Annotated in this window: 48 protein-coding genes (1 of these 48 running past the window's edge); 6 read left to right on the top strand and 42 right to left on the bottom strand. The window is 27.3% G+C overall.

Features of this window, described 5'->3' with window-relative positions; translation table 11 throughout:
- Positions 1–690: 690 nt before the first annotated feature.
- Entirely contained in the window at positions 691–1611 is a 921-nt protein-coding gene (locus tag ABCP60_RS06925) for an alpha/beta hydrolase (RefSeq protein ID WP_092925555.1), read from the bottom strand.
- 171 nt (positions 1612–1782) lie between these two features.
- Here ABCP60_RS06925 and ABCP60_RS06930 point away from each other — a divergent pair, with 171 nt between their 5' ends.
- Positions 1783–2337 (top strand): TetR/AcrR family transcriptional regulator C-terminal domain-containing protein, encoded by a 555-nt coding sequence (locus tag ABCP60_RS06930; protein ID WP_092925553.1) that lies wholly within the window; start codon positions 1783–1785, stop codon positions 2335–2337.
- A 401-nt stretch (positions 2338–2738) separates the two neighbouring features.
- On the opposite strand, the gene ABCP60_RS06935 is transcribed toward ABCP60_RS06930, so the two are convergent.
- Positions 2739–3092: a hypothetical protein gene (locus tag ABCP60_RS06935; protein ID WP_343101520.1), complete on the bottom strand. Its 354-nt coding sequence runs from the start codon at positions 3090–3092 to the stop codon at positions 2739–2741.
- A gap of 443 nt (positions 3093–3535) precedes the next feature.
- On the opposite strand from ABCP60_RS06935, the gene ABCP60_RS06940 reads away from it, so the two are divergent.
- Positions 3536–4093 (top strand): spore coat protein, encoded by a 558-nt coding sequence (locus ABCP60_RS06940; RefSeq protein ID WP_092925549.1) that lies wholly within the window; start codon positions 3536–3538, stop codon positions 4091–4093.
- A gap of 58 nt (positions 4094–4151) precedes the next feature.
- Here ABCP60_RS06940 and ABCP60_RS06945 read toward each other — a convergent pair whose 3' ends face one another.
- The 5 genes from ABCP60_RS06945 to ABCP60_RS06965 form a co-directional block, all read right to left on the bottom strand.
- Positions 4152–5060 (bottom strand): SDR family oxidoreductase, encoded by a 909-nt coding sequence (locus ABCP60_RS06945; protein ID WP_092925547.1) that lies wholly within the window; start codon positions 5058–5060, stop codon positions 4152–4154.
- Positions 5061–5250: 190 nt separating this feature from the next.
- Positions 5251–7167: an anaerobic carbon-monoxide dehydrogenase catalytic subunit gene (cooS, locus tag ABCP60_RS06950; RefSeq protein ID WP_343101521.1), complete on the bottom strand. Its 1917-nt coding sequence runs from the start codon at positions 7165–7167 to the stop codon at positions 5251–5253.
- A 259-nt stretch (positions 7168–7426) separates the two neighbouring features.
- Positions 7427–8743: an FAD-binding oxidoreductase gene (locus ABCP60_RS06955; protein WP_343101522.1), complete on the bottom strand. Its 1317-nt coding sequence runs from the start codon at positions 8741–8743 to the stop codon at positions 7427–7429.
- A gap of 184 nt (positions 8744–8927) precedes the next feature.
- A complete protein-coding gene (locus ABCP60_RS06960; protein ID WP_343101523.1) occupies positions 8928–12335 on the bottom strand; it encodes an FtsX-like permease family protein in 3408 nt (1135 codons plus the stop codon).
- A 10-nt stretch (positions 12336–12345) separates the two neighbouring features.
- Positions 12346–13047: an ABC transporter ATP-binding protein gene (locus ABCP60_RS06965; protein ID WP_092925539.1), complete on the bottom strand. Its 702-nt coding sequence runs from the start codon at positions 13045–13047 to the stop codon at positions 12346–12348.
- 217 nt (positions 13048–13264) lie between these two features.
- On the opposite strand from ABCP60_RS06965, the gene ABCP60_RS06970 reads away from it, so the two are divergent.
- Positions 13265–13816 carry a TetR/AcrR family transcriptional regulator gene (locus ABCP60_RS06970; protein ID WP_343101524.1) on the top strand — a complete coding sequence of 184 codons (552 nt, stop codon included), beginning with the start codon at positions 13265–13267 and terminating at the stop codon, positions 13814–13816.
- A gap of 133 nt (positions 13817–13949) precedes the next feature.
- Here the strand turns inward: ABCP60_RS06970 and ABCP60_RS06975 are convergent, their stop codons facing one another.
- The 21 genes from ABCP60_RS06975 to ABCP60_RS07075 form a co-directional block, all read right to left on the bottom strand.
- Positions 13950–14588 (bottom strand): SGNH/GDSL hydrolase family protein, encoded by a 639-nt coding sequence (locus tag ABCP60_RS06975; protein ID WP_207733571.1) that lies wholly within the window; start codon positions 14586–14588, stop codon positions 13950–13952.
- Between the two features lie 8 nt (positions 14589–14596).
- A complete protein-coding gene (locus ABCP60_RS06980) occupies positions 14597–15511 on the bottom strand; it encodes a dihydrodipicolinate synthase family protein (protein WP_092925535.1) in 915 nt (304 codons plus the stop codon).
- Positions 15486–16424, bottom strand: a complete 939-nt coding sequence (locus ABCP60_RS06985; RefSeq protein ID WP_343101525.1) for an ROK family protein — start codon at positions 16422–16424, stop codon at positions 15486–15488. The genes ABCP60_RS06980 and ABCP60_RS06985 overlap by 26 nt, the downstream gene beginning before the upstream one ends.
- Before the next feature lies 1 nt (position 16425).
- Complete coding sequence (locus ABCP60_RS06990; RefSeq protein WP_092925531.1) at positions 16426–17127, bottom strand: N-acetylmannosamine-6-phosphate 2-epimerase; 702 nt, start codon at positions 17125–17127, stop codon at positions 16426–16428.
- On the bottom strand, positions 17120–18142 hold the full coding sequence (locus ABCP60_RS06995) for an ABC transporter ATP-binding protein (protein ID WP_092925529.1): 1023 nt from the start codon (positions 18140–18142) through the stop codon (positions 17120–17122). Before ABCP60_RS06995 ends, ABCP60_RS06990 begins: the two co-directional genes overlap by 8 nt.
- On the bottom strand, positions 18135–19142 hold the full coding sequence (locus ABCP60_RS07000) for an ABC transporter ATP-binding protein (RefSeq protein ID WP_092925527.1): 1008 nt from the start codon (positions 19140–19142) through the stop codon (positions 18135–18137). The genes ABCP60_RS06995 and ABCP60_RS07000 overlap by 8 nt, the downstream gene beginning before the upstream one ends.
- An 11-nt stretch (positions 19143–19153) precedes the next feature.
- Entirely contained in the window at positions 19154–20077 is a 924-nt protein-coding gene (locus ABCP60_RS07005) for an ABC transporter permease (RefSeq protein WP_092925525.1), read from the bottom strand.
- Between the two features lie 10 nt (positions 20078–20087).
- Positions 20088–21050 carry an ABC transporter permease gene (locus ABCP60_RS07010; protein ID WP_092925523.1) on the bottom strand — a complete coding sequence of 321 codons (963 nt, stop codon included), beginning with the start codon at positions 21048–21050 and terminating at the stop codon, positions 20088–20090.
- Between the two features lie 59 nt (positions 21051–21109).
- Complete coding sequence (locus tag ABCP60_RS07015) at positions 21110–22783, bottom strand: ABC transporter substrate-binding protein (protein WP_092925521.1); 1674 nt, start codon at positions 22781–22783, stop codon at positions 21110–21112.
- A gap of 140 nt (positions 22784–22923) precedes the next feature.
- Positions 22924–23748: a MurR/RpiR family transcriptional regulator gene (locus ABCP60_RS07020; RefSeq protein WP_092925519.1), complete on the bottom strand. Its 825-nt coding sequence runs from the start codon at positions 23746–23748 to the stop codon at positions 22924–22926.
- Between the two features lie 330 nt (positions 23749–24078).
- Positions 24079–25530, bottom strand: coding sequence for a metallophosphoesterase (locus ABCP60_RS07025; protein ID WP_195928606.1), 1452 nt, complete (start codon positions 25528–25530; stop codon positions 24079–24081).
- Between the two features lie 10 nt (positions 25531–25540).
- A complete protein-coding gene (locus ABCP60_RS07030; protein ID WP_092925517.1) occupies positions 25541–28144 on the bottom strand; it encodes an ABC transporter permease in 2604 nt (867 codons plus the stop codon).
- Positions 28145–28822 carry an ABC transporter ATP-binding protein gene (locus ABCP60_RS07035; RefSeq protein WP_092925515.1) on the bottom strand — a complete coding sequence of 226 codons (678 nt, stop codon included), beginning with the start codon at positions 28820–28822 and terminating at the stop codon, positions 28145–28147.
- An 89-nt stretch (positions 28823–28911) separates the two neighbouring features.
- On the bottom strand, positions 28912–30153 hold the full coding sequence (locus tag ABCP60_RS07040) for a HAMP domain-containing sensor histidine kinase (RefSeq protein ID WP_343101573.1): 1242 nt from the start codon (positions 30151–30153) through the stop codon (positions 28912–28914).
- Positions 30140–30841 carry a response regulator transcription factor gene (locus ABCP60_RS07045; protein WP_092925511.1) on the bottom strand — a complete coding sequence of 234 codons (702 nt, stop codon included), beginning with the start codon at positions 30839–30841 and terminating at the stop codon, positions 30140–30142. Before ABCP60_RS07045 ends, ABCP60_RS07040 begins: the two co-directional genes overlap by 14 nt.
- A gap of 191 nt (positions 30842–31032) precedes the next feature.
- Entirely contained in the window at positions 31033–32031 is a 999-nt protein-coding gene (locus ABCP60_RS07050) for a DUF4003 family protein (RefSeq protein WP_092925509.1), read from the bottom strand.
- Positions 32032–32292: 261 nt separating this feature from the next.
- Positions 32293–32805, bottom strand: coding sequence for a DUF3189 family protein (locus ABCP60_RS07055; protein WP_092925507.1), 513 nt, complete (start codon positions 32803–32805; stop codon positions 32293–32295).
- 385 nt (positions 32806–33190) lie between these two features.
- A complete protein-coding gene (locus tag ABCP60_RS07060) occupies positions 33191–33937 on the bottom strand; it encodes a hypothetical protein (protein ID WP_195238134.1) in 747 nt (248 codons plus the stop codon).
- A 325-nt stretch (positions 33938–34262) separates the two neighbouring features.
- Complete coding sequence (locus tag ABCP60_RS07065) at positions 34263–36032, bottom strand: oleate hydratase (RefSeq protein ID WP_343101526.1); 1770 nt, start codon at positions 36030–36032, stop codon at positions 34263–34265.
- Positions 36033–36233: 201 nt separating this feature from the next.
- Positions 36234–36800, bottom strand: coding sequence for a TetR/AcrR family transcriptional regulator (locus tag ABCP60_RS07070; protein ID WP_092925501.1), 567 nt, complete (start codon positions 36798–36800; stop codon positions 36234–36236).
- Positions 36801–36878: 78 nt separating this feature from the next.
- Positions 36879–37892: a TDT family transporter gene (locus tag ABCP60_RS07075; RefSeq protein ID WP_092925499.1), complete on the bottom strand. Its 1014-nt coding sequence runs from the start codon at positions 37890–37892 to the stop codon at positions 36879–36881.
- Positions 37893–38299: 407 nt separating this feature from the next.
- Here ABCP60_RS07075 and ABCP60_RS07080 point away from each other — a divergent pair, with 407 nt between their 5' ends.
- Positions 38300–38413, top strand: coding sequence for a DUF2922 family protein (locus ABCP60_RS07080; RefSeq protein WP_092925497.1), 114 nt, complete (start codon positions 38300–38302; stop codon positions 38411–38413).
- 434 nt (positions 38414–38847) lie between these two features.
- On the top strand, positions 38848–40587 hold the full coding sequence (locus tag ABCP60_RS07085) for an ABC-F family ATP-binding cassette domain-containing protein (RefSeq protein WP_343101527.1): 1740 nt from the start codon (positions 38848–38850) through the stop codon (positions 40585–40587).
- 236 nt (positions 40588–40823) lie between these two features.
- Here ABCP60_RS07085 and ABCP60_RS07090 read toward each other — a convergent pair whose 3' ends face one another.
- On the bottom strand, positions 40824–41084 hold the full coding sequence (locus tag ABCP60_RS07090) for a hypothetical protein (RefSeq protein ID WP_092925493.1): 261 nt from the start codon (positions 41082–41084) through the stop codon (positions 40824–40826).
- Positions 41085–41338: 254 nt separating this feature from the next.
- Complete coding sequence (locus ABCP60_RS07095; RefSeq protein WP_343101528.1) at positions 41339–42151, bottom strand: MerR family transcriptional regulator; 813 nt, start codon at positions 42149–42151, stop codon at positions 41339–41341.
- Positions 42152–42455: 304 nt separating this feature from the next.
- Between ABCP60_RS07095 and ABCP60_RS07100 the strand changes: the two genes are divergently transcribed.
- A complete protein-coding gene (locus tag ABCP60_RS07100; RefSeq protein ID WP_092925489.1) occupies positions 42456–43832 on the top strand; it encodes an MATE family efflux transporter in 1377 nt (458 codons plus the stop codon).
- Between the two features lie 109 nt (positions 43833–43941).
- On the opposite strand, the gene ABCP60_RS07105 is transcribed toward ABCP60_RS07100, so the two are convergent.
- The 12 genes from ABCP60_RS07105 to ABCP60_RS07160 form a co-directional block, all read right to left on the bottom strand.
- Positions 43942–44832, bottom strand: coding sequence for an FAD-dependent oxidoreductase (locus tag ABCP60_RS07105; RefSeq protein WP_092925487.1), 891 nt, complete (start codon positions 44830–44832; stop codon positions 43942–43944).
- Positions 44833–44836: 4 nt separating this feature from the next.
- Positions 44837–46258 (bottom strand): NAD(P)/FAD-dependent oxidoreductase, encoded by a 1422-nt coding sequence (locus ABCP60_RS07110; RefSeq protein ID WP_092925485.1) that lies wholly within the window; start codon positions 46256–46258, stop codon positions 44837–44839.
- A gap of 191 nt (positions 46259–46449) precedes the next feature.
- Entirely contained in the window at positions 46450–47013 is a 564-nt protein-coding gene (locus ABCP60_RS07115; RefSeq protein ID WP_092925483.1) for a PepSY domain-containing protein, read from the bottom strand.
- A 207-nt stretch (positions 47014–47220) separates the two neighbouring features.
- Positions 47221–48249 carry a low specificity L-threonine aldolase gene (locus tag ABCP60_RS07120; protein WP_195928608.1) on the bottom strand — a complete coding sequence of 343 codons (1029 nt, stop codon included), beginning with the start codon at positions 48247–48249 and terminating at the stop codon, positions 47221–47223.
- Positions 48250–48519: 270 nt separating this feature from the next.
- Positions 48520–50442 (bottom strand): FUSC family protein, encoded by a 1923-nt coding sequence (locus ABCP60_RS07125; RefSeq protein ID WP_343101529.1) that lies wholly within the window; start codon positions 50440–50442, stop codon positions 48520–48522.
- Between the two features lie 216 nt (positions 50443–50658).
- Positions 50659–52047, bottom strand: a complete 1389-nt coding sequence (locus ABCP60_RS07130; protein WP_092925477.1) for an MATE family efflux transporter — start codon at positions 52045–52047, stop codon at positions 50659–50661.
- Between the two features lie 230 nt (positions 52048–52277).
- Positions 52278–53483 carry a zinc dependent phospholipase C family protein gene (locus ABCP60_RS07135; RefSeq protein WP_343101530.1) on the bottom strand — a complete coding sequence of 402 codons (1206 nt, stop codon included), beginning with the start codon at positions 53481–53483 and terminating at the stop codon, positions 52278–52280.
- Positions 53484–53663: 180 nt separating this feature from the next.
- Positions 53664–54536 carry a DMT family transporter gene (locus tag ABCP60_RS07140; protein ID WP_330383730.1) on the bottom strand — a complete coding sequence of 291 codons (873 nt, stop codon included), beginning with the start codon at positions 54534–54536 and terminating at the stop codon, positions 53664–53666.
- Positions 54537–54620: 84 nt separating this feature from the next.
- Complete coding sequence (locus tag ABCP60_RS07145; protein ID WP_343101531.1) at positions 54621–54914, bottom strand: hypothetical protein; 294 nt, start codon at positions 54912–54914, stop codon at positions 54621–54623.
- 201 nt (positions 54915–55115) lie between these two features.
- Positions 55116–55745 (bottom strand): hypothetical protein, encoded by a 630-nt coding sequence (locus ABCP60_RS07150; RefSeq protein WP_343101532.1) that lies wholly within the window; start codon positions 55743–55745, stop codon positions 55116–55118.
- Between the two features lie 132 nt (positions 55746–55877).
- Positions 55878–56669: an EcsC family protein gene (locus ABCP60_RS07155; protein ID WP_166505548.1), complete on the bottom strand. Its 792-nt coding sequence runs from the start codon at positions 56667–56669 to the stop codon at positions 55878–55880.
- Between the two features lie 135 nt (positions 56670–56804).
- On the bottom strand, positions 56805–57671 hold the 3' portion of the coding sequence (locus ABCP60_RS07160; RefSeq protein WP_195238154.1) for a homoserine O-succinyltransferase. It continues 24 nt past the right edge of the window; 867 of the gene's 891 nt are visible here — the last part of the coding sequence; its start codon lies beyond the right edge, outside the window; its stop codon occupies positions 56805–56807.

Raw genomic sequence — 57671 nt, forward strand, 5'->3', positions numbered from 1 at the left:
TTAGCTTCACAAGCTTCTTTTCCAAGTGCAAGTATAGCTACTTTAGCTCCACATTTAGCTAAAGCTTCAACCATAGCCCCACAAAGTATTCCTGTTCCACCTGTTACTACAGCTACTTTATTATTTAAATCAATATTAAATGGTAATTTCATTTATTGTACCTCCACCTTCCTTATATACTTGTATACTAGCATATTATTTTTCCTAATTCAATACTTTTTCCTAAATTTTTACAATAAATTACAAATGAAAAGCACCTGTAAATTACAGATGTATATTTTATATACTTTTATTTGAAAAATACCTTTAGTTTTTCATTTATTAATATAGAATGAAATTTGAGAATAGAGCTATTTTATTCTTATGCTTAACTGAATTAAAGAAGTTTTTAATTAATTGTAAACATGCCCAAATGCTTAGAGACAATAATTTTTATAATTTTATATATTAAAAATAAAACCGTATCACTTACTTGTGATACGGTTCATCTCTATTTATTCTAATTATCTAAAACAAAAAACTACTTCCAAAAATGAATAAGGTAAAGGTGTGAAAATATTAAAATTGTTATTAAATAACTCTAATGCTATATTGATTAGTATACTAAGAACTTTTCATTAATTACCTTAAGACATTTACTTAATTTCTATTTATTACTTATTTTAATGATTCTTCTTATACTATGTTCGATTAGATATTTTCTTTATAAAAAGCTTCTAATTTTTCAACAGCTTTTCTAACTGGCTCTTCTTTGTCGTATAAATCATAGTGACTTACACCTTCAATAATGAATAAGTCCTTTTTCTTTGAAGCTGCTTTATTATAAAGTTCATGACCATCTCTATATGAGCCAAATGCTCCTTGTACATCACCAACAATTATTTGTAAAGGTTGAGTTAGTAAACTTTCTGCTAAATTAAAAGCATCAAAAGCTATCACTGATGCTACACTAGTAAAGTTTAACTTATTTGGAGAGTTAGGACTTTGACCTCTTGAAGTTGTGTAATAATCAACAGCTTCTATAATATCTATATCATTAATACCTGCTTGTTCTCTTTCCTCTTGATTTTTAGGAATCCAATTTGTAATCATTGTTTCAGTCCCACGAGCTTCAGCAGTACGTTGCTTAGAAATTGCTTCTAATGTTTTTATAGGATCACTACTTTCACGATATACACGGCCAATATTAGCACCCACTACTGTACCAACAGCTTTGATTCTTTTCTCTGTCATAGCAGCATTTACTGCATAACCGCCTCCTGCACAAACTCCTAATACACCAATACGATTTTCATCTACAAAATCAAGTGTTGTTAGATAATCTATTGCTGAGCGGATATCTTCAACTCTTGCAGCTGGTTCTTCGATATATCTAGGTTCTCCTTCACTTTCTCCTTGATATGATGCATCAAATACAATAGTTACATATCCTAGTTCAGCAAGTTTTTGGGCGTAGATACCTGCAGTTTGTTCTTTACAGCTACTTCCTGGATGAACACAAACAATTGCAGGATTTTGTTTCTTTTCTTCAGCATTTTCAGGTATATTTAAAATACCTGCTACTTGTAAACCACGTGCATTAAATTTTACATTTTTCTTATTTATTTTCATATTTATTACCACCTTTTATTAATTTATAAAATATACACTTGTGAGTTTTAATACTCTCGTGTATATTTATACTATATTATAAATAGAATCACTTCAATTACCAGATTTATATTTTTGTGTATTAATACACATTTTTTAAATTGTGTATACTAAATAAAAGGAGTCTTTTATATGAATAGTAAAATAGATAGAAGGATTATAAAATCACAAAAACTAATTCAGTCTACATTTTTAACAATGTTGATTAAAGATGGATTTGATGAAATCACGGTTAAAAAAATTACTGAACAAGCTGATATAAGTAGAAAGACATTTTATTTACATTATTTAGATAAATATGACTTACTAGATACAATCGTCAATCAGCAATTAAAGGAATTAGAAGAAATTTGTGCACAAAAAAAAGAAAAAGGATTTATAGAAGGAACGGTTATTTGGTTTAATTATTTTGAGCAAAATAAAGATTTCTTTTCGGCTTTGTTTTCGAGTAAAAGCACTGTTTCATTTAGAAAGCAGCTTCTAGATTTCATGATGAACCAACTAAGTAAAAAAATAAATAAGATAACTCATAAAAAAGATACAGAAATACTTGTAAGATTTTTAAGTATGGCTGTACTAGGAATTATAGAATCATTTATATTAGATGAATTAAATTTTAGTACAGATGAAATAGCAAAACAAGTTGGAGAATTGCTTGCTCAAAATATCTCCCTATATTCACATTAAAATACTTCATCATGTATTTTAACAATGTATAGTATAATTGTGAGTAATAACATAAAAATAAACAATATATTCTTTTATTAAATTACTATAATATATAAAACTAAATAAGTAATTTAATCTTTATTAATAAAACTAAAAAAGAGTTAGATAAAAATATGATAAATAAATATTTTTATCTAACTCTTTTGTTTTTACCAACCCCCGAATCGGATTTTTTCCCCCAATAAAATATAAATTAGTTATATTTAATAATTTTGAATTGTTTCACTTATATTATAGTTCGTTTATTTATTTAACTGATTCTTAAAAGCACATCTAAAAATAAATCTTACAAGTGGTTGTATGAAGAATAGTTGCGCAAAGAATGCAAATGGGAAATTAATTACTATGTTTTGCATCCATTATGTAATAAATTCTACAGTTATACCATGAAATAAAAATGCTGCTACAAATGACATCATCGGACACATTAATACTATTGTTGAACATATCATTACTGTAGTAATTATATATGGCTTTTCTTCTCTTGGATTTACAATACTAAAAGCTATTTTTTCTGAAAGTGGACCTGCTATAAGTATTTCTAATATGATTGCAAATACAAATTCAACTGGAATTATCTTAAGTGATTTTATAAATACTTGATTAGACATACCTCCTATTTCAATTGCAAGGTTGTAAAACACAAATAAAGGTACTGTTATCATTACAGTAAAAAAAGCGAAAAATATTTTTTGTAATTTTGTCGTTGGCATATAATATGCTCCTTCCTTTTAATAAAATATTTTTTAATACTTAAACAATAAAAAGACACATATAAGCATTTATATCGTAATCTAAATTACGTAGAAAGCTTCATATGTGTCAGTTATTTCAGTATTTTATTTTTTGTAATAAAAAAGACACATATGAGAATTTTGTACCGTAATCAGATTTACGTGCAATGCACTACATGTGTCGTTTCTTTTAGTTTAATATTTAATTACTTTTTTAGTTTATTATATTTTTTATAAAAAGTCAATTTAAACATTTCTATGAGTTTTATTCAGATTTTCTCAATATTTCTGATACTACTATATTCTTACTTGTACTTATTTGTAAAAAGTTTTACTTAAGAAGTATTTACCATGTAAAAATTTTATTTAATTTGGAATATTAATAATGTAGAAAATTTTATTTACTTAGGAGGAAATGTATTATGCAATTAACACCAGCAGAATTACATAATTTACACGAACTAATTTTAAGTTGTGTAAATAGTATAACAAATATGGCACTATATAAAAACCAAATTACAGATCCAGAACTAAAAGCTATGGTTGAAGCTCAATTCCCAGTTCATATACAGGATTATAACCTTAAGGTAAGATTTGTTAAAGAAGCTAGTGCACCTAATGAAAAATTAAATGTACCTCAGTTAAAAATAAACTTGCAGGACTTTACTACATCTCCTGTACAACCAATACCAGTTACACCTAGAACAGATATCCAGCAATTAAATGATAGAGAAATAGCTACAGGGTATCTTTTAACTTTAAAAAGAGCTGGTAGAGAATATGCTTGGAGTTCAATGGAAGCAACTAATCCAGTATTAAGAGAGTTCTTAAAAGATGCCTTTACAATGGCTTGTAATCATGCTTATGAAGTATCTGGGTGGTTAATTAAAAAAGGATTCTATCCTTTATGCTCTGCACCACAGACAGAAATAGATAAAGTCGGATCTCTTTATAATGAAGTACAGCAATTAAATTCATAATATATAAAAAACACTCATATTTATTAAATATGAGTGTTTTTTATATATTATTTATAAGTTAAGATCCAACTATAGCTCCACCATTAGGATGTAAAATCTGACCAGACATATAACTAGAATCATCACTAGCTAAAAATACAAAACTAGTAGCGACTTCAAATGGTTGGCCTGCTCTATTCATAGGAACTTTACTAGTATCACTGCCAAAAGTTTCTACTTGTTCAGCTGAAAAAGAAGATGGTATTAAAGGAGTCCAAATAGGTCCTGGTGCTACTCCATTTACTCTTATGCCTTTACTTATTAATGACTGAGAAAGAGATCTAGTAAATGTTAGTACTGCCCCTTTAGTTGCACTATAATCTATAAGGAGTGGCTCTCCTTTATAAGCTGTAATAGAAGTTGTATTAATTATAGATGCACCTTTTTTTAAATATGGAAGTGCAGCTTTTGTCATATAGAAAAAAGCATATACATTAGTTTTAAATGTATCATCTAGTTGTTTAGCTGTAATGTCTAGTATACTATTTTGAATAAACTGTACTCCATGATTATTGACTAATATATCAATTTTCCCAAAGCACTCTAGAGTCTTTTCAACAACAACATTAGACATTTCTTCATCTCTTAAATCCCCAGGTATTAATATACATTTTCTACCTAATCCTTCTATATAAGCTTTAGTTTCATTTGCATCCTTATGTTCACAAAGATATGAAATAGCAATATCTGCTCCTTCTTTAGCAAATGCATAAGCTACTGCTCTTCCGATTCCACTATCTCCACCAGTAATAATTGCTACTTTCCCTTGTAATTTACAACTTCCTCTGTAATATGGATTATCTGATATAGGTCTTGGTTCCATAAGATATTCTAATCCAGGCTGACACTCTTGATGCTGTGGTGGAAATAATACTTTTACTTTTTCGCATTTTTCCTTTTTCCCAATACTTTTATAAACTGGATACATATAGCACCACCTCTATTTATTAATTTATAAATAAAATTTAATTCAATATAAATTATATTAATAATTATGCTTACTTATGATAAAATATCCTATAAATAAATGTACTAATTCAATAAAAATAAATAAGCTATATTTTTAACACTGTATTAAAATATAGCTTATTTATTAAAAACACCATTTTTACAAAATATTATTTAAGTCCAAGTTTTTGTCTTTTGCTTATTATATGAGCTTCTATAGCCTTTGCAGCTTCAACTGGATCATCTCCTAAAGCTACTTTACCACCTGTTAGGTTCTCAACATCTTCTGTAAGAAGTTTTACTAGATTAGGAGCACCAGTAACAAATGGAGTAGGAGATAAATGTGTATATGCTCCATATGCTACTGCAAATATACCATCTATAGTAGCCTTTTGTTCCATCCACTCTGGAGCAGTAACTGCTATTGGAAGGTCTGGAATATCAACATCAAGGTGATCTGCTAAAGCAGTAACAAGCATTGATATTCTACCTGTATCAGTGCAAGTACCAAAACTTAGTACAGGAGGTATCTTAAGCATATTACATATTTCCTTTAATCCTTCCCCTGCATATTTTTCTACAGAATCTAAATTGCATAATCCTGCTACTTCAAGAGCATGATTACCACAACCTCCAGCAACTACTAATATATCTCTTTTTATTAATTCTTTTGTTATATTAACTGTATTCCAGTCTTGAGGACCATTTCTCAATGTAGAACAGTTTGCAAGCGCAACAACACCTTTTATTTTACCTTCTGTAATTACATCAACTAATGGATCAAGTTTGTTCCCAAGGGCACCTAAAACAGCTTCTGTTGAAAATCCTGCGATAGCTTTTGTAACATGTTTAGGTACCATAGGTTCAATTTTACCATGTCTTTTCTTAAAGTTTTCTATTGCTATTTTAATTAAATTATCTGACATCTCATTAGCCTTTTCTGGATAATATGGCATTTTATGTTCTGTACCAGGCACACCTATTATTGTACTTATGCTAACTAATGCTACTTGATATTTTTCAGCATATTGATCTATAGCTGGTGGTGAACAGTTTTCGTCCATAGCAATAGCATCTACAGTACCTGTTGCAAGTAGTGGTTCTATAGCCAACCAGTTGCCCATAAGGCCAACAAATACATCGTCTACTTCATATCTTTGTAGCAACTCTTGTCCGGTTTCAATAGAGCCAACTACTCTAATACCTTTAGCACCAGCAGCTATAGCTTCATCTTTATATTCACCTTTTCTAAGTTTTTCTATTGTAAGTGCTCCTACCCAAGGTTGATGTCCATTAAATACTATATTTACATAGTCAGGATCCATTATACCTAAGTCAACATTAACTTCATGAGGCATAGGTGTTCCAAATAATATATCTTGTACCATTTCAAGTCCTATTTGTGCTGTATATATAGTAGATAATCCTAATCTAAGACCTTTTGTAGCAAGTGATACATAATCTCCATCCACATTTGTTAAACAGCTTGCAATTGAGTTTTCAACTTCATGTTGAACACCAGAAGGATAAATATGAAGTTCTTTCCATACTGATTTTCTTTTTTGTGGAGCAAAAGCTTCTGTCATTATACTAGGTTGATCAGGACCTACTTTCATTTCTTTATCAAGAAAATCAGCTAACTCAATAGCAAGTTTATTAATATCTTGATTAGCATCTATTCCTACTTTTTCACACATCCATTTTAACTTAGCTTCATCTTTTATTTTAAATGGAGATTTACCTTCCCCAGTAGCTCTAAGTGTTCTAAAAGCTTCAAATGCATGATGACCATATGTAGCTGCACCCATTATATTTCTCATAAGGAAGTTTCTCATAGCCATGGCATCTGCCCCGATACCACAAACGCCTTTATCAACTCCTGTTTTTTCATTAATTCTACAAGGACCATGTGTACATAATTGACAACTTAAACCTTGAAGACAAAACTTACATCTAATTTTTTCTTGCGGCTCCCATCTTGAAAACACACTTGAAAGGCCGTCAGTTTGTATTCTCTTTAACATTTCCTCAACTGAATCATGATAACTTACACGACCTTCTAATCTTTCTCTAATTGTTTCACTCATATTTTTGTATTAATCTCCTTTCTATATGTATATATTATTTAGTATTATTTACATATTATTTACATATTATTTACATACTTGTATTTTGTTATTGAATATAAACCCTACCACTTTTTTACAAATATGCATACAGTGATTATAATTGCTATGGCAAATACTTTTAAAAAGTAGGGGGTAAATGCAACTTAATGATTGTATAGGAGTAAAAAAAGAAATCACTATATTAAAACATAGTGATTTCAAGTATTTTTATAAAATATCATATTCCTTGAGGGTAATAAAATAAGTTATATGGATCATATTTTTCTTTTACAATTTTTAACCAAGGCACATTATTTCCAAAGTAACTATATAAGTAATTAGAGATATTAATGTCACAATAGTTGAGATATCCAAATCCTGCATATGGAAGTAAAGATTTTCTTAAATTGTTTACCCATCTAATTGTATCATTAGCATGCATACTATAATTAAGAGTCCACTGAGCATCAATTTGTACTAATACCTTAGCACCTCTATGAGGATATGCGCTAGGTAAATCTTTATTTTCTGCAATCTTTCCTCCCAATAGAAGAAATCCAATGTTTATAGGTGGCTGTATGGGCGGTGAATTGTCTAAATAGTTAAACATTATTTGGCAAGGTTCTTTTCCCAATGACTTATATGCTAATAATCCTGTAATTTTAAATCCTGTTGGTGTAGGCACAAAACCTGGGCGTTTCTGTACAGATTCATTAAAAGTAATATATTTTGTTGTATAATTTATTTTATTTGGAACTTTTAATAAAAGGCTTAAAGCTTTTTCCATTTCTTTTTCTGTACTTCTTACTCCTACTCCATATAGTAAAATAGTGTCTTTAGTCATAGTAACCTTAATTGTATACCTATTATCTAAATCTTCTCCTACTTTTTGAAATGCTTGAATTACTTCATATCTACTATTTTTAGGCCACATAGCATTCATTACTGTTACTTTATCATTTGGGTGTACTTTAAGGGTAAGCGACACTACCACTCCAAAATTATTGCTTCCTGCCCCCCTTAATGCAGCAAATAAATCTTTATTTTCATGTGAATTGGCAGTTATTATCCTACCAAAAGCATCTACTATTTGTGCTTCTACTAAATTATCACATGCTAGCCCATATTCTCTTTGTAAATATCCAACTCCTCCTCCTAGTGTAACTCCCGAAACACCAATAGATGAACAACTTCCTCCAACAAATGCAAATCCATATTCTTCAAGCTTAGAATAAAGTTGTTCTTGGGTGTACCCTGATCCTATTCTTATATAACCTTTATTAGTATCTATTTCAAAATCAAGTAAATTAGAAACATCTATAACAACAGCATCATCTGCCACAGAAAAAGATTCATAGTTATGACCACCACTTCTACAGCGAATATTTATACCTTTTTTTCTTGCCCAATTTACTGCATTAACTACATCTGTTATGTTATTAGGATATACAATTACCTTTGGGTAGTAGTTAAAATATAAATTTGCATTTCTACGAACAATATTATAAATTTTATCTGCTTTAGTTATAACAAGTCCTGTTAATCCTTCAATCATATTAATTCCACCTCTTTTTGACTATATATTATAAAACCAAACGTAATGTTATAATATGTTAATAACTTTAAGACTGTTATAGTATATAATTAAAGCCATAAATATAAAAATATATTATGAGTAACTTAACATATTCTTAAATATTAAAGGGAGTCGAAATTTCCGACTCCCTTTAATATAAATTTTACTCTACAGATTTTAGTGCATCAATCATATTTACATTTTTTAATTTTATATACATCATCACCATAACTAATATGGCAAAAAACATGGTAATTAAACCAGAGATTACATAACTACTAATATCTACAGTTGGTATCATCATCATATTATCCATCTCTGCTGTACTTACTAAAAATACATATAAAATTTTACCCAAAAATGAGCCTGCAATTATTCCTAATATTGTTAGTATTATATTTTCTCTAAATATATACATTGCAACTTCATTATCATAAAAACCTAGTACCTTTATTGTAGAGATCTCTCTTATACGTTCAGATACGTTTATATTTATTAAGTTGTATAGTACAACAAATGCTAAACTTCCTGAAGCAACTATTATTACTATCATAACTAATCCTAAATCAGCAGATTCACTCAAGCTTCTTATCTTTGAAGCAAGAGTAACATTTACTACCTTGTCATTTTTCATAAGAGTAGTAGCTATTTTGCTTTCATCCTCTATATCTGAATTAAACTTTAGTAATTGTGCATTATATCTTGGTTCACTTTTAAATATTTTTTTATAATATGATGGTGATAAATATATATAATGACCAGCATAATTTTCTACTATATTATCAACCCTAACTTTATGAGTATTATTATCCAAATCAGTTACATTCATATAATCACCAACAGATACTCCTAAAAGTTTCGCCAATTTTTCATTTATAATTACTCCATCATCTGATAGTTTATACTTAGCTTTACTTACTCTATCATTTAATAATATATATTTATTTAACTCATCTATATTTTGTGGTACATACATAGTAGCAGCTTGCTTACTTGTACCTGGTTTACTAAAAGTGACTGACTCTTGATAAATATTTAAACTACTTTCATATCCTTTTAAGTTATTTAAACTTTTATCATATTGTGAATCTTCTTTTTTAGTACTTTTATCCTTAAATACTACTATAGCATCATACTTTAATAATTTACCAAATTGAATGTCCATAAATGAAGAATTAGATTTTTCAAGAGATATTCCTGCAACAAGCATAGCCATACATCCTGATATACCAAGTATTGTCATTAACATTCTTTGCTTATATCTAAAAAGATTTCTAAATGTAACCTTTTGATTGAAGTTAAGTCTACTCCATAAAGGCGTAATTCTTTCTAACAATATCTTTTTACCAAGTTTAGGTGCCTTAGTTCTCATTAAATTAGAAGGATTTTCTCTTAATTCTTCTTTTAGTACAATTAATGATGCTCCTACTGTACAAAGTATTGAAGCTACTAAAGACTGAATTATATACGATGGATAATAGTTTATTTTAACCTTTGGTAAAGTAAATGTAGATGAATATGCTTCATTAATTATGTATGGAAGAATACTACTTCCAACTACTATACCAATTACACATCCAAAAGTACTAGCTAATGCTGCATAAACTACAAATTTTCTAGATATTTCTAAATCTTTATATCCTAAGGCTTTTAGTGTTCCTATTTCTACTCTGTTTTCTTCTACCATTCTCGTCATTGTAGTTAAGCATATAAGTGTTGCAACTAAGAAGAAAAATACAGGAAATACTGAAGCTATTTTATCTAAACTGTCAATTGAACCTTTGTAAGTTGAGTAACCAGGATTATCATTTCTATCAAAGAAATAATATTTACTATCATCTAAATCATTTAATTTTTCTTTTTCTTTATCTATCTCTTTTCGTCCATCTATTAGTTTTTCTCTATTTTCCTTGATTTCTTTTTCTCCATCAAAAAGTTTTCTTTCTGAATTGTCAAGCTCTTTTTTAGCCTTATCAAGTTCTATCTGACCTTGTTTTTTACCTTTTACAAGATCTTCTTTCCCCTTTTTAATCTCTTCTTTTCCATTATCTAATTGCTTTTGAGCTTTTTCAAGTTGCACCTTTCCTTCATTAAATTCAATAACTTTTCCTTCATAGGCACTTACCCCTTGTTGATACTGAGTTATTCTAGCTACTAAGGTTTCTAGATTAGCTTTATTTTCACTTAAACTTTTACTAATATTTTCTATTTCCTTTGAGATATTAAGTGCTAAAGAAGTGTTTGTTGGATTTTTTTCTAAACTATTTATTAAATTGCTTAATTCATTTAATCCCAAGCTAGGATTAAATATAATACTCATCCAATACTGAATTTTTTCATTTGAAATTTTTTCACCTTCATTAAGGTTATTTGCACTTTCTTTCATATCATTTGAAAGTGTATTATATGTTACAATTAACATATTTAAACCATCTATTTGATCTTTATACTTTATTGTACTTTGTGTAGGATCAATTCCTTGGTTTAAAAATTCTTGTTTTGCCTTATCAAGTTCAATTTTAGCTGTATTAAGCTGTTTTTCACCCTCTAAAAATTGCTCTTTTTGCTTATCAAGTTTCCTTTGACCATTATCTAATTGTTTTTTACCTTCAATTAACTTTCTTTCACCATTTTTAATTTCTTGCTGGTACTTTTTCACAAATTGTTCATATTGCTTTTTACCATCAAGAAACTTTATTTTCCCATTTTCTATTTCCCTTTGAGCATCTTCAAGCTTTCTTTCACCATCTTCTATCTCTTTATAAGCTTTATCAAATTCTTTTTGTGCCTCTAATTTTATTTCTTCAATTCTTTCTATAACTCTATTTGAGTATAAATCTTCAAGATATTTATTATTTTCTTCCATCTTTTCTTTGTACTCATCACTATATGCACCAAGTTTTTCTACATTTTTAAATCGTACATATATTTCAGTATACATATCCATTGATATATCAGAGCTATTTAATATTGCAAAGTAATCTACACTTCCTTTTCCAACACTAGTTGTTCCTCTAGACATGTTATCTATATACATAGGACTTTGTACAAATCCAACAATCTTAAAAGTTTTCTTATTAAAATACTTATTTGAGTCTTCATCCGATTCTATTGTATACTTATCACCAATTTTTAGATTTTTATTTTCCTTTAAAGCATTTTCATCTAAAGATATCTCACCACTATTTTTAGGTAATCTACCTTCTGTAACAATAAGTTTATTTATATTGTTAGCATCATTTGGATTATACTCCATAAACTTAACAACATTATTTGTATTAGTTAAGTTTACATCTATACTATGTGTTGCATAGTAATCTAGAATTTTATCATTATTTTCAAGTAACTTTAAATCATTTTCATTAAGACCTATACTAGATACTATCTTGCTATCCATTAAGTTTTGTTGGCTAAAAAATTCATTTATGGATTCTTTTAAGTCTGGTCCACTTGATTTAATTCCAGAGTAAAAGGCAACTCCTAAAAAGATTATGGCTAATATAGAAATAAATCTTGCTTTTGAAGATAATATTTCTCTTGTTATTGATTTTTTATATGCTCTATTTTTCATTTTCTATCCTCTACCACTCTATATTTTCAACTGAAACAGGATTTTCATTTACTTTAACACTTCTAACCTTTGCATCTTTAATACTTATAACTCTATCTGCAATTGGTGAAAGAGCTGAATTATGAGTTATAACAATTACTGTTGTTCCTGTATTTTTACATGTATCTTGTAATGTTTTTAAAATCTGTTTTCCTGTTTTATAGTCAAGAGCACCAGTTGGCTCATCACATAGAAGTAACTTAGGATTTTTAGCTATAGCTCTTGCTATAGATACTCTTTGCTGTTCTCCCCCTGATAATTGAGATGGAAAATTATCTTTTCTGTGACCAAGCCCAACTAACTCAAGAGTTTTATCAACATCTAAAGCATTCTTTGAAATTTGTGTAGCAAGTTCCACATTTTCTTTTGCAGTTAAATTTTGAACTAAATTATAAAACTGGAATACAAATCCTACATCATATCTTCTATAATTTGTAAGCTGTTTTTTATTAAACTTGGATATATCAACGTTATCAATAATTATCTTACCTTCATCACAAGTATCCATTCCCCCAAGTATATTTAGTACAGTTGTTTTACCAGCACCACTAGGACCTAGAATAATAACAAATTCTCCTTTTTCTATAGAAAAGTTAATACCATTATTTGCTACAATAGTATTTTCCCCAACCTTATATATTTTGTATTCATCTATTATTTTTATATATGACATCTATACCTCCCCTATCTATATGGACTATTAAATACTAAATGTTATTAAATAGACACCTTGTTTGCTTAATGCTATAATACTAAGTATAAATAATATATAAACTAGTTACAATAATCATATATTTTCATATTGTTATTAAATAGACATTTTAGTTATTTTTGTTCATTTAATAACATATAATTTAAAATTGTTTTAATAAATAAAAAGGATGGATTACATGGCAGGAGTTAAAGGAAATAGAAGAATTTTATATACAAAAAAAGTAATTAAGAAAAGTTTACTTGATCTACTTCAAGATAAAAAAATTCATCAAGTTACTGTTACTGATATATGTAAAACTGCAAATATTAATAGAGGAACTTTTTATACTCATTATAAAGATGCTTATGACCTACTTAAATCAATGGAAGATGAATTATTTAATCAAATACTAGAATATATTGAAGAGACTCCAGTTGAAGATTATAAAGATATTTTATTACTTAAAGCTCTTGAATTGATTAAGGAAAATAAAAAGTTGTGCAAAATATTATTCTGTAAACATATAGAAACTAATATTATGGATCGTATTATTTATATAGCAAATAAGGCTGAAATAGATAAGCTCATTAGTAGTTCAAAAGTTGATGATGTATTTTTAGATTACTTTATAAAATACAATGTAGGAGGAGTTTTTGCAGTTGTTCAATCATGGATAGAAAATGATTTAAATGAATCTCCTCAAGAAATAGTTAATCTTATAAATAATATTAGTGCTTTTCAGCCTTAATATTTTAGTATGAATTATTATATTGTTTTTATATAAATTTTTTAAAATATAAAAAATACTCATATCCTTTTAATATGAGTATTTTTAAATTTCAATAGTTAAGATGAAAGACACCTCAGTTACTTCTTACAATCTATTTATTTTTTATCTCACTAATAATTTCATAAAGCTTCTTACCTAATATTTCATGAGCTTTATTTGAAAGATGCATATAATCATAATCACTACAAATTGCAAAAGGTGATGGATCAAAGAAATGACATCCATTTTCCTTAGCCACCTTCTCATAAAGAGGAATTATTTTATAAGACTTTTCAGAACAGCTTTTTCCCATAGTATAATAGCACTCAGCATTTTTTATCTCTTCTCTAATTGGAAGAGGAGCTACTACTAATATATTAGGCTTACTATTTCTAAAAGCTACCTCGCAAAACTTAGCCTTTTTTATAAGTCTATCAAGCCCTAATGATATAACTTCAGCACTTGCTCCAAATCTATCCTTAGTATCATTAGTACCAAGCATAATAATAAGTAAATCAATAGGCTCATGAGTCATAAGGGTAGGAATTATAAAGTCAAGTCCACTTAATCCTTCATATAATGGGTCGTCAAATACAGTAGTTCTTCCACTTAACCCTTCTTCTATAACATAATCACTATCTCCAAGAAGGTTTTGTAAAATTCCTGTCCAACGTTCATTTCTTTCATACCTTTTCCCATTTTCAGGATTATATCCATGTGTATTAGAGTCACCGAAGCATAAAATATTCAAAATATCACCTACCAATTTTTAGTTTCTTCTATAGTTCTTTTAATATCATTGTATAAGTTTGCTAACTTTTCATCTTCACAGCTTACAGGTAAAAATGGAAGTCTAGGTACTCCGATATCCAGTCCATCTAGCTTAATTAGGGCTTTTATACAACCATATAATGAACCAAAACTACACATTCTATACACATATTGAACCATTGTTGCTTGAAGTTTTTTAGCTTTTTCAAATTCATTTTTTCTTATTAAATCTTCAAGCTTTAAATATAATTCTGGCATACCTGCATAAGTACCACCAATTCCAGCATCTGCACCCATCATTCTTCCTGCTAGATATTGTTCATCAGGACCATTAAATACTAAGAAATCTTCTCCTCCAATAGCTTTGAATCTTGCTATATCATGAGCTGGCTCTGAAGAACATTTAACACCCATTACTCTTTCATTTTCACACATTTTTTTAAGTAATCCATCTGATAAGTTAAATCCTGTTAGTTGTGGTATGTTGTATATAAAAAATGGTAAGTTGCTTGCTTTAGTTATCTCATTCCAATGGGTATATACACTTTCCTCACCTAATCTATAATATACACATGGAACTGCTGATGTTGCATGAGCTCCACATTTTTCAGCATGAGCTGCAAGTTCACATGAATGTTTTGTACTAGCACACCCTACATGAACAATTATAGTCATTTTATCTTTTACTTCTTCACAAACTGCTTCAACTACTGCCTTTCTTTCTTCATTGTCAAGTAAGAAACCTTCTCCAGTACTTCCACATACATATAGATTTTTTATTCCTTTGTTATATAAATAATTAACTAATTCTCTAGTTTTTTCTAAATCAACATCTCCATTTTCTTTAAATGGTGTATTAAGTGCTACTGTAATATTTTTAAATCTCTCCATATTGTAATTCATCTTTATTCTCCCCTTTTAATAAGTAGTAAAGTGCACCAATTATACCTGCATCATTTTTTAATTTAGCAGGTTCTACTTTTAAATCTTTTGCAAAATTTTTCATAGCTCTTTCTTTAACTAATTTTCTTAGCTTATCTATAAATAGTTCTTTTTGCTCACTTACTGCCCCGCCAATTAAAACTATATCAGGATTAAAAATATGCACCAAAGATACAACTCCACAAGCTACATCTTCTATCCATCTATCTACTATTTCTTTCATTTTTTCATTATGATTTATTTGTTCAAATATTTCTTTTCCATTTATATCATTAATATCTAATTCTTCTTTTACTCTCTTTATTAAAGCACTCATAGATGCATACTGTTCATAGCAACCAGTGTTTCCACAAGTGCATTTTTTTCCTTTATTATTTATAGAGAAGTGACCTAGTTCTCCACCTATTCCTAACCTTCCATTTAAAATTTCACCATTTACTACTATTCCACCTCCAACACCAGTTCCAATAGTAATCATAACTATATTTTTAGAATTTTTACCATTTCCTAAGAATAATTCTCCTAGTGCTGCTGCATTTGCATCATTTATTACAGTGGCTTTTACTTTATACTTTTCTTCTATTTTTTCTTTAAATTTTGAACCTTCGTAGTTTTTTATATTTCCACCTGTTCCTATTACTTCACCTTTATTTACATCTATTTGACCTGTAGCAGATACTGCTACTCCTTTAAATCTTTCTATCTTATTATCAGCTAAAAATTTATCAGTTTCTTTTAAAACTGTATCTATTATTGGTGTTTTATAATTATCAAAATTAACTGGATACTTATCACTAATTAAGATTTTCCCATTTTCATTTACAATTGCTATTTTTAAAGCTGTTCCTCCTATATCAAGTGCTAAATAGTTCATTTTAAATTTCTCCTTTAGCTGCATTTATAAATCTTTGTGCAATTTCTAAAGGTCTAGTTATAGCCCCACCTACGACAACAGCATAAGCACCAGCGTCTAACATTTCTTTTGCTTGATATGGATAGTGTATCTTTCCTTCTGCTATTACTGGTATGTCTATTTCTTTAGTTAATTTTTTTACTAATTCTAAGTTGTTTATATTTTCTTTTATACTTTGAGGAGTATATCCATTCATAGTAGTTCCAACCATATCTACTCCACATTTATATGCATTAATTCCTTCTTCATATGTTGATATATCAGCCATTAGTATTACATCAGGATACTTTTCTTTTATACTTTTTATAAAATCATTTATAGATTCATCATTTAATCTCTTACTAAATGTACAATCTAATGCAATTACATCACTTTTAGCATCTACTAATTCATCTACTTCTTTCATAGTAGGTGTTATGTATACTTCACTACCTTCATATTCTATTTTTATAAGCCCTATTACAGGAAGTCCTGTTTCTTTTTTTATTGCTATGACATCTCTTACACTATTTGTTCTTATAGCTGGACTTCCAGCCATTTTTGCTGCTCTTGCCATTAAATACATTATAGATTTTTCTTCTACATATAGTGGTTCATTAGGAAGTGCTTGGCAAGATATAACTACACTTCCTTTTATACTTTTAAATATTTCTTCTTTATTCATTTAGCACACCTTCTTCCATTTCCATTGATGCTACATGACAAGCTACAAAATGTTCTTTTCCATCAATAATATAAGATTTCATTTCTGGCTCTTCTAATTTACAAACATCCATACAATGTTTACATCTTGGATGGAAGAAACATCCGCTTGGTGGATTCATAGGACTTGGAACATCCCCTTCAAGGACTATCCTATCTTTTTTATGATTGATATCTGCTACTGGTATTGCTGACAATAATGCCTTTGTGTATGGATGTAGTGTATTTTTATATAAAGATTTTGCATCTGCAAGTTCTACTATTTTTCCTAAATACATTACTGCTATTCTATCACTTATGTATTCTACAACACTTAAGTCATGTGTTATAAATATGTATGTTAAATTGTGTTTTTCTTTAAGGTCTTTAAGTAAATTTAATACTTGTGCTTGAATTGATACATCTAGTGCTGATACAGCTTCATCACATATTACTAATTCAGGATTTATTGATAAAGCTCTTGCTATACCTATTCTTTGACGTTGCCCCCCAGAGAATTCATGTGGATATCTATCCATATATTCTCTTCTCATATTTACGGCTTCAAGTAAATCACCTATTATTTTTCTTCTTTCTTCTTTTGATTTAATCCCAAATTTTTTAAGTGGGTCTGATAAAGATTGATATATTGTAAATGAAGGATTTAATGAAGAATGTGGATCTTGAAATACTATTTGTATTTTCTTACGAGCTAAATCCATTTCATTTTTATTAAGCTTAATTAAATCTCTTGGTCCATCTTCAAAATTATATATTATTTCTCCATCTGTGGCTTTGTATAACTGAAGAATTGTTTTTCCTAAAGTAGTTTTCCCGCATCCAGATTCTCCAACTAATCCTAATGTTTCTCCTTTATATATTTCTAAATTTATATCATTTACTGCTTTTACATAAGTTTTTGCTTTAGAAAATGTTCCATTCTTTACAGGGAAATAATTTTTAACACCTTTTAATGTAAGTAATACTTCTTTAGACATTTAAAGCCACCTCCTTGCATTTTATACATCTAACCATATGAGTACTTCCATTTACAAATTCCTCTTCTGGCATTTTTTCATCACATTCTTTAGAATAATAATCACATCTAGGAGCAAACTGACATCCTGGTGGTCTATCAAATGGATCTGGTGTAGCTCCCTTTATAGGATTAATATCTTGGTCAGCACCTTTTCCTAGTACTGGAATAGATTTAAGTAATGCTTTAGTGTATGGATGACTTGGATTTTCTAAAACTTCCTTTGCGCTACCACTTTCAATTATATTTCCCATATACATAACAGCCACATCATCTGCTAATTCACATACAACTCCCATATCATGGGTAATTAGCATTATAGCTGTATTATATTCTCTTTTTAATTTCTCCATTAATTCAAATATTTGTGCTTGTATTGTAACATCAAGAGCTGTTGTTGGTTCATCTGCTATTAGTACTTTTGGATTACAACTCATAGCCATAGCTATCATTGCCCTTTGTCTCATACCACCTGAAAATTCATGTGGATATTGGTCTATTCTTTTTTCTGCAAGAGGTATTCCCATATCTTTAAGTAGCTTTAAAGCTCTTTCTTTTGCCTCTTTTTTAGATATATTTTCATGACTTCTAATCATCTCAACTATTTGCCACCCAATTGTATAAACAGGATTTAGTGCTGTCATTGGATCCTGAAAAATCATTGCTATATCTTTTCCTCTAAGTCTTCTCATTTCTTTTGAATTTTTTTCTAACTTATGTATTTCAATATCTTTTCCATCTTCACTATGATAAATTATTTCTCCCTCTTCTATTCTTGAAAACTTAGGAAGAAGTTGCATTATTGATGATGCTGTAACACTTTTACCACATCCACTTTCTCCAACTATACAAAGTGTTTTACCTCTTTTTATTTCCATTGATACACCATTTAAGGCTTTATTGCATCTATTATTTGCATAAAAATATGTTTTAAGATTTTTGACTGTGATAATATTTTCCATGATCTTTCCCCCTATTCAACACTTGTTGGATCTGTAGAATCTCTTAAGCCATCTCCTACAAAGTTTATACTCATAACAAATAGTGATATAACTATTCCGACAGGTAACCACATCCACCAATTATTTTGAAGTGTAAATAAATCTTGTGATGCATTTAATATGTTACCCCATGTTGGTATTTCAAGAGGTACACCAAGTCCTAAGAAACTAAGTGCTGCTTCTTCTAGTATAAACATTGCAGTACTTAAAGTTATATTTACTGATATTGGCCCTATGATATTTGGTAGCATATGCTTATAGCATATAACAAAATCATTAAGTCCAAATACTTTTAATGATTGTACATACTCTTCTTCTCTGATAGATAATATTTGTGATCTTGCCATTCTAAATACGCTTCCCCAACCACAAATAATAAATATTATTATTATATTAAAAGCACTTTGGCCTATTATTGAAACTAACATTAACACTAATATTAATTGTGGGAATGACATAAATATTTCAGATATTCTAACTAATATTTTGTCTATTAGTCCACCCTTATATCCACTATAGCATCCTAGCAATACTCCTATTACTGCACAACCTAATGCACTACCAAATCCTATTAATATAGATAATCTTCCACCATATAATATTCTTGAAAATATATCTCTACCTATTTTATCTGTTCCTAGTATATGTTCACTAGATGGTGGCTTAAGTATATTTGACATATCAACAGCTAACGGGTCATGTGGTGTTAATAATGGTGCAAATATACAAGCAAGTAATATAAGTAAAAATACTGCAATCCCTATCGTTGTAAGTTTATTTGAAATTAACTTACTTACTACTCTACTTTTTTGTTTTTTAAAAGTTTTATTTTCTTCTCTTTCTTTAATTTTATCAAATTTATTATTTAATCTTTTTTTAGGTGATAAAGTAATCATAATATCCTCCCTATTTCTCAAGTTTTACTCTAGGGTCTAAAACAGCAGTAAGTATATCAACTAATGTACTTGCTATTAAAACCATAGTTACAAACATAAGTGCTACAACCATGACTAAGTTATAATTTGCTGCTCTTATTGCAGTGTTAAATACATTTCCAACTCCTGGCCACTGAAATATTGACTCTATAACTACAGAACCTGCTATTAGTGTAGGCAATCTAAAACCTATTAAAACTATAACTGGTGTTAGTGAAACTCTAAATCCATGAATTAAGTTAACTCTCCATTCTGGAATTCCTTTACTTCTAGCTGTTTTTATATATTCTTTATTCATAGTATTTAACATACTAGTTCTTGCATAACGCATAACTCCTGCAGTAAGCGATAAACCTAGTACTGTAGCAGGCAATATTAAATACTCTATTCTATCTATAAAGCTTTCAAGGCCTGGTGCTGTTCTACCTCCTACTGGGAGCCATTCTAGATTTAATGCAAATATTAATATAGTTACCATACCAAAGAAAAATTGTGGTATAGATACTCCTATCATACCTGCAACTGTCATAACATTATCTCCTATAGAACCACGCTTTATAGCGCCTATTACTCCTAATATACTACCTAAAACTGTAGAAATTAAAAGTGCTGCAACTGATAATTCTAAAGTTGCTGGTAATGTATCTTTTATAATATCTATAACTGCTACACCACTACTTGAGCTATATCCAAAATTACCTTGTAGTAATTGTATTAACCATTTAAAATATCTAATTACAAAACCATCATTTAAACCATAAGCTTCTCTAAGTGCATTTAATTGTTCTGGCGATAATCTTGCTAAAGATTCTGGATCCATTAAATGAGATACGGGATCTCCTGGAGTTAAATCTAGTAAAAAATAAATAATAAATGTTATTATTAATAACATTGGAATCATTCCAAGCACTTTTTTTAATATGTATTTTAGCATTTACTACCTCCTTATAATAAAAGGGATGTATAATTAAAATTATACACCCCCTCTGTTTATTACTCAGCTAATGTCCATTTGTGAATATCCCACTTATAATTAAATTGTGGGTTACCAAATGTTTCAGGCATACCTTTTATCTTATCGCTTGTCATAACAAATATTGGTTGGTAATATAAAGGCATTACGAATAATTCTTCATTTTCATATTTTTGTAATTCAAAGAATGCTTTTCTCTTTTCTTCTGGATCTATTGTTTTTGTATTTTCTATTAATTTATCTAATTCAGGTGTTCCTGGTGTATGTGAGTTTAGTTCAGCACCTGTTTGATATCTATCATAGTACTCATGCATTGAAAGTGCAGCAGTTGCAGCATAACATAAATCAAAATCAACTGCTGAAGGTCCATTTACAGGATCTTCTGGTAATGCCCATAATAATGAAGCTAAATCACCTTCAACTAATCTAAATTCCATTTTTATTCCAACTTGAGATAAGTAGTTTTGTATTATTGCCATTAAATCAACTGTTTGTTGATCTGTATAATAATAAACTACATCTAAAACTGTGTTTGGATCCCAGTTAGCTTCTTTTAATAATTCTTTAGCTTTTTCTGGATTATACTCATAATTATTTAATCCATCAACTTTATCAGGTCCATTTGGAGTTAAACTATTTGCAGGTAGTGCTGCACCCTCAAATATACCATCAAGTATTTTATCCATATCTAAAGCATACATTATAGCTTGACGAACTCTCTTATCTGCTAATGGTGCAGCTGATCCATCTTTTTTCTTAAACTTATTTGCAAAGAATAATCTTGTATATCTAACATCTACAGTATCCATATTGATACCTTTAGTACCTTCAAGTGCTTTAACATCTGCTATATTTTTAGTGTATGAGTAGTCAAGAAGTCCAGCTTTAGCATTTGTTACTAAGTTTGGATCACTGTCTCCAGGACTTGGATTTAAGTGCATATTAAATGCTGGTTTACCATCCCAATACTTATCAAATCCAGCTAAAGTTGTGTAATTACCCATTTTTACTTCATCTACTTTAAATGGCCCAGAACCTATTGGATTTCTAAAGAATTCTGATTGTTGGAACTTAACAGGATCAACATTTTCAAGATGCTTTTTAGGAAGTGGTGCAAATTGTGTAAATGTAAGTAGAGCATCTGGTGCTAATTTTTCAAATTTTATTTCTATATTATTTCCATCTATTACAATACCAGATATTTCATCTGCCTTTCCATCTATGTAATCAGTTGCTCCTTCTATAGATTTAAAAGTATTTCCAAATACATTGTTTAAAACTGTCGTCTTTAAACTGTATTCTATACTCCATTTTATATCTTCTGCTGTTATAGGCTCTCCATCATGCCAGAATATATTATCTCTTAATACAAACTTAAGGTTTTTTCCATCTTCTGACATTTCATAAGATTTAGCTAATTGACCTTCCCCTGGTATTGGGTCTAATTTTTCATCTGCAAATATTAACCTATCATATAAAACTTTGTTGTAAACGAAAGTACCTGGATTTAACCACGGCGCTTCGAAAAATTCTTCAGGTCCTCCATTTGCATAAAGAGTGTTTGCTGCTGCTTCTTGCTTTGTTGAATTTTCCCCCTGTGATTTTTCTTCTTTTCCGCCTGTACTAGCACATCCAACTAGGTTTAGCGTTAGCATTGAAGTTACAAGCAAGCTTAATAGCTTTTTTTTCTTCATAATATCATCCCCTCTTTTTTAATTATAAGAAAATATAAATTTCCTATCTTATGAATAACTTAAAATGTTTCGCTTAGATTCATCTAAATTAAAGCGAATTTTTTATTTTATCAAGGTATTTTCTACCTAGTAAAACCAAATTAGATTAAAATATTTTCTTCATCATACTTAAATAATGCATTTAAAGTATTTACCTTTTTTTGATAATAACTCTCTATTTTTATAAAATAGGTATATAGTATATCTATCATTACTAAAATAGGAAATTGAGGTGATATGCAATCTCCAGCTTCTAGTGCATTTATAGTTGGAATTAATATAACTTCATCGCAAAAACTCGATAAATGGAAAGAATTATTTGAAGTGATCATAATAATTTTAGCTCCATTAGCCTTTGCTATCCCTATTCCTTGAAGAATTTCTTTTGTTGTACCACTTAACGATATAGCTATAATAACGCTTTCCTCATTAGCAAGTGAAGATAACATTTTTATTCTATGTGAATCATATACAGCTTCAATATTTAACCCTAACCTCATAAACCTTAGATGAACTTCTTCAGCTGCAATCCCAGAACTTCCCATTCCGAAAACGCAAACCCTCTTAGATGTTGTTAATAGGTGAGCAACTTCTTTCATTTGATTTTGATTTATCATCATATGACAACTATCTAATAAATCTTGATATGTATTAATAACTAAATTAGAAATTTCTTCTCTATTGTATTTACTAATATTTTTCTCATATTCAAATATGAATTCTCTAAAACCTTTATATCCACATTTTTTCGCAAACCTAGATAAAGAAGCTTCTGACACAAATAGCTTTTCTGATACTGCTTTAGATGAAAGCTTTTGTATTTCTCTATTATTTATAAAAAAATTGGCTATAGTTCTTTCTACATTAGTAAATTTATCATATCTTGACTTTAGATTTTTCAAAACAGTATTATCAGAATATTCCATACCATCCGTCTCCTTTTCATTAGGTAGTCAAGCTATTATATTCTTAAATCATTTTATTTATTTAATTCTATACTATAAGTGTATATAGATATTAATTCAATCGCAACATTTTTGAAAGATTTTGAAAGAAATTTTAAATATTTTTCAGATTTTCTATAAAATAAAGATTTATTAGATGTATTTTTTCTAAATTTTAGAAATTACTTTCATTCATTTGGCTTGTCCATAGAGATTTTTGTGTTATTTAGTAAAGAAAAAGTGCATTTAGTAAAATTAGTAAATTTTGCTAAACGCACTTTTTTGTTTAAAAATTTAAATTTATATCTTTTTTTAATTTTCCTTTTTCTCATAATTTAATATAGCTTTATAACGGTCAATATACTTTTCTTTTTCACCTTTTGAAACTTTAAAATAATCATTTTCTCCAGGTATTATAGTTAAACAATTATCCTTAAAATCGGCATTATCAAATTTTAATGTAGTTGGAACATCACTTCCTATAGCATTTGAATAGCAAATCACTTTTTCTTTATCCATAATTATAAACTGATACATATCATCACTTTCAGCAATATTTAAAAACTTATATCCTGCCTTTTTGTATATTTCATCTCTAGGAGTACCTGGTTTAAATATATACATTTTATCCCATTTAAAAGGTATCTCATCCTTAAGACTTATAACTTTACCTTCTTTACCTTTATCTAGTAGAAAACTAGTTTCACCATAAAACATTCCATGATTGTTACATAGCATATCTAAGTTCTTTTTAACATTTTCAAACTGAACTATATTACTAGACTTATTTATTACATCCCATCCATTTTTATCTTTTTTTAATTTTATATCAATTTTTGAAATACACTCACCGTGTTTTCCTGGTTCTGTTACTATAACAGTTTGTCCATCTTTGTTTTTATAGTCATGTTGTTTTATTTGAACATGGTTATGTCCAGCAACTATCGCATCTATTCCAGATACATTTTGAGCTAAGTCTTGTATTCTATTTCCTGGGTGTTTTGGTTTTTTAGGTCTTTCTCCACTATGTACTACTGCTACTATAACATCTGCATGGTCTTTTTCCTTCATAACTTTTACCCATTTATTAGCATCTTCTACTAAATCATTCATATAAAGTTCTCCATTGTATCCCTTTTGATCTTTTAACTCTAAAGATTTAGCTTTTACTAGCTTTTCTCCATCCCATTCTTTAGATTCTCCTACTTCTTTTAGAGTAAGTCCTAATATTCCAAGTTTTATATTACCTTCTGGTGTTTTAATTTCTTTTATAACGTATGGTTTTGTGTAGCTTTCTCCATTTTTCTTATATGTATTTGCTGATAGTACACTTATTCCTTGCTTTTCAAAGTCTGATATCATATTATCTAGACTAGTCTTGTTATTTGATACAAACTCATGATTTCCAAGAGTTACTGTGTCAAACCCAGCTTCTTTCATTTCTTTCGCTAAAGGAATTTCTATATAATCTGCATTGTTATTTTTATAGTTTTTACTCATTTGGTCATAATATTTTAACATATCTCCAGATGTTCCAAATCCAGAATCTAGAAAATCCCCTGCGTCTACTACTACAGTATCTGGATTTTCCTTCTTTTGTTTTTCTATATAAGAAACCATTTCATTAGGTATTATTCCATGTAAGTCAGTTGTTGCAAGTATATTTAAATCTACTGACTTAGTAGAACTGCATCCTATTATTAATAAAGATGAAATGCTTATTACTGACCATAATATTTTTCTCTTTGAAAATAATTTACTCATCCTCATCCCCCTATATACTTTCTTGTCTTATATTTTCAACTATATTTTCTTTGTTTATTTTTTTCATAGGAATATAAGCCGATACAAAAGTAATGACAAATACACCTACAATAGATATTAAAACTGCCTTTATAGGAAGTACCATACCTATTTCTATAACATCTCCAAGAACTTCATTCATATATACATCTATTAAAAGTCCTATAGGAATTCCGTATAATAAGGCTAATACTCCATATAATAAGCTTTCAAGATATATCATTCTGTTAAATCCACTAGGTGTTACACCTATTGATTTGATTATTGCAAATTCTTTTTTTCTTAAATTTATATTTGTACTCATTGTGTTTATTATATTAGTAGCACTTATTAGAGATATTACTACTGTAAATCCATATACAAATATTTTCATAACATTGATAGCCTCTTCCATCTCTAATACATCTTCTACATCATCTGATACATCATAACCATATTTTTTTGCTATATTTTTTACATCATCTCTAGTTTTTTTTGTTTTATTTGTGTCTATGTATATATCTCCATCACTTATTTTATATCCTAGCTTTTCTCCTACTTCGTTATAAGTTATAAAATCTATACCCATATAAGTAGACCATCTATATCCTGGAAGAAAATCTTCAGTAGTAGCTAGTACTTTTAACTTAATAGGCTCTCTTACTTCCTTATCATTTTTGTCTATATATCTCTTACAAATATTTATTGTATCTCCTACTTTATAATTTGTTAATGAAATCTCACTTTGTTTTCTGCTAGAGCTATTGTCACTTTTATTTCGAAGTATTATTCCATTTTCTTTTATAGCACTTTCTTTGTCAAAACTACCAGTTTTTAATTCTAATTCTTCTATTGCTTTATCTCCTACAAAATTAATTCCATTATTGTTAAATATATATACAATTTCACCATTTTTATTTTCCTTTGAAAAACGTCTTTCTATTAAATCCTTATATTCTTTATTTATGTTATTTTCATTAATGTATGTTTCTGCACCATAAGGATTAATTGCACTAATTTTATTTACTCCATCTATATTATTTAAATCTTTAACTATATCATTTTTCTCTCTTATTCCGCTATACCATACTCTCATATCATAGTTTATTTCTCCTATATTTACCCGATTAGCTTTTTCAAATAAATCAATAAATCCACTAAATGATATAAATATAACTACACTAGTTACTAAAGAGAATAAGGTTATTCTGAATTTCTTTTTATTTCTTCTAAGATTTTTGTATGCAAGAACTCCTTCAGTTTTAAATATTAACTTAACTAGTTTAGAATTTTTTACTTTTCCTATTTTTAAATCATCACTATTTCTTATAGATTCAAGTGGAGAAGTTTTTGCACAATTGATTGCTGGAAGTATTGCCGATACTAATATAGCCAATAAAACTATTAATGCACTTCCTACTATCATATAAGGATTATATATTACTCTTAGATTTATATCTGAAATAAATTGGCTATTAAATACTGTTTGTATTGATTTAAAGATTAAATCCATTCCAAAAGTTCCAACTATTAACCCTATAGGTATTCCTATTAAACTTATTACAATAGCCTCTATAAATACTAGCTTCATAACTTGAGTTTTAGTTGCCCCTATAGAATTTAACACTCCAAATTGTTTTTTTCTTTCATTTACAGATATACTAAAAGAATTATATACTGTTACTACTGTGCATACTATTACTAATAATGTTACTATAAGTAATATTTTATTAAATGTTTTATTTATATTTTCGTAAAGACTTGCCCCTTGTAGTCTTAATAGATACTCATTAAAGTATAGGTTTTCATAGTGAGTTTTATTATCATTATTATAAATCATTGACTCGTCATTATCAGTTGATTTATCAACTTCTAATCCTAGTGTTTTTGCTATATTTGTGGCTATAGTATAGGCTTCTTTAGGATTATTAAATAATATATATGCATCTAATGTATCTTTTTCAAATGGTTTATTTGGCTCTAAATAAGTTATTCCATTTGAAATTTCACTTAGTTCAGCGTATGGTTTTTTCATAATTCCAACAACCTTATATTCTTTTTCTTTTGTATCAACTAATCTTTCATTTTCTTTTAGTATTGGAATTTCTATTCCTTTTCCATTTTCATCTATTCTTTTTCCAACATTTAAAGTTATAGTATCTCCTAATTTTTTGTTTATTAAAGGTATGACCCTTTCACTTAATACTATCTCATTTTCATTAGTAGGTAGTTTTCCTTCTTTTAATTTTACTTGATTCATTTCAAAACCATTTTTGTTATAGGCTTTAAGGTTAATCAAGTTTAATTTGTCTTTATTTAATTTTGAATATCCTAAATCTTCACTAATTGAAGTTTTTGCTATTCCTGCACTTTTAGTTATAGTGTCTAAATCTTCCTTTTTTACATTGTAAAAAGCTGAATGAAAATATCCTTCTTGTTCTATAGTCTGCCTAAACTGATAATCCATATAACTTTCATATATGCTTCCTATTCCACATATTAATGCTGTTGATAGTATTACTCCTATTATTGTTACTATTGTTCTTTTTTTATTTTTTTTTAAATACCTTAAAGTTAGAGTTGTATATAAATTCATTTATATCACCTCGTCTGCTTTAATAATTCCATCTTCTATAGCTATTACTCTGTCTGCTTGTAGTGCTATGTTATTATCATGAGTTATCATTATTAATGTTTGATTGTATTTTTTTACTGATAGTTTTAATAATTCTATTACTTCCTTTGAGTTTTTACTGTCTAAGTTTCCAGTAGGTTCATCTGCAAGTATAATAGATGGTCTATTTATAAGTGCTCTACCTATAGAAGTTCTTTGTTGCTGTCCTCCACTTAGCTCATTTGGAAGGTTGTTTTCTTTTTCTTTTAATCCTAATGTTTTTAATAAATCATTTAAGTATTCTTTATCTATTTTTCTGTTATCAAGTTCTGCTGGTAGTAGTATATTTTCCTTTACACTAAGTACAGGTATTAAGTTATAGAACTGATATATAAGTCCTATGTTTCTTCTTCTAAATATGGCTAAATCTTTTTCATTTAATGAGCATATATCTACTCCATTTATATATACTTTTCCACTACTAGGCTTATCTACTCCTCCCATTAAATGAAGTAGTGTACTTTTACCACTTCCACTTGGTCCTACGATTGCTACAAATTCACCTTTGTTTATAGATAAATTTACATTTTTTACTGCATCTACCTTTGTATCACCCTTACCATAACTTTTGGTTATGTTTTCTACTTTTACCACTTCCATATTAGCCTCCATTTTTTTAGACTTGTCTAATCTTTATCTTTATAGTCTATCTTCCTAGACTTACTTTAAAGTGAATTATATATTACAAATTAGTCACTATAGTTTTTGTGGAATATAATATGGAATTCGCATCCTTTGTTTTTCTCACTTTTAACTGATATATCACCATTTTGACTTTCTATTATAGACTTTGCCATAGCTAGTCCTATTCCTACGCTATCTTCTTTTGAGCTATTTCTTCCTTTGTAAAATCTTTTAAATATATGAGGTAAATCTTTTTTCTCTATTCCCTCTCCACTATCTTTTATAATTATTTCTGAATATATAAAGTTATCTTCATAACTAATTTCTAGCTTTCCATTTTGAGGTGTATGTTCTACACAATTTTTAATTATGTTGACTAAAGCCTCAACAGACCATTCCATATCCCCCTTGTAGAAGATACTATTATTCCCCTTAATACTTACATCTATATTTTTAAGTTCTAATGGTATTAAACTTGGCCCTAGAGCTCTTTTTACTAGTTCATTAATATTTACATTTTCATATTTAAAATCAATTACCTTAGCTTCTAACTTTGATAGTCTTAGCATACTTTTTATTAGCCACTCCATTCTACTTAGCTGGGTTTTTATTTTGTCCAAAAACTCTATTTTAGTTTCTTTTGGTAAATCTTCATACATTAAGTCATTAAGTATTATAAGTGAAGTCATAGGAGTTTTTAATTGGTGTGAAATATCTGATATAGTATCATTTAGAAATATCTTTTCTTTATTTAGTAATTCTACCTTTTCTTTAAGTATATTAGTCATTTTTAAAAGCTCTGTTTTTAAAAGACCAATTTGTCCTTCTTGGTTTTTATTCTTCATTTCATAATCTCTACCCTCTGAGCTATAATATACATAGTCAGTCATATCTTTTATATCATTATATATATGCTTAAAATAGTACATAACTAAAATTAAGGTAAATATAAATACAAGCACTATAAATAAAGTATTTAAACTAAAAATGTCATTTATACTTTCATTTATAATAGGCTCATTTCTAAGGCTTATATTTTCATTATAGTTATATTTATTTAATACTTCTTTACCTAAGGTTATGTTATTCTTTGACTTACCTTGTGTTATTACAGTTATTATTTCCTTTTCCAAATCAGGATGTTTTGAAAGTATAGAACCTACTATAACTTGATTATTTTCTATTATTTTATCTTTTATAATATTTACACTTTTATAGCTTATTCCTAGTGAAAAAATTATAGCTATTATAAATAGTAAAATGTAATTTCTTATGAAGTTTTTTATTTCAGCATTAGATAGAAACATTTTCTTCACTTCCATTCCACTTGTATCCAACTCCCCTTACTGTGTGTATATATCTAGGATTTGTTATATCATCTTCTATTTTTTCTCTAAGCCTTTTTATATACACTGTAAGGGTATTATCATTTATAAAATCATAAGTAACATCCCATAACTTTTCTAAAATTTGAGTTCTACTTAAAACTATATTATTATTTTGAATTAATATTAATAATAACTTATACTCAGCAGAAGTTAAGAAAATCTCTTCTTCTTTTTTATACACTCTAGCTTCTAGTGTGTGTATACTTAAATCTTTGAACTTTACTATCTTTTTACTTTCATTATTATTTTTTCTTCTTCTAAGAACTGCATTTATTCTAGAGATAAGTTCTCTAACTCTAAAGGGTTTTGTTATATAATCATCTCCTCCAATATCTAGTCCCATGACTATATTTACTTCTTCATCGCATGCTGTTAAAAATATTACAGGAGTGTCATTAGTTTCTCTAAGTTCCTTGCAAAAATCGTACCCACTTCCATCAGGTAACATTACATCTAGTAATATAATCTCGTAATCCTTAGTTTTTATTTCTTTTTTTCCACTTTCTAATTCTTTACATATATTTATATTGAAACCTTCTTGTTCTAGAGCATATTTTACTCCAAAAGCTATAGTGCTATCGTCCTCTATCATAAGAATATTTTTCATAATACCTCCAAATTTAACCATTTTTTCCTTTATAATTATTATACAACAATTAAATTATTAGAGTAGTATAAACAAAATGACATATTAGTCACTTATATATAACTTTATTTTCAAAAAAAGAACTTTAGCAAATATTATAAATTACTAAAGTTCTTTTTATGTACTACTTATAATACAATTTATTTAATTTTCTAGTTAGATGCTGAAGCTGTACTAGATGCAGCAATAATAGCCACCATAGTTGCAATTTCAATAGCTATTATTATCTCTAGAAGTATATTGCTACTTATAGAATCTATATTACTCTCTTCATTTAAATACTCAGCATATGCTGACGCAACAATAGAAGCACTTATCATATTCCTATTAGTCTTACCTAAAGCCCAATTTCCAAACCCTTTTACTTCACTTAACTTATCAGATACATCTCTTATTTGCTTAACCAATTGATTTTCATCACAATCAATTAAAGATAATACACCTATTAAGGGGTATCCATATCCATCTATTTTACACTTTTGTTTTTCAAGTAATTCTTTAATTCTTATTACTTTATCTAATTTTTCTTTACTCTTATTTTTATCTAATGCCATTATATGAGATAATGATTGAAGATTGTTTGATTTATAAAACCCCTTTGAATTAAGTTCATTATAGCTTCTTTCTATATATTCTAAGTCATTATCTATGTCTTTTGAATTTATAGCTATGAGGGCTGCCCTACAATAATCATCACTAGATGTTATCCACGGATGATGATTTTTCATGTATTCATATACATATTTAGTCTTTTCAATTGATGTATTTATATCCATTTTTTCTTGATTTTCATGTATTATAATTGCTAAAAATGGTAAGTATGAATCATTTGTAAATTTATTTTCTTTTAATTTATTATATATATTTAGTATAGACTTAAATTCATTTTCTCTATTTGTCTTATTTGATAACAAATTTGCTAGATAAAATAGGCTATTACCTCTAAAGTTTGAAAATATTCCTGTATTTGTTTTAATTATATCTATACTTTCTTCCGCTTTTATTGGGTTTATATTTTTATTTTTTATGGTAGATGATAATACACAACTATACTGCATCATGCCCATTTGCCATGCCCCTTTTATTTCCTTTGTTTTTTCATAATTTTTTATAAATAGGTTTAGCTTATTGTTTATTATATTATCTTGCATTGTTTTTATCTCCCCACAATTATTTTATATATATTGTAAGTTTATCATAAAATATACTACCTTTATAGTAAAGAGAGAAAATCTATTTGAATTCCTATGTTTTAATCTAACTTATCCTGTACCCCCTTACTAGTGGTACGATTCACCGTAACAGTAGTATCAGAGTTTTTTTAAAGGTGAAAACAAAATATAACCTCTGAGTCCACCTCTTTTTTTCTTATAATATTCATGTACATACCTACACGTAAAGGATGTTAAAAATTATTTTTTCTTAAATTCCTTGTTATCTAAAATAATAACCTCTGACCTAGCTTCCTTTGCTGCCTTCTTTGTATGATTTACAAGTTTTATAACGTCCTTGTATGATTTTTTTGCTCCCTTTACTAGTAAAGGTACTCCTATAAAATCAATTTTTAACCACCTAGAAAATAATCCGCCAAATGTCATTGGTAATGAAACGGTTGGCGACGTATTAGAAAATATAATTTTCTCATTTAATAGCTTTTGTTTATGAAGCATAGAAGCTAAATTATATAATCCTGGAATTAAAACCTTTGAACGCCCCCTACCTATAGTATAGACTTCATTTCCATCTTTATCACTTCCATGATAAAAAAGTTCTCCACGATTTCCGTATACTAACTTATTAAAGTTAGGTAAGTTCAATATTTCATCTTTAGTCGGTTCTTGAGTTTCATCCAGCAATTCTAGGTGATAAGCCATTGCTAGAATAGATGAGTGTGTTCCTCCATAACAATTATATATGTATATCATTAAAATCACCTAATTTCCTATTTTTTGATTTATTTTAATAATTGTAGTATATACATTAAATATTGGAATTAAACAAACTTTGAACAAGTTTCATCCAAGTTCTTCAATATTTCTATCTACTAAAGAGGCTCTAGCATAAACTGCTAAAGCCTTAACTTTTGCGAAAAGGATTAGGTTTGAAGCCACGGTACTATTGTTTACCGTACGCTTGATTTTGAGTTAGATGTTAAATATCCATAAATTATATACAAATTTTTATTTTTACACAATTTATCATCAACCTTCTCTTCAAAACAAAATAGGAAGGATTATTCCTCCTTATTAACTTAGTTTTCCGTAGCTACACCTTAGAAGTATATTAAGTATCTATAGATTCATTATCAAATTATAGACCTATATTTTCTTTAATTTGCCTTATTAAATTTTCCTTATTTTCTTCTAGTTGAATAACTCTATTTACATTTGCTCCAGATGGATGTGGAAATCCTTTAAGAATCTGTTTTTCACAAATAATTCCTTCCTTTGATAACTTATACAGCACCTCTTCAACTGCTCTGCCTAACGGTATTATTAATATTTCTTTAAAATTTTCAATTCTACTGAGTTCTTTAATAAAATTATCATATACATATTTCATTAAAAATGCACTTTTTGATAATTTAGGTGTATGTCCTGAATAGTTCTGTTTTTTTACAAATACAGGATAAGGTACTAATGATACAGTATGTAGTAAATAATCTTTGTCTTCAAATAAGGTAGAGCAACTATTTATACTTAACGCCTCATTAAGTTTTATATCATCTAACATACTAATTATATTCTTTCTTAAACTTCCACTAAATCTACCGGCCACCTTACATTTATATTGAATTTCTTCAATATTAGTTTCTAACTCTAGTTCTTTTCGAGCAGTGGAGATAGCTGTACTCATTTGTTGAAATCCAGGTGTTATTCCAATAATAAATATCTTAGCTTTTGAATTTAAATAATCATTATGTGGAGCATAATATATTTCTATATTTCCATTTTTTTCTATAAGCAAGTCATCTATTAATAATTCATTTTTTTCATATTTATCTTTTATAGGAAGATGTTTTATAACTTCTGCATATTCATATAATGTTTTTTTCATACTTACCTCGCTATCTTAGTTTTCATTATTTCATAATACCCTTTTTATTGTACTTCTAAAAACTGATTATACTCCTCAGACAGCTATATTTTTATTATTTCCTATATTTTATATTCTCTTCTACTTTTATCATTTTTATTTTAAAAATTAAATTAGACATCTACTTATCGTTATTTCTAAAAAAATCACTCTATACAGTTAAACAATAATTATGATATTTTGGTAGTTTTATATTACTTATAATTTTACAATACAATAAAACCGTATCACTTACTTGTGATACGGTTTATTATTATTTAACATAATTTTACTAATCATAGTTAACTTATATTAAATTATATCTTTGTAATAATTCTTCAATTACAGTTCCTGAAACTTCTTTCTTAATTATATCTAATTTAATTTTATCTAATAATGGTAACTTAATATCTTTTAATTTTTTACCATCTAACATCTTAGAAGTTGAATCAAGTAACACCCTAATATCATAGCAAGAACCAAATACCTCAGGAACTCCACGGTCAACATCAAGTAGTGTATATACAGCCTCCATAGCAGTTCTTACAGAATACTCTGTTGTAAATATAGTATCACGAACAGTCTCTGCAAATTGACCAATAAATGCAAAGTTAACACATTTATCTGGTACTACTTTTGGTCTATCTCCAGCTGTTCTTGGCATAAAGAATGAAGTAATGTATGGCATCATGCAAGGAATACAATGAGCAGAATTTTTTGCCATCTCAGGAATTTCATCTACTGGAACTCCTAAATGATATAGCCATTCTTGAGTAATTTCATAACCTGTGCACTCCTTCATTGGTTTTTTTATGAAATCTCCATCTACATCAGTAAATAATCCATAAACCCATACAACAAGCTCATTATCTGGTTGAGATTTAAAATGTGGTTGTCTATTTAAAGTATAACTCATTAGCCAAGATGAATCTTTAACTGTAACAATTCCTCCTGTAACAACTTTTCCACTAAATGGATTACGTTTACATACTTTTTCTATATATGGTGGAATTTTATTATCTAAAGTAGTTATAGTAGCAGATTCCCAATTAGTTTTATTTATATTAGTACAGAATTTATCAGGTCTACCAAAAGAAGAATCTTGTGCTGCTATGTTTCTCCAAAGTCTCCAGCAACCTCCTTCAGTAGTATTTAAAACTGGTGAATGATCATCATCACCTAGACTTGAATTTTCTGTACAACTACCATTTGTAACAAATACTAAGTCATCTTCTACTAAATCAATAGTTTCTTCTTTTCCATCCTTAATACAAACAATTTGTTTTGCCACTTTTTTATCTTCTGTTATTTCAAAAATCACATTGGTAACAGTTGTGTTATACTGAAAATGAACCCCATTAGACTCTAGGTATTTAACCATTGGTAAAATTAATGATTCATATTGATTATATTTTGTAAATTTTAAAGCTGAAAAATCAGGAAGTCCACCAATATGATGAATAAATCTTTGAATATATCGTCTCATTTCAAGGGCACTATGCCACTCTTCAAAGGCAAACATAGTTCTCCAATATAGCCAAAAGTTTGATTCATAGAATTCTTTTGTAAATACATCTTCAATTTTTTTATCATATAAATCTTCTTCTTTTGCCATAAATAATTTTATTATTTCCATAGATGCTTTTTCTGTTAATGCAAATTTTCCATCTGTGTGAGCATCTTCTCCACGGTTAACTGTTGCCCTCATTAAAGAATAATTTGGATCTTTTTTATTTAACCAATAAAATTCATCTAATACAGAAACTCCTTCAGTTTCTATTGAAGGTATTGATCTAAATAAATCCCATAAGCATTCAAAGTGATTTTCCATTTCACGACCACCACGAATAATAAATCCCTTCTGAGGATCATTAATTCCATCACAAGCTCCACCTGCTATATCCATTTCTTCTAAGATATGAATATGTTCACCTTTCATTTGTCCATCACGAACTAAAAAACATGCAGCAGCTAAAGATGCCAAACCAGCTCCAACTAAATATGCTGATTTTCTATCCACACCTTCTGGTTTTTGTGGACGTGCAAATGCTTCGTAATTCCCATTACTATAATACATATAAATCATCCCCTATACTTTAAAGCTTATTTATTATAAAAGCTTTAGTAATTTATTTATTAATATCATATTCCCATTTAAGATTTTATTATATAGACAATATTAAGGCTTTGTAAAAATTTTAAACATAACTATAAATCTGTAAAAAAACTAGACAAATAATAATATTTGTCTAGTTTATATTTTCTATCTATTTTTGTACTAATCCCATTTGTCTGTTCTATATCTCTCTAAAGCCTCTTCTATATTTCCACAAATCAATGTATTTAATCGCTTAATAATATCTTTAGGATTTTCTTTCATTCCTTTTTTAATCCATTCAAGCACAATACCTACAAATGCATACTTATAAAAATCTGCAATAAATTCTTTATCTTTTTCTCTAACTGCCATATCTTTTGCCTTTTCTTCTACTACTCCCATAAGAAGTAATTGTACTTCATTATATAAGTAACGTTCTAGATGTTCTCTACTTACAGAGTTGAATGTATTTAATACAAAAGATTTATTATCTAGTATGTAGTTAAATATATATTCAAATCCCTGTTGCCAAGTATCGTATGTCTTTTTCCCATCTAAAGCTCTTGTTGCTTCATATGTGTAAACCCAATCTAGTAGATCGTAAATGTCCTTGAAATGATAATAAAATGTCTGCCTATTTACTCCACAATCTTCTGTTATATCTATTACTTTTATTTTTTCCAAGGATTTTTGGGCTAACATTTTTTTCAAAGATGCAGCAAATGATTTTTTAGTCATTTGAGACATATATATCCCCTCCATTATTTTAAACTTGTAAAATTCCTATTTATATATCCTTTTTATCAAATATTTCTTAAACTTTTATTATTTTTCATTAGAATATATAGTTCCACCAATTAATTCTTCTTCTTTTTCTAAATAAGCTCCAAATTTTGGATTTATTGCTTTGAAAAACAGATTTATAAAATTTAATAATATAAAGAATACTACATATGTTGCTATAAATATTTCTATATTTCCTAATAATTCAAATACATTTCCTATTATTTTATAACCTATTGCTCCAAAATATGTTGATAATTTAAAAGCTGCTAATGTTGCAATTGCTAATGGGAATGTAAATGCTGCATATGTTGGTTTAAATCCTTCTTTGAAAAGCTTTAGTATATATCCGTAAACAACTACTAGAAGTATTAATCCAGTTATTATTAACCAAGTTAGCATATATATATTTGGATTTGGATCTATAGTTAATATCCCAACTATTCCAAGTGGAGCTGGTGAACAAACTATACCAACAGTAGGTAATTTTTTATCATCTAGTATCTCACTTTTAAATACTATATAAAGAACTAATGGTAATAGTAGTGTGTAAAATATAAATCCAAACATAAGCATAAAGTTTGCTATTGGTGGAATTATTCCTCCCATTCCTTTACTTGCCACACTTCCTGTTATCATACCTGTATATATGATAAAACAAGTTGGCATTATATTATTAAAGTTCTTTTCTTTAATTCTTATTATTGTGTAATATACTACAATAGCATAATGATATACTACTGCTCCTAACCATAAAGCACTGCATACAGTTGGAAATTGTGGATAGAAAAATCCAGAAACTAACCAAGTTACCATACCCATAGTTGGATAAAATGTTCCTATAACCGGATCTCTTAATTCTTTTAACATTACTTTTGGAAATCTTATAACTCTCATTAGCATTAATGAAAGCATTATTATTGCTATAGTTATTGCAATTGGTTTTAAATAACCGATATCTTTAATTAACCAACAATTACTAAGTGTTATAAATGCCAAACATGTGCCACTTATTCCTATGTGTAAATTTTCAAGCTTATCTAAATATCTGTTCATACTAACCACCCTCTAATTTGTTATCGATGTATTTTAATATTTATTTAAATATTCTTTATAATTTTTCAAAGTATAAAGTAAAATTCTTCCATACCCCTTAATTTAATTAATTCCCTCTATAAATCACTTTAAAACAGTTCATATTTCAAATACTTTCTTTGAAGGCTTAAATATTTTCGATATTACAAGAGCTATTTTATCTTTGTAAGTTCACGATGAACTTAAGATAAATAAGCAAGATAATACTATCTTAAATTAGTTATCTAATAAATTTATGTACAAGGAGGTATGTTAATGTAAACTACAAAGAGATTAGTAATGTCTTTTAAGAATACTTTTTGAAGAGTTATTTTTATATCAGTTGATTATCCTAGAGAAGGTGTAGATGAAGCTGAAATAAAAAAGTTATGGACATGATAGTTGAGAAAAATATATTTGCTCCTAATGTGGGTGATATAGTGGAAAATGTTGAAGCTAAGATAGTTGTAATAGATACTACTGAGTTTGATTTAGTTGTGTAGTAGTTTAAGAGTTGGCTTCGGTATAGAATTTAGACAAAGGTCAAAGAACGGCCTTTAAGTGTTTCTTAAACAAATCTTTCTCTTCTAGAATCTTCGCTTTTTTTATTACTCATCCAATCATGAATTGCAAAAAGTAATACAATACACTTGCTAAAAACAAATATATTGTCATAATTTAAATCTCTACTATGTAATATTCATCTTGGATTTACTTTGAAAAAATCCAATTTTAAATAATTGAAATTATCCTTAAAAAGTGTTATGCTATCAAAAGAAATCAAAAAATGTCGTTACTATATATAATTGATTATATATTAAAGAGCTTATTTTTATAGGCTCTTTTTATATCTTATTAAAAAGCAGACCTTTAGGTCATTAGCGACATATCGCTTAATCAAAGCGAATTTTTTTTAATGATAAAGAGAGGTAATTATATGATAAAAATTGACAACTTGTCCTACTCACTTCCGCAAAAATATCTATATAATAATGTTTCATTTACATTAGAAGATGGTCAACATTGTGCTTTTATGGGCGCAAGTGGTAGCGGAAAAAGTACACTTATAGATATAATAATGGATCCAGAAAAATATATATTTGATGGTAAGTTAGAAATGAATCCAAATTTAAGAATTGGGTATGTAAGTCAGTTCTCACAACTAGACAAAATAAAAGAAACTACAGTTTTCGAATATATAGCAGAAGAGTTTATCAAGCTACAAGATGAAATATCATCTATTTGCAGTGAAATGGAAACATATTCTGATATTGATGCTTTACTAGAAAAGTACCAAGAAGCTTTAGATGTATTTGATGCAATTGATGGTGACGATTATGAGAGTAACATTAATAAGAAACTAAATCTTGCAAATTTAACTAAGCATAAAGATAAAATGATATCTGAACTTAGTGGTGGAGAATTTAAACTTATTCAAGTTATTAAGGAAATGCTTAATAACCCAGATTTAATGATTATGGATGAGCCAGATGTGTTCTTAGATTTTGAGAATCTTAACGCTCTTAAAAATTTAATTAATTCTCATAAGAAAACAATTTTAGTTATTACACACAACAGATATTTATTAAATCATTGTTTTAATAAAATTATCCATCTTGAGAATACAGAACTACAAGAATTTGATGGTAGATATGTTGATTACAACTTATCTCTTCTTCAAACTAAAATCGAGTTACAAGAAATGGCTATTGCTGATGAAGAAGAAATTGCGAGAAATGAAGCTTTAATCGAAATATTAAGAGAGAGAGCAACCTATAATACTGAAGCTTCTAGAGGTAGAGCTCTAAAAGCTAGAGTTAAAATCCAAGAAAGATTAGAAGCCAAAAAAATTAAAGCACCATTTGTAGATATTAAACAACCGTATATCAATTTAGATACAAATAATGAAATTGAAGAAACTATTGCTTTAAAGGCTAGTGATTTTTCTATATCATTTGATGAAGTTCTTTTAGAAAATGTTAACTTTGAGATAAAATCTACTGATAAAGTAGCTATTGTTGGTACAAACGGTGTAGGAAAAACTACTTTATTAAAAGAAATATTTAAAAATAATAATAAATCTATTAAAATAAATGAAAACATTAAGCTAGCTTATTTATCTCAAATGCAAAGTGAAGTAGTAAATGAGTCTAATACAATACTTCAAGAGTTCTATGATGTTGGATTTGAGACTTATGGTGAGATTAGAAGATATGTTTCAAGATATGGTTTTGATTCAGATATACTTACACAAAAGATTGAATCTTTATCTGGTGGAGAAAAAAATATACTTCAATTAGCGAAGGTTTCTGCTAGTAAAGCAAATATGTTACTAATGGATGAACCTACAAGCCACTTAGATATTTATTCTCAAATGGCTCTAGAAAAAGCCATAGCAAATTATAAAGGTGCTATTTTAATGGTTTCTCATGATTATCATTTTATAGTTAACTGTGCGGATTATGTTTTACTTATTGAAGATAAGACAATTAGAAAAATGAGCATGCGTAAATTTAGAAAGATGATTTATGCTAATCATTTTGACAAAGACTATCTGCAAATTGAAGAAAAGAAAAAATCAGTTGAAATGGAAATAGCTTCTGCTTTAAAGGATACTGATTTTGAACGTGCAAAAACTTTATCTAAAAAGTTAGAAGATTTAATTAAATCATTTTAAATAATAATCCCTTTATAATTGACAGATTTGTCAATTTTAAGGGGTTATTTTTATCTCATAAATTAAAATCTATAGTTCACTAAATTATACAAGTCATAACTCCGTTATTTATGATACAGTTTACTACTATTTATTCTAAATAACTAGATATTAATATATGCCTAGTTATTAAATAAAATTTGTACAACACAAACCATCTTTTGAGTTATACAAATTTTATCTAATATTTATGTTATTTACATTTTTATTCCCATTATGTATTTCATTTCTTCTGTTACATCTTTCCACTCATTCTTATTAGAGTCTTTTTTATAATCTCTGTCTTCTTTTTTTAAATCAAAAGTAATATTACAATACTCGCATATATACTTATATATATCATCGTTGTTGTCATCTTTATAAACCTTTTCTAATTCTATCCTATCATTTTTCCCACAACATGGGCAAATTACTGTCTTATACTTTCTAGCGTCTACGTCTATTATCTCTTGTCTCATGTTTACTCTCCTTCATTTTATGTGATTTGAAATATTGTAAAGTTTTATTTTACTTCTTTGTTTTAAATATACCCTAAATATTTAAAATAAAACTTTGTGAAATATCGAAAATAACCTTTGTTCACATAAAATTGCATTTCACCTAGCTAGATATTTTCCAAATTACTTTTCATTTAAGACCTCATTCTTTATAAATTCTTCATTGTAATATAAGTTATATGTTGTAAATGGTGTAATTTAATTTTATAGTTATATCATATTTTTTCTATTCTCACTTCTAAACTAGTTATAAACTCATCTTCATTACTAGTCTCATATATATCAACATCATATATTTCTATAGGATCGCCTACTATCTTATAGCCATTTTCTTTTGCATAGTTATACATAGCTTTTAAATATTTTCTATTATTTTCGTATTTTCCTTTATAGGTACAACTTATGTAATCACCTTTTTTCAGGCTAAAATTAGATATTTCACTATCATCTTCTAAAAAAGCAATTACATGCTTATACTTATCTATTCTTCCTTTTACTATACTTTTACTATCAAGTATAGAACCTATATTGTTGTTTCCTATTATATAAAAATTATCTTCAAGCTCTTTTCTCAGTTTTTGAATAAGATAATCTACACTTTCATTACAATCTACATTTCCCCTAACTACTAATGCTTTTCGCTCATCATAATATTTCACTTTTAATGTTTCAAAATCATTTTTGTTGATACTTTGTTCTATTACTTTTAGCCTACTTTGAATATTTCTTTTTTGATTTAGTAATATTTCTATTTTATTTTCAATTATGTTCATTTCTTCTTTTAGCATTTTTTTAGTAGACTCTATATCCCTCTTTTCAAGATATTTTTTTATTTCTTTCATAGGTATATTTAAATTTCTAAGTTCTCTTATTAAATTTAGTTTACATACATCATCTATACTATATAATCTATATCCATTTTTATCTCTAGTTGGCTTTAATATTTCAAGTTCTTCATAATATTTGATAGCATCTCTTCCTATATTGTAAGTTTTTACTAATTCTCCAATTTTATAATAGCGCTTCATGACTTTCCTCCTATAAAAAAATTCACTTCTCTCATCTCGCCAATGATGTGACACTTACTCTCACTTTTGTAATATAAATTGTCTAAAATATTTATTTATATCACTAAAATACAAATAATGAATATACTTATATGTATGTATTTATATTAAATAAATTTAACAAATCAAATCTTCTGAATATATTGATATAACTTAATTATATCCAACATTAATAATCTTAGATTTAACAATCTTTTTTATTAAAAAGTATTTGACCTGTGTATTATACCATAGTTTATAGTTATTCTTGAAGGGAGTTGATATTATGTCTACAATAGCATTAAAAAGCAATAACAAAGGCTTAAATAAAAAATTTGTTAAATATGTAATTCCTTCTGTTGCTTCCATGTGGGTTTCCGCTTTATACGTAATGGTGGATGCTATGTTTGTTAGTAAAGGAGTTGGACCAGATGCACTTGCAGCTGTTAATATAGCTATGCCTTATACAAACTTTATATTTGCTCTATCAGTTTTATTTTCAATAGGCTCATCAGCCGTTATATCTATGGAACTTGGCAACAAGGATATTAAAAATGCTAGTAATTATTTTTCTATTACAATAGTAGGGCTAGTTATAATATCTTTTATTATAACTATAATTAGTTTATTATTTTTAGATGAAATAGCCTTATTTTTAGGTGCTACACCTGGGATTTTACCTATGGTTAAAAATTATTTAAGTATTATAATTTTATTTATCGTGTTTTACATAATAAGTTATGCACTAGAAGTATTAATCAAAACAGATGGTTATCCCCATTTATCTACTATAGGAGTTATAATATCTGCTATAACAAATATAGTTCTTGACTATGTTTTTGTTTTAAAATTTAACTGGGGTGTTGAGGGTGCTGCACTTGCTACTGGCCTTGCACGTGCTTTTTCTTTTATATTTTTTATGTTCCATTTTTTTAGTAAAAATTCTAAGTTAAAAATTTGTAAATTTAAATTTGAGTTTAGTTACTTTAAAAGAATAATGACAATAGGTTTTTCAGATTGTACTACAGAGTTGAGTATAGGTATTGTTATACTTTTATTTAATCAGTGTATACTTAAATTCTTAGGAGAAGATGCTTTAGTAAGTTATAGTGTTATTTCTTATATAAACACTTTAGTGTTATCTACTATGCTTGGTATATCCCAAGGGATTCAGCCATTATGTAGTTATTATTATGGAACTAACGACAAATATGCTATAAAATATTTACTTCACCTTTCACTTAAGGTTGTTTTAGTATGTTCAATTTTAATATTTATAGGGTGTATGTTATTTGATGATTTTATAGTCCTTATGTTTATAGATAAATCTGATATGAATTTATTTAATTTTACAAAAAACACTTTTAAGATTTTTTCAGTATCTTTCTTATTACTAGGCTTCAATGTGGTTATCTCAGGATTTTTAGCATCATTAGAAAGAACTGCTGATGCTTGTATAATATCTTTAAATAGAGGTCTTTTTGCTGTGTCTTTATCTTTAATAATTATGATTTTAATATTCGGTGGTAATGGAATATGGATTTCAACAATAGCTTCTGAAGGAATAGTATTATTATTATCAATTATGCTTTTAAAGAGATTTAATAAAAATTTAGACCAACTTACTTATAACCCTACAGCTCACGAGATAAAAACTATATAATCCTATAATGTTTATATTTAACTTAAATACAATATCCTTAAACAAAAAACTATGAAATACATAATTTATAGTAATATATGTATTTCATAGTTTTTTTAATTAGTTTACTTTATAAAAGATTGTCAACAAGTTTTTTACATTCATCTTCTATATCTTCTATATACTCATGTATATATATACCATTTCCACAAGCATATACATTATCCATAGAAGTCATAAATTTATCATTAACCTCTGGTCCTGTTGTTGATGGATTTAATTTTATATTACTTCTCATGGCAACTAGACCATCAGATAACATAGGTCTTGCAAATATTAATGTATCACATTTTACTATTTCTTCTTTGTCGTCTTTGACTAATTTAACACTCTCTATTCTTCCTTCTCCATAAATTGAATCTATTTCATAGTTATTATATACTTTATCAGTTAAACCATAAGTATCTACATCACTATCTTTAGATATTATACCAACTACATTTATATTTCTATTTTTTAACTCATCTTTTATCATATATAATGTTTTATTATCATATATAAGTATATTTTTTCCTGGTACAATATTCCCCATATTAAGTATTTTATTTGCCATACCTACAGTAAGTATTCCTGAACATCTATCTCCTACCATATCTAATGCTTTTCTTGAACCTTCTTTAGCACCATTTGCAAGTATTATATTTTTTCCCTTTATCTTTTCTATACCATTTGCTGGATTTGTGCAAAGTATTTTATTTTCATCTTCTATCTTTATTACCATTGTATCTAGTTTTATATCTATTTCACATTTCTCAAGTTCTTTTAGTAAAAACTTTTCGTAAGTTTTTCCTGTTATATATCTTTGTTTACTTATATTATAATAACTTAAATTTAAACTTCCTCCCAATACATTATCTTTTTCTATTAATAATATATTTTTTATTCCCTTTTTATAAGCTTCTATGGCGCATATTATACCGCTAGCTCCTCCTCCAATTATAATTAAGTCATATTCTCTCATAGTCTTAATCCTCCTTAAATCCAACAGCTATTGAAGATTTAGAATTTTTATTTACTTCGCTTATATCTATTCCTAATTCTTTGCTTAATATCATACTTATAGGTATCATGCATCCTGTTCCTTGGCACCCACCCATCATGGCACGAGTTCTTCTTTTTATTCCATCAAGAGTTGTTGCACCTAATGGTCTTTTTATAGCATCTATTATTTCCCCTTCTGTAACAAACTCACATTTACATATCATCTTTCCATATGATGGATTTATAGCTATTAATTTATTTTTCTCTTCTATACTTAACTCTGACATTCTAATCATTTTTTTTCTAATTTCTTTAAAGTTTTCTTTTTCCTTTAAATTAATAATATCTGATATAATGTCAACTACGTACTCACCAATAGCTGGTGCCGCTGTTAATCCTGGTGAATCTATACCTATTACATTTATAAAATTTTTACAATCTTTAACTTCTTCAATTATAAAATCTCCACCATTTATTTTAGGTCTTAATCCACTAAAAGTATTTAATATTCTATCTACCGGTATATCCTTTATAGTTTTTTTGCTTTTATATAATATTTCATCTATACCTTCTCTTGAAGTTTCTAAATTATCATTATATTTAGCATTTGGACCTACTAATAGATTTCCATCTACTGTAGGAGTTACTAATACACCTTTACTTAATTTACTTGGAACTTGAAATAGAGTCTTTTCACATAAGTTACCTGAAACTTTATCAAATAAACAGTATTCTCCTTTTACAGGTTCTATTTCATATTTAATCTCACTAACTAGATTGTTTAAATGTGCACCACATAATCCTGATGCATTTACAACTATTTTACTTTCTATTACTTCTTCATCTTCTAAATGTATTTTATATATATTATTTTCTAATTTTATATCTACAACAGCTTTTCCTAGTATAAAATCAACTCCATTTTCTACTGCATTTTCAGCAAAAGCTAAAGCCATTTCATATGGGCTTACTATACCTGATGTCTTTACATGTAAAGCCCCTAATACATCTTTATTTATATTTTTTTCTATACTTAAAACTTTTTCTTTGTCTAAAATTTCTAATCCCTTAACTCCTATTTCTTCTCCATTAGACTTTAATTTTTTTATACTTTCTAATTCTTCTTCATTAAAAGCCAATACTAAAGCTCCATTTCTTTTAAAAGGAAATTGTAATTTATTAGCTAAATCATCCATCATTTCATTTCCTCTTAGATTTAGCTTAGCTTTTAAAGTACCTTTTTTCTCATTGTATCCACCATGTATAATACCACTATTAGCTTTTGATATTCCTTCAGCTACATCTTTATTCCTATCTATTATAGCTACATCTAAGTCGTATTTTGATAGTTCCCTAGCTATAGCACAACCTACTACTCCTGCCCCTATTACAGCAATGTCTTTCATATTAGTTCCTCCTTTGTAAAGAGCATTTTAATTTTTTCAATTGTTTAATTTATAACTATATTATATTATTACTATTTTCATAAGTAAAATTGATAATAATAATGATAACCATCAATATTTTTTATGTATAAAAGTAAAATGAAAAGTGTAATCATATAATAATTTCTTATTAAATAATTACACTTTTTATTTTAGTCATTTATCTCTAATTGTCCATACTCTTTATCGCTTTTACTTATCATCTCATGACTAAATTCTTTTACTTCTTTAGTTTTAGCATTCACAGTTATTTCATATTTTTCATTACCTTTTACAAGTACTCCTTTATATTCATCACCATCATGATCTTTATCTAAATGAATACTTTTTATAGTAGCATCAGGAACTTTTTTTAACATTATATCCTTAGCTTCTTTTTCACTTATTAGTTTTTCGCTACTGTTATTTGTTTTATTGTTTGTATTATTATTTTGAATAATTTCTTGCTCATATTCAACTATATCACCAGTTTTTGCATCTACATCTACTTCATAGACTACATTATCTTTAGATACTTTTGAATTATATTTTGGTGTATCATCATTTTCATAGGCTATCTCTACTATATTTCCATTTGGTACTTTTTGTAGTATTATTTCTTGCGCTTGTTCTTGTGATAAAACGGCATCACTATTTCTCATTAGCCAATAACTTAATCCAGCTCCACATATTACAATTACCCCTAGCCCTATGGCTACTGATTTATTAAATTTCATGATATTACTGTTATAAAAATTATAACAGTTTCACCTCCTCTATGTCTTATCAGTATAATTCCTTATTATTAGATATATAACCATTTTTTACATATTCAAACATATTTTTATTTCTATAGACTATAATCTTGATTTTATAGCTTTTCAATATACAAATAGTGCTATATCCTCTTTATATAATTTTAGATATAGCACTATTTGTATTTATTAGATAGAATATTTTTTCAAATCTTCAATAAATTTTATAACATTTTCTTTTTGTGTTGCCCAAGATGTAACGAGCCTTATACATGAACTATTTTCATCTATTTCACTCCATAGACTAAATGAATAATCTTCTTCTAGCTTTTCTATAATTTCATTTTTAAATATTGGGAATAATTGATTAGATGGTGAATCTACCAAAAATTTATATCCTAATTCACTAATTTCTTTTTTTAATATATCTGCCATGTCATTTTCATGCTTACCTATTTCAAAGAATAAATCATCTTTAAATAACTCTAAAAACTGTATGCCAAGTAATCTGCCCTTAGCCATCATTGCACCTTTTTGCTTTATATTAAATCTAAATTCTTCTTTTAATGAATCCTTACATATAACTAAAGCCTCTCCAAATAATGCTCCATTTTTAGTTCCACCTATGTAAAATGCATCAGTTAAATATGAAATCTCACTTAAAGTTAAGTCATTTTCTTTAGCACATAATGCAGAACCTAGTCTCGCACCATCCATATACAATAATAAATTATTTTTTCTACAAACATAGCTTAATTCTTCTAGCTCGCTTTTAGTATATATTGTTCCTATCTCTGTTGAATTAGATATATATACAAGCTTAGGTTTTACCATATGCTCATCAGTATGTTCTTTAAGCACTGATAATATATCTTCTTTTTTTAACTTGCCATCTATAGATTCAACAGAAATAACCTTATGCCCAGTTGATTCAATTGCTCCTGTTTCATGTACTAATATATGACCAGTATTAGCCGATATTACTGCCTCATAAGGTCTTAAAAATGCAGATATAGCTGTTAGATTAGTTTGAGTTCCACCACATATAAAATGTATATCTACATTTTCATTTTTTAACTTTTCTTTAATTAATTCACTCGCTTTTTCACAGTAAGTGTCTTTTCCATAACCTTCACTTTGTTCTAAGTTAGTTTTTACTATTGCCTCAAGTATTTTAGGATGTGCCCCTTCACTATAATCATTTTTTAAACTATACATATTTCCCCCTATTTGTGTGGATAATTATACTTTACTTAATTCTACCATTTATTAAATATTTTTCATATACAGTAAATATGTTTAATAAAAATTTGTTTCTCTTAAAATATGTGTCAGCAAATCATCTCAAAATACTTTTTTACATTTTATGATATATTTACATATCTTATATGTATGAGTTATCAACAGTTTTATTCTTAGTATTAAATCCTTGTACATAAAAAGTACTCTCTATATCTATTAAAAATTATAGAAATCACTTTTTATTATTTAAGCTATATTTAATTTTTCAATAATTTCACTTTCAAGCATATCTATATCCTTTTTATCTAAGTAAATTCTATATAAACTTATTATTAATGATTTTTCTAAGTCATTTTTAGAAGTTTCAAAAATATTTTTATAAACCTCAAATAAGTCTTCTTCATTTAAATTTGGATTTAACTTTTCTAACAATTTTTTTATTAAAATAGACTTATCTTTAGAACTTCCACTTATTAATATAGTAAAGTTTATATTTGTAAAAATATCATTTTGCTTACTTAAAAATTCTTCAATACAACTTAAATTCATCTGTTTATTTATATAATTAATTCTCATCCAAAAATAATTATTTTTTATTGTTATTGTTTCTATATCCTTCTTACTTATAGTTCCTTGAACTATTGAATCTAGTGTCTCATTATCAAAATCTACATATTTTTTTATAATGTTTTTCATATCATTTTTAATTCTATATGGAAACACCATATTCATAGCTAACCAAGCAACTATAGCTGCAATTAAAACAAATATTACTCTATCCTCTAATAATTTAAATATAACAGCACTTGGTTGAAGCATTTTTACAGCTAATATAGCAGTCATAGTTGTAAATATACATCTTATATTATATTTTTTTATAGATAAGGCAAAATATAATGCTATTAAAAACACGGCTCCGATTAGTATTATATTTTTGTCTATCACCCTGTATATTAATTCAAATATTATAGCACCTACAACTGTTCCTACAACTCTATCAATAGCCTTTTTACTTCCTTGTTCTGCATATGGAAGCAATATTAAAGCTAATGAAAGTACTATCCACTTACCTTCGTATATATTAAAATAACCTACTATAAACACAAATATAGAAATTACTAAAGATGCCTTTAAGGCTATATTAAATCTTAGAGATGACATGTTAAAATTGTTTTTAAATATATCTATATTTGATTTTAACTTTTTTTGTAAATTTAATCTCTTTCTTATCTTCTCACCTCTAGATTTATCTTCTATATATCTACAAGTTTCATCTATAGCTAACCTTAAGTTATAGTAATTATATCTAGCTAAATCACCTTCTATATTTTCTAATTCTAATTCATTATAGTATTTTCTAAATGTAATTTTTATATCTTTTATATCTTTTTTACCTAAAATATATAAATTTACGTCTTCAAGAATACATTTTAATTTTAGTAATCTATCTTCATATATTTCATTTTCCTTTATATAACTTAGGGTAGTATTTATTTTTTTTAATAGTATTACTATTACTTCTAATATATATATATCATCTAATTCTTTACTAGATTTTTCTATAACCTCATATATATTGATTTGTATAGTTTTAAGTAAGATACTTACTTTTTTGTTTTCATCTTTTATATTTTTATTATCTAATAATAAATCTATCTCTTTTTTTATTAAGTCTATAGCACCTGTAATTTGCTTATCAGTAACTTTATAAAAATTATATTTAGTTATTATATAATATAAAGCCATTATCACAAATGATGAAAATATAAGAGCTAATATTCTTTTAGGCATCTGTGAAAATGTTACTGGATAATAAAGTAAAAGTATATATAACATCATAAATCCAGCAGTTTTTGGCGTTTTAAGTTCATAGCTAAATCTATAATATATCCAAAAGCTTAAAATCAAGCTAACTATATATGCTAAAAAAATATCTAAACTTGCAATATAAGCTGCAACTCCTATAACTATTTGTATCAAAGATAATATGATTATTCTTCTTGGAACATTTATTGTGTGATTCTCCCCAAACATGCTAGCTGCTATAGAAACTGTCGCAATTCCTATTAAAACATTTTCTTTTCCAAATATCATAAATGAAAATATAGCTATTGCAGATATAAGAAATATTTTCATATTTTTTATTTGTTTTTTAATGTCAATTTTCACTTTCATCACCTTCTTATAGAATTTACGTACTTCTTTAAGTATAAATCAAAAATTTTATTTATAATATATTTTTAGTTTTTTTTCTAATTTTTAGATTATTAATTAAATTCCAACTCTATTTTATGCAAAAAAATCTAAGCAACTTTATAATTAATATAAATCATTTGTATATAAAAAAAGTACTTACTATAAATTTTATAGAAAGTACTTTCTTCTTTAATACTGATGACTTAACTCTCCTTTAGTATTATAATCATCATATAATTTCTTTTTTCTTTTCATAAATATAAACACACCAATCATTAGTATTCCCTTAATTATACTACTTATAGTTATACTCCACCAAACTCCAGTAAGTCCAAGTAAGCTTGGATTTGATATTAAGTAAGCTGTTGGTACTCTAAGTCCTGTAAATATAATACTTATTATAGATGGTATTGAAGTTTTACCAAGTCCTTTAAAAGCTCCTGATGTTATTATTTCTATACACATAAACAATTGAGAATATCCAAGTATTTTAAGATAAATAGTTCCTTCTTTAATAGCCATTTCTTCTTGTATAAATATAGTAAATACCTGCTTTCCTAAAAAGACTAATATTAAAGTATTTATAAATCCAAGTATTATAGCTAATATTAAAGTTAACTTAAATCCTTTATTAACTCTATCAAACTTTTTAGCTCCATAATTTTGCCCAATAAAGCTAGATAAAGATGAGGATAAACCTTCTGCTGTCATCCAGGATATAGACTCTATTTGAGACCCTACCTTTTGAACAGCTACTGCTACTGGTCCAAATGACGCCACAACCACTCCTAGTAACATAGAAAATCCTGTAAACAATCCACTTTGTAGAGCTACTGGAAGCCCTACTTTGTATAGTATTTTATAATATGTTATTTCTATATTTCTAAATAGTTTTATTTTAAAATATCCATAATCATCCTTTTTTATTCTATATATAAATAAAGATGTAACTACTATTTGTGCTACGACTGTTGCAATAGCAGCTCCTGCTACTCCAAGTTTAGGAAAACCAAACAAACCAAGTATAAGTATTGGGTCTAGTATAATATTAGTTATAAGACCTACCGCATTTATTTTAAATGGAGTTTTACTATTACCCATTCCATTAAATATAGCTGTAAATACTGGATTTATAAAATAAAATATCATTCCTAAAGATACTATATATAAGTATGTTCTAGACATATCTATAACTTTTATATCGCCTAATCTAAAAAATCCTATTAATCCTTTATTAAACACTATTAAAAATGATGTATATAATGTTGATAGTATAATATTTATTTCTATAGCTGATTTTATATAAGATCTCGTTTTATCAAGATTTCCTTCACCAATACTTTGTGCAACTTTAACTTCCCCACCAATTTTGGATATCATTACAAATGCCATAGCTAACCAAGGAAAAAATCCTGCTGTTCCAACTGCTGCAACTGCACTACTACCAGCCTTGCCGACCCAGATCATATCTATCATGTTATAAGCCATTTGTATAAATGACGTCCCCATTATAGGAAGTGCTAACTTTATTAATTTATCTAATATCTTACCATTAGTTAAATCTATTCTCTTTTCCAAATATTTCACCTCTTTTGTAAACAAAATAAACTAGATTAATATCACTTAATAGTATGTATTTTTAAATATAACTTAAATAAAAAGCATATTTATAAAAGTATATCAGAAATTTTTTTATTTTCAATATAATTAAATTATTTATACATATTTTTAATATATTTTCTATTATAGTAAATAAAGCCTTAAAGTGGTTAAATATTATTAAATCCAACTTTAAGGCTTTTTGCTATTTACTTATTTATACTATATGTTTCATTTCCTCGTAATGTTTTATGTATATTTTTTTCTAATATGACCTTTCCTCTTGATAAGATTTTAATATTATCAACACTCCAATCATCACCCTTAGTAACAAAATTATTTTTTCTTATCCAGAAGTTATTTATCTTACTTAAATCAATATTTTTTCCATCTTTAAGCTTTATTATATAATTATCTATTTGACCTTTTTCAAAATCATTTCCTGCATTATCTAACTTCCATTCATATTTTTTATTATCAGAAGTTTCAAATCCAAAATATACGAAATCATCAGTTCCTGCATATTTTTCATTTGAAGTTTTTAAAATAACATTAAATTCGTTTAAGTTCTTAGTATCTGAAGAATCTATTATAGTATTAGATACTTCATTTAAAAATCTATATATAAGCTTAGCTGAACTGATCTGAGAGTTTTTCATAGATTCTACTGCCGAATATTCCCAATCTTTTGTTGAATTTTTCATTGTTGAATAACCATAATATAAATTCTTAGCTTTTTTTGCATATTCATAAGAATTTTCACTCATCCAAGCATCAAAATCTTTATTTTCTAATGCATATTTATAAGCACCATTTTCTGTATTATAATTCATTAAATCTATTGCATAATTTTCTTTTCGTTCTTCAACATAACTTTCAAACTTTACATGTCCTATACTATCAACAGCTGTAATATTGGCTGCATGATAAGGAGTATTCAGATCTCCAAGATAATGTAATCCTTGTCCTAATAAAAAAGTAGCTTCTTTATAATTACCTTTTTCCCACTCATTTTTTGCATCAGTTGTAAATTTTCTAACTTGTGATTCTGCATTATCATATATAGGTGATGCCACATACCACTTATTATCAAGTGTAAAATTATTTTTAGTATCTGGATCCCAAAAATGATCTTGATATAAATCATAAGCATTTGGATCATAATCTGGATATGTCGATCCAAGTTGTAAGTCTCTTAAGTTAGATTTTAGAATATCAAGATTTGACTTTAATAATTGAGGTTCTGATTTGCTTAAATCTTTTTCAATCATTTTAACTGCTTGAGTTGCAATTAAAGCGTGCGTTCCTGTCCCATCTTTTTTACCATCCCAAGCATAAGATGTTGAACCCATAGCTACAAATAACATTGAAATTACAAATGCTTTTGCGCTATTTTTCTTTATATTTCTTATCATAGCCTTGTTTTACCTCCAAATATCAAAATACTTTATAATTAAAAATATATAAAAACGCTTTCTCTTTCAATATTTTTGCATATTTTGTAACTTTTTGTAATTTTTTATAATTTTTTGTATTTCTTCAAGGTAAAATCATTATTTTAAATAATAATTAAAGTGAGGTATAATAACCTCACTTTAATTACATTCTTCACTTTTTTTATTGTACATAAACATATAAAACGATGCGCTAAATATTACAAAATATCCAAATACGCTAAACTTATCGGGAAATACACTAAATAATACTACACTTATTATTGCAGAGAATATTATATTAGAATAATCAAATATAGATATCTCTTTAGCTGGCGCATATTTATAAGCCCAAGTTACACCAAATTGGCCTACAGTCGCAAATACCCCTGCAAGAAGTAAATACATAAGTTGTATCATACTCATTGGCTCATAAGTCATAATCATTATCGGAAATATTACAACTAATGAGAATAAAGAAAAATAAAATACTACAGTCGCTCCATTTTCTTTTTTACCTAATACCCTAAGACAAGTGTATGCTGATGCCGCACATAAAGCACCTGCTACACCCACAATTGATGGTAACATTTCTAAATCAAATGTTGGTTTTATTATAAATAAAGCTCCTACAAATGCCACTAATACAGCAGCTATTTGATTAGTTTTTATCTTTTCTTTTAAAAATAACGCAGAAAATATTATAACAAAGAATGGACTTAACTTATTTAACATATTGGCATCTGATAACACCATTCTATCTATTGCATAATAATTAAATATTATACCAAGTGTTCCAAATGCTGATCTTAAGTTTAATAATCTTCTATTTTCCCTACTTCCAAAATAACTTTGTTTTGCTTTTGTAACCATTATAAATGCTACTACACAAGAAACTAAATTTCTAAAAAATGTCTTTTGAAAAGTTGGTAAGTCTCCTGCTAATTTTATAAAAGCCGACATCATAGCAAATCCAAATGCCGAAACTATTATACATATTATACCTTTACTTCTGTTACTTAACTCTGCCTGCACGATATACCTCCTATGTAATTTTTTTATTTATCTTTTGTATGCAATTATTTATTATATATTAAAAAAAACTATCTAGCTAGTTTTTTATATAATCTCATAATCATAGTCCAACGTTACATTACTTGTGTTTATATTATATAAATTATATTCTTCTCCAAAAAAAGTCAGTAATATTTTTTTACCTTCAAATGGTTCTAAACCTCCATTTATGTCTATTCTCTTAAAAATCTTTTTAGCAAATACTCTGCCAGTAGCATCTTTTAACTCAATCTTAAAGTTATTAATATCATTAATAGTATTTTCTGTTAAGTTTAGTAAATATCCATTAAGGTATAAAGTATTTTTTTCTTCAAATATATTATTTACTATTAAATTCATACTATCTTTCTTTACCTTAAAGTTTCTTGCAGAATAAATACTATTTCTATTTAAATAATTACCTTTTAAATTTTTAAAGTCATAATTATTTACATCTTTTTCAGTAATAAATTTATTATATCTTTGTCTTTTCCTATAATTATAATCGGTAAGTAATAATCCTTTATATATGTTTTTTATATTTGAATCTATTAAGTTACTCTACGTTTGTATAATACCTAATGTATCTGCATTAGATATTCCGACTACTCTTTGTTGTATTAAGAGTTCATAATAATTATTGTAAATTTGCTTTGTGGGAAAAATTCCATTTGGTGCATCTACATATGCGTCAACTGCATTTTTAAGCTTACTATTAGGTAAATATAAATACTCCAGATATTCTTTTTCTTTTGATGAAATATCTATTGTATATTTTTTCTTTCCACAATTTACGCTTACCTTATAATCATCTTTAAAAGTTGCGCTACAATTATTATTTTTATAAAATATATCTTGGTTAAATATCTCTATTAATTTACCATCTTCATATTTATATATAACTCCAATTTCAAATCCTCCAGACCCCCCGAATCTGCCTCTAACCATTATTTCTGATTTATTGTCTCCTGTAAAATCTCCTAAAAATAGTTGCATATTATAACCAGAATATTTGATATTAACAGTAATAGGATCACTATTTTCTGATTTTAAAGTAAGGTCTATATTATCGACATAGGGGATTCCTTCAAAAGGATATACTCCTACTAATATTACTTCATCTTTTGAGTTTACTTTACTTATATTCCCATAACTGCTATCTATTAAAACTTTCTTTGTAAGGCTTTCCATGGCTACTCCCCCCCCTAAACTATTTTACTCTAGTTATAATATCTTATGAGACTTTATATATTAATGTTATATTTAAAATACACATTATAAACTTACACAAATTAATATACTAGTCAAATTACTTGGCATATATTATAAAGTTATTTTATTAATAAAATTTTTATATTTTGTATATATAAAGTTTTCCTTCTTAGCCTCGTGGTCTTTATCATCTAATATTCTCATATGATAAGCATATATTGCATATTCACCTAGTTTATCTACTAATTTATTGTTTACATATGCCCCAACAAAAGCTCCTATTCCTGGCACTAACTGAAATAACTTTGCTAAATCAATGTAATCTCTATACTCTTGTTGAAAGCTTCTCCAATCAAATGCATTAATATCATCAGATAACTTATGTTTAAAATCATCAAAGCATTCCATATTTTCAAATACATAGTTTACATGCTCTTTACTTGAAAAAGCAAGCTGAAATATGTTTAATATATATAATCTTTCTTTATAATCATTTGTATCAAATCCATATATGCTAGCAATTTCATAAATAAGCTTTATTTTTATACTAAGAAGTAATGGAAAGTCACAAAGCCCTATAAATATGCCTCCTGCCCCTGTTCCAGCACCTTCTATCATAGCAGTTCTCTTATAAATTTTTATCTTTTCAAGAGCTAGATTATCTCTTTCTTCTAAAGATATATCTAGTATAGGTTTTTTAGTAGTATACTTAGACCCAAATAAAACCATTTTAGTCATATTTTTTATAGCTACAGTTAATATTTCGTGGTACTTTTGAGGTAAAACGGAATTTATTTTATTTTGAGTTTCTTTTGATGCTTTATCTATTATAGATGGTTTTTTTCGTATTTTCTTTTTCCATTTTTTTAATTCTTTTAGTTTAATCTCATTATAATTTTGCATTTTTTCACCTATTTAAAATTTATATTAATTATTTACATAATATATTTATTATACATATAGATTTTTAATATTACTATGTACTTATTTTTCCAAACTAAACAAGCTAGTTATCTAACTAGCTTGCTTAATTTCTTATTAAATTATATTAATCCAATTGTTGTATATCTTAATGCTGTGTTCCATCCAATCTACACTTATTCCTTTGTTCATATCATCTTCAATAAAATAATTTTTAGGTATATCTATATATATTTTTTTATTTCTATCCCTTAAATATTCTCTTTTCAAGCATTCTTTATCATACTCATGATGTCCAAATATATAATAGTCATTGTACTTCCCTTTTATAATATGCTCTATACCTTCATCTGTTGTCGATAATATTTTTATAGATTTACAATTTTTTAAATCCTTCCTATTTAATATAGTGTGCCTAGAATGAGCACATATAAAACCATTATTTATATTTTTGAGTATTTCATCATCACAAAGTATATTATGTTTATATACTCCAAATATCTTCTTATCGAGTATCTCTTTGTTTATTCCATATATATGATTTAAACAAGCCTGCGCTCCCCAGCATATACTTAACATACTTTTTAAATTTTTAATAGAATAATCAAATATATAATTTAATTCATCTATATATTTAACCTGTTTGAAATCTATTTTTTCAATAGGAGCTCCTGTAACTATAAGTCCATCTAAATCATCTTTTACTTCATCAAAGGTATAATAATTTTTCATCAAATATAGTCTATTACAATTTTTGTATACATGCGTTTTAAGCCTTATAAACTTTATATTTATATCCTCATTCATTTTTGAAAATAACTCTAATAAATGAGCTTCTGTCTCTACTTTATTAGGCATAAGATTTAATATACCTATAGTTTTATAATGAGGACTGATCTTACCTAAACTAGATTTTCTATATAGCTTTTTATTATAAATTTTGCTTTCTATTATACAATTATCTACAAATTTGGCTCCATTTAT

Source organism: Romboutsia sp. MSSM.1001216sp_RTP31141st1_G3_RTP31141_220114, assembly GCF_039031195.1.
Lineage (GTDB): Bacteria > Bacillota > Clostridia > Peptostreptococcales > Peptostreptococcaceae > Romboutsia_C > Romboutsia_C hominis.

Excerpts from the sequence above, each read along its gene's own strand:
- ABCP60_RS07015 (WP_092925521.1), bottom strand. The coding sequence starts at position 22,783 with ATGAAGAAAAAAAAGCTATTAAGCTTGCTTGTAACTTCAATGCTAACG.
- ABCP60_RS07050 (WP_092925509.1), bottom strand. The coding sequence starts at position 32,031 with ATGCAAGATAATATAATAAACAATAAGCTAAACCTATTTATAAAAAAT.
- ABCP60_RS07030 (WP_092925517.1), bottom strand. The coding sequence starts at position 28,144 with ATGAATTTATATACAACTCTAACTTTAAGGTATTTAAAAAAAAATAAA.
- ABCP60_RS07105 (WP_092925487.1), bottom strand. The coding sequence starts at position 44,832 with ATGAGAGAATATGACTTAATTATAATTGGAGGAGGAGCTAGCGGTATA.
- ABCP60_RS06925 (WP_092925555.1), bottom strand. The coding sequence starts at position 1,611 with ATGAAAATAAATAAGAAAAATGTAAAATTTAATGCACGTGGTTTACAA.
- ABCP60_RS06985 (WP_343101525.1), bottom strand. The coding sequence starts at position 16,424 with ATGAACTATTTAGCACTTGATATAGGAGGAACAGCTTTAAAAATAGCA.
- ABCP60_RS06995 (WP_092925529.1), bottom strand. The coding sequence starts at position 18,142 with ATGTCTAAAGAAGTATTACTTACATTAAAAGGTGTTAAAAATTATTTC.
- ABCP60_RS07000 (WP_092925527.1), bottom strand. The coding sequence starts at position 19,142 with ATGGAAAATATTATCACAGTCAAAAATCTTAAAACATATTTTTATGCA.
- ABCP60_RS07145 (WP_343101531.1), bottom strand. The coding sequence starts at position 54,914 with ATGAATTTAATAGTAAATAATATATTTGAAGAAAAAAATACTTTATAC.
- ABCP60_RS07035 (WP_092925515.1), bottom strand. The coding sequence starts at position 28,822 with ATGGAAGTGGTAAAAGTAGAAAACATAACCAAAAGTTATGGTAAGGGT.
- ABCP60_RS07090 (WP_092925493.1), bottom strand. The coding sequence starts at position 41,084 with ATGAGACAAGAGATAATAGACGTAGACGCTAGAAAGTATAAGACAGTA.
- ABCP60_RS07055 (WP_092925507.1), bottom strand. The coding sequence starts at position 32,805 with ATGATATACATATATAATTGTTATGGAGGAACACACTCATCTATTCTA.
- ABCP60_RS07095 (WP_343101528.1), bottom strand. The coding sequence starts at position 42,151 with ATGAAGCGCTATTATAAAATTGGAGAATTAGTAAAAACTTACAATATA.
- ABCP60_RS07085 (WP_343101527.1), top strand. The coding sequence starts at position 38,848 with ATGATAAAAATTGACAACTTGTCCTACTCACTTCCGCAAAAATATCTA.
- ABCP60_RS07070 (WP_092925501.1), bottom strand. The coding sequence starts at position 36,800 with ATGTCTCAAATGACTAAAAAATCATTTGCTGCATCTTTGAAAAAAATG.
- ABCP60_RS07065 (WP_343101526.1), bottom strand. The coding sequence starts at position 36,032 with ATGTATTATAGTAATGGGAATTACGAAGCATTTGCACGTCCACAAAAA.
- ABCP60_RS06945 (WP_092925547.1), bottom strand. The coding sequence starts at position 5,060 with ATGTATCCAGTTTATAAAAGTATTGGGAAAAAGGAAAAATGCGAAAAA.
- ABCP60_RS07020 (WP_092925519.1), bottom strand. The coding sequence starts at position 23,748 with ATGGAATATTCTGATAATACTGTTTTGAAAAATCTAAAGTCAAGATAT.
- ABCP60_RS07025 (WP_195928606.1), bottom strand. The coding sequence starts at position 25,530 with ATGAGTAAATTATTTTCAAAGAGAAAAATATTATGGTCAGTAATAAGC.
- ABCP60_RS07080 (WP_092925497.1), top strand. The coding sequence starts at position 38,300 with ATGGACATGATAGTTGAGAAAAATATATTTGCTCCTAATGTGGGTGAT.
- ABCP60_RS07135 (WP_343101530.1), bottom strand. The coding sequence starts at position 53,483 with ATGATAAGAAATATAAAGAAAAATAGCGCAAAAGCATTTGTAATTTCA.
- ABCP60_RS06965 (WP_092925539.1), bottom strand. The coding sequence starts at position 13,047 with ATGTCATATATAAAAATAATAGATGAATACAAAATATATAAGGTTGGG.
- ABCP60_RS07110 (WP_092925485.1), bottom strand. The coding sequence starts at position 46,258 with ATGAAAGACATTGCTGTAATAGGGGCAGGAGTAGTAGGTTGTGCTATA.
- ABCP60_RS06980 (WP_092925535.1), bottom strand. The coding sequence starts at position 15,511 with ATGAATTACAATATGGAGAGATTTAAAAATATTACAGTAGCACTTAAT.
- ABCP60_RS07005 (WP_092925525.1), bottom strand. The coding sequence starts at position 20,077 with ATGATTACTTTATCACCTAAAAAAAGATTAAATAATAAATTTGATAAA.
- ABCP60_RS07010 (WP_092925523.1), bottom strand. The coding sequence starts at position 21,050 with ATGCTAAAATACATATTAAAAAAAGTGCTTGGAATGATTCCAATGTTA.
- ABCP60_RS07115 (WP_092925483.1), bottom strand. The coding sequence starts at position 47,013 with ATGAAATTTAATAAATCAGTAGCCATAGGGCTAGGGGTAATTGTAATA.
- ABCP60_RS06990 (WP_092925531.1), bottom strand. The coding sequence starts at position 17,127 with ATGAATAAAGAAGAAATATTTAAAAGTATAAAAGGAAGTGTAGTTATA.
- ABCP60_RS07100 (WP_092925489.1), top strand. The coding sequence starts at position 42,456 with ATGTCTACAATAGCATTAAAAAGCAATAACAAAGGCTTAAATAAAAAA.
- ABCP60_RS07045 (WP_092925511.1), bottom strand. The coding sequence starts at position 30,841 with ATGAAAAATATTCTTATGATAGAGGACGATAGCACTATAGCTTTTGGA.
- ABCP60_RS06930 (WP_092925553.1), top strand. The coding sequence starts at position 1,783 with ATGAATAGTAAAATAGATAGAAGGATTATAAAATCACAAAAACTAATT.
- ABCP60_RS06955 (WP_343101522.1), bottom strand. The coding sequence starts at position 8,743 with ATGATTGAAGGATTAACAGGACTTGTTATAACTAAAGCAGATAAAATT.
- ABCP60_RS06935 (WP_343101520.1), bottom strand. The coding sequence starts at position 3,092 with ATGCCAACGACAAAATTACAAAAAATATTTTTCGCTTTTTTTACTGTA.
- ABCP60_RS07040 (WP_343101573.1), bottom strand. The coding sequence starts at position 30,153 with ATGTTTCTATCTAATGCTGAAATAAAAAACTTCATAAGAAATTACATT.
- cooS (WP_343101521.1), bottom strand. The coding sequence starts at position 7,167 with ATGAGTGAAACAATTAGAGAAAGATTAGAAGGTCGTGTAAGTTATCAT.
- ABCP60_RS06970 (WP_343101524.1), top strand. The coding sequence starts at position 13,265 with ATGGCAGGAGTTAAAGGAAATAGAAGAATTTTATATACAAAAAAAGTA.
- ABCP60_RS07060 (WP_195238134.1), bottom strand. The coding sequence starts at position 33,937 with ATGAAAAAAACATTATATGAATATGCAGAAGTTATAAAACATCTTCCT.
- ABCP60_RS06940 (WP_092925549.1), top strand. The coding sequence starts at position 3,536 with ATGCAATTAACACCAGCAGAATTACATAATTTACACGAACTAATTTTA.
- ABCP60_RS07155 (WP_166505548.1), bottom strand. The coding sequence starts at position 56,669 with ATGCAAAATTATAATGAGATTAAACTAAAAGAATTAAAAAAATGGAAA.
- ABCP60_RS07120 (WP_195928608.1), bottom strand. The coding sequence starts at position 48,249 with ATGTATAGTTTAAAAAATGATTATAGTGAAGGGGCACATCCTAAAATA.
- ABCP60_RS06960 (WP_343101523.1), bottom strand. The coding sequence starts at position 12,335 with ATGAAAAATAGAGCATATAAAAAATCAATAACAAGAGAAATATTATCT.
- ABCP60_RS07075 (WP_092925499.1), bottom strand. The coding sequence starts at position 37,892 with ATGAACAGATATTTAGATAAGCTTGAAAATTTACACATAGGAATAAGT.
- ABCP60_RS07150 (WP_343101532.1), bottom strand. The coding sequence starts at position 55,745 with ATGGAAAGCCTTACAAAGAAAGTTTTAATAGATAGCAGTTATGGGAAT.